This is a genomic window from Bacillus sp. UNC437CL72CviS29 (assembly GCF_000482345.1).
In the GTDB taxonomy this organism is placed as follows: domain Bacteria; phylum Bacillota; class Bacilli; order Bacillales; family Bacillaceae_G; genus Bacillus_A; species Bacillus_A arachidis.
Map to the genome: position 1 here is coordinate 1 of NZ_AXVB01000027.1, position 54669 is coordinate 54669.

Here is a 54669-nt window from a genome sequence, read left to right on the forward strand (position 1 = left end):
AGGAAACTGCCATGATAATGCCGTCATGGAAAGCTTCTTTGGACATTTGAAAAGCGAAGCTTTCTACTCACAAAATCTAACAAAAGTATCCAACACAACTGTGCGAAAGACTGTGTTAGAATACATTCATTACTACAATTGTGTGCGAATTCAGGAAAAATTAAACTACCTACCCCCTAAAGAATATAAGGGACAGGTAGTTTAGGTGTTTTGATGTGTGTCCCATTTTCAGGGTTCACTTCAATATTACCACGAAGGTTCTTTTTTAGAAGATACATGTATATTCTAAATTCATATGTATTCCCTTTACTTTTTCTATTACTTTATTAGATTTTTAATCATCATGTAATCCATCTAATAGCTCTGAAAATGTATGACAAATAATCTCTATAGCTGCTTCTCCTTCTTCCTCATGATCCCAAAATACAATTGTTGGTGATAATTTATCCGCACGATAGTCAAAACATATTAGATTTCCAAAAGGATCTTTCGCAAAAGGAATAATCCCCTCTATCTCAGGCTGTATAGGATCGTAAAACATCCCTATATTCATTTCTTCACTTGTAAAACTTAATAAATCATTTATTACACCTTCTCCCCCAGTTACAAATTCAAAAGTATTTGGCTCTGGATATCCGCCATTATATTTTTTAACACATTCTTTATAATCGCTTGGAAAGTTTACTCCAAACGATTTCTCTATTTTATTTATTATTTGTTCATCTACTATTTCTTCTGAAAATAACCACTTGATTTCTCTCATGATATGCCCCATTTCCTTTCTTTAATTGATGATCTTTCATTGTTTTCCTAATTTAATCAAATATAGCTTAATTAACTATGAATAAATATTGAGTCTTGAAAACATTCATGTTACATGCATTTAGCTTTTAATCTTTTAATTTGTTCTAATGCTGCACTATAGTAATCTTTAATTAACAAAATATGATTCATTCTAACGAAAAACATTTATTTAATTGGGATTCCATAAACTCTCTTATACTTTCTACCATACTCACCATCAAAGGGCACATTAAATGTTTCGAAATAAACTATTCTTTTACTAAATAGCTTTCAGCTATATCAATATCATGAGTCAAATCTAATTCCGGAAACGTTTTATCTAGAGTCCTCAAACAAGTAATAAATTGAGGACTCTGTAAAATTTCAGATATATCCTCAAATACTTCGCTAATCCAATACAAGTCCTCTTTATCACACTGTTTTAAATATTGAATAGTTTCACTTTCATTTTCAGACAAAGTATCAGTTATTTTTTTCCAGCATTCTTGAATTCCATAATCATCATTTAATGCCTTGATTTTTCTTTCTTTCAATATTGACTTCATTTTATCTTTAAGCATTTTTTCCTCCTATGGTTGTTTAGTTGCATCAGGAAATCATCCATTTTTCGAATCAAATTTTAACTTTGATTCATAGTTACTCTTTGGAGTTTCACGAAACTCTCTAAACCCTTTCCCTCCACAACTATATCTATATACCTGCTGCAGAGAAAGACTGCTTTCTAATACTATTCAAACTACATTATCGAACTATCTATCTTGAAGTATTTTTTCTTCATCAACTAATCTTCTAATATTATTTATACACTCCATTAAATTTATTTTTAATGAATTTAAATCGCTACATATCCTTTTTTCAACAGGGTCATCCCAATCGGAATTTTGTGTAACATATAATAAAAATGTTTTCAAACCTCCGTGCCAACCTATGTCAATTGCATAATTAAATGGATACTTCACTAAAAGCATATCATCTGTCAATAAATCACTTTCTTCATCAAATCCTTCTAAAATCCTTCGGTCAAAACCATCATAAGCTACTTCACCTGGTCGAAAATCAATACTTTCAAACATAGTATTCAACTCCCACTTAGTTAATTTTCCATCTACATTTCTATCCCCTCAGAATCTAGCAAAATAAGCAATTACAATTATAAATTTTAATATTTTATTCCTTGATTATATCCACCTTTATATGGTAGTTCATTTTCAAAATCACATGAGGCAACTACTTGATAACCCTCTTTCCACAAAAACACAAGTAATTTTCTGATTTCTTTTTTATAATCGCTGCTTTTATTACAATCAGATGTATCAATATCTAAAAAATATGGAAAGTAAAGAAAGCCATCTGGAAATTCTTTCGATTTTTCTTCATCAAATTCTTTATTTTTTATAACATCAACACTGAAATAATCACCTTCTATAGAAAAAAATTTATCATGTTCCAAATGTAAACAAAAAGAAATTTTTTCAGTTAACTCTTTAATTGATTGAATAGTATTTATAAAAACTTTACAATATAAATCTTCCAACCTATATTCCTCCTTATTTAATAGGTATATATGGTGGGTTATCAAATTTTCCACGCTCTAAAATTATAGAGACATCAGCTTCTATCCCTAATAGATTTTCTATTTCTTTTCAGAGTCCTCTCAATTTAGCTTCACCCGCTTGAATTTTTCCACTCTCTAAAGCATGAAGCATAGTTCTTTCTTTTACAGAACCTGGATTTGGAGTTCCAAAATATTTTTTTACATGTCCTTCAAATTGCTCTTTACTTACACGGACACCTATATCAATATCTGATGTTAATTTTGCAGTTCCTCCTGCTCTACTACCTTGTACAAAAAATGTCATCACTTATGTTTCCTGATTCCCTCTTTAATAAGTTACTCATATTGGAAAACTGATCTTCTGTTAATCCCTGAGGAATTTTTAAACCGTTAGCTCCATTACCAACATCCTTCTCACCAGTATCTTTCACATTCTGATACGCATCTTTCAGCAGGTTCTTTCCTCCACTAGGAATCTTGCCTGCACCTTGTGTCTCAAAGGCAAGGCCTCCACCAAATTCCGGCACATACTCTCCCAATTTTTTCATAGCATAACGAAATTCCTTACCAACTTCTATAAAATCATTTTTAACCTTTGTCTACCCTTTATTTCATAGATCCCCTATTTTATTACTTAACCCTTTTGTCTTTGATGCCAAGAAAGATACACCTTCATGTAGCTTTCTTGATACTTTCTTCGCTCCATCAAGAAGGGCTTTTCCAGCTTTTTTTCGCCATACTTAATTACAATTTCCAATAACGGGATCTCTATCAGTAAATACCCTGATACTGTCGTTTACATAGAAAAATTCAGTTGCTTGATGAAACTTTTGAATAATGTTTTATAGCTTTTCTAGTTTTTTTATATTTCTTTCTACTCATTATATATTTTTTTATTTAAAATAAAAAACTGGAAGACTAATTACATCTTCCAGTTCAGATCGTATAGACAAAAACTTCATTAAATAACGTTGTAAAGTGGATATGTTTCTTTACCGTTGATCGAGAAACTCACAAAATAGCTAAACCTTAGTCAGTTCCTCTAGCAGCTCTAGCTTAACATGCCCACCGTTTGCTTTAATATTTCATCTTGTTCTTTTAAAACATTCTTCACCCTGAAAATCTAGTAAATTTGCAATACAGGTGCAAAGATTATATCTGGGATTTAGGTTCCACTTCTTCACCAGACATATTGTCCCAAAAAGTTATTTTTCCTTCTTCAGAAACTAATTGTAAATCACTACCTACTGGTAATAAATAGATCCCAATTATTGCCAGATTGATATTGGCAACTGTGTTAAAATCACATACTGCTAGGTTGTCTGGATTATTAATAAATTCATCATTATCAATATCTGAAAAAAAACGCCATCCATTATCAACTTTATCTATAGATTCTTCTCTCAGTATCCATTTCAAATGTCCCTTACCACTTAAAATATTTTTAGAGACAATAGAGGCACCAGCATTTTTTATAAATTCAACAGGTTCATTTTGAGGCATAGCTTTTCATCTTTTCAACTAGTTTTGACCTATAGGGATATTTCTCAGCATATTTCAAAGGTGAACAATCTGTCTTATCTTTAGAGATTATATCTAGATTAAATTGAGAAAACCATAAATCATAAAGATTAGTCAATGCTTCATTAGTTTTATTCATTCAGATTATATAGTATAGCGCTACTTGTCCATTTTTATCCTTTTCATTAATATTAACACCTTTTTCTATAAACCTCTGGCACAATTTATAGGTTGCCTCTAGGTCATTGTTACGTTGCCCTAACAAAACATGTAAAACAGTTTGATTTTCGTCATTTTTTCTCTAGTATTGTCGTACACTGTACAAAGCCATTACAGTCTATAAAATTTAACACTTAATACACTTATAAAATTATATGTGTACCAACTTATTTCTACGCTAAAACACAAAAAAGCACTCGTTGCCTTTAGTTGACAATCAAGTGCTTTAAGTTTATCTTCTTTTAAGTAGCATTAAATTTGTAAGTTTTGTAGTAACAGTATGACACCTTTTGTATATCACGACAACTACTACGTTAAAACTTACGAGTTTGTACGAGTTCGTTAGTTTAATATACATTCCATGTGTTTATATTCATCACCCAGTAAAATATCATCTCGCCCAAGCTCGTACTTCGTTTTTCTACCCTATCATTGCACACAGTACTCCATGATGGTACAACCATCATGGAGTATATATTTTCAAACACCCTTTTATTTTTTCTATCTACTTCACATATACTTTATTTTTTATTCATATACACTTGTGCGTATTTAAATTTAGCACCACGAACTTTATCATATCCGTACATATATATACAAATTAGTCTAGTAAGCTTTATAAAATCACTATAACCAAACTCATTTATTTACTGTAATGAGTTTTTAATGTTTATTTATATTTTAGGAATATCAATTATATTTCCTGGTGACTCACTAATAAGAATATCTGAAATACTTGGGTTGCTTTTTTTTAACTTGAATATTTGAATTTTTGTTAATTCAGGGTTAAATGATATATTTTGTGTTTTAAACTCCAAATTCATAATTTTATTTTGAAGTTTTAATATAAAAACCTTCCATTCTTGTAATGGAGAATTCGAAACTTCCTCTGGACTTTCTAATAGTCGATATCCATCCGCATAATGAAACATTAGTAATCCCGTTCCTAAGTCGCAATCTTTATTTTCAAGAATTGCATTTGGTATATCAAATCCACTATTCCAATTATAATTTGCTGCAAAACAATGAAGGATTATTGGATTATCTATATTCTTTATTCGGCTAATTGTATCCTCTTTATTTGTATTATAAAGTAATTCTTCAAGCAAACTAATATCTTTATTTTCCATTACACCTTACCACCTTACTGATATTCACTTATTTTGTATTTCCAATTGTTTTAGCTTTCTTTCCCAAAGTCCTACTGTTGCACCTTGGCTTGGGTACAATGGTAAACCATTCCCCTGTAATTTCCTTAAATTTTTTTGCAAATCATATACCTGCTGTTGTAAACTATCAATACTTTGGTTAATATCCATTTTATTTAACACTCTTGCAACTACTTCATTGTAAACAGAATGATATCCTCTGTGTCTAGCCATTGTACTTATATTATCATCTGGTACCCTTAGAAAAATACCGTTTGATGAGTCATCAAAGTTCATACCTATCTTTTTAATTACAGGGTTATCTGCCATTTCAGAAGGAATAATATGCTGTGCTTGATATCCACTCCATTTTGTTGAACGTTTAAGCCCCATTTCTGTCATCATATTTTTTCCTAATTTAGTAGAGTTTCCTCCTGTTACAACACCCGGAGTACCAGGAATAATCCTACTACCTTCACCCGTACCCTTTGTTGTAATCTTAAAATAAAAAGCACTTGTTGCCTATCATAGCAATCAAGTGCTTTAAGTTCACATGTTTTCTAAGTTTTCAAGTCACTAGTCACTTTAAGTTTGTACGTACAATCATTTGATACTGATAATATGAAATCTTTTGTATTTCATGGTAAATAGTACGTTTAAACTAACGAACTTGTACAAACTACTTGTATGGTACAGTACCAATAAATTTAATTTCTATATTTTCGGATTCATCTCCACTTTTCACTTCATTGTATTTAAAATCATAGAGTACAATCACAGAATTAATACTGTATGCTAAATTATCACCATTTATTAACTCTTTTATTTTTGGGATAATTAGTTCACTATAAGAAAAATCATTTAAAATATCGTCTACATTATTTTTAGGATCTTCATAAAAACAAATTTCAATGTTATCTTCATCATAATAACCAAATTCAAAGTTTGTCCCAAACTTTGAGTCTATTGAATCTCCATCTTCCGTATATTCTATGTCAACATACTCCTCAAGATTCTCAAACGATTTAGAAACTCCAAACCACACTGAAACTATTCCACTATATTCCATATTATCACTCCTCATTTTTTTAGAGTACCTGGTAACCCTTCTACTCCACCCTTGTATCTATAATGAGACCACACCTGTAACCTTCTTACAAATGTATCATAGTCAAGTGATGTGTCTATTATCTCTAATATCTCATTATGCGCTCGCTTAGAACCCGGTGCACGATGATGTTTTCCTGGTGGATTAATAAACTCAACATCTTTTGTTGTTGTTCTCAATTCTTGAATTTGTTTAGCACTTATACCCCATCTTTTAAAAGTAGGTGCTCTTGCAATCATTAACCATTCATGTAATTTTCCAGGCGATCTCAATCTTGAAGAAATTACTTTTTTCACTTCAGGATTAGCCCACGCTATCTCTAATTCATCTAAAGTTATATTGTCAAACCACTTAATAAATTCACCATCTCTTACACTAGGAATATCTTTTGGACTATAAATATTAGTACGAGATGTAACTTTAACAAAATTATTTTGAATAACTTCCGATTTCCTTTGATTTGGAGTTTGTTTTTTTACTGTAGCATCATCCGTACCCTTAGTGCACTTATAAAATTATAATACTCTTTTCAGTTTTCATTCTAAAATACAAAAAAGCACTCGTTTTTTCTATTGTAGATAATCAAGTGCTTTACGTCCATATGCTTTTAAATAACATTAAATTTGTAAGTTTTATAGTAACAGTATGGCCCCTTATATATATCGTGACAAGTATTACATTAAAACTTACGAGCTTATACGAGTTCATTAGTTTTATGTTCATTCCATGTCTTTATATTCGTCGTTCAGTAAAATGTCATCTCGCCTAGACTCGTGTGTCTTGTTTTCTTATAGGCCTACAACATATACTCTATGATGGTATAACTATCATGGAGTATATTCCTCAAAATGATCATTTCTTTATCTGTACACTTCAACTATACTTTATTTTCCATGCATCTTTACATGTTTTTTTATATTCAAATTAAAAATCATAAGCTTTTTTCATTTGTTCCACTGTACTTATTAACCATTGCACCGGAGTTAATCCGATTGCAGGAAAATAAATTTCCGCATTTGATTCTATAAAATCCCCCTTTTCTTGCACTGTTATTTCACTGTTTAAAAACTCTTCACAATACTTAATTGTAAACAACAAACATTCCTTACTAGATTCACATATAAACTCTTCCAATGCTTCTTCAGGCGAATTCATATCTTGATGAAATGTTCCACCTAAGAAATCGCCCAATTCTTCAAAAACATCATAACTGCCATCCATACAACAACCTCCTTTATTTTATTGAATAACCTGTTAAAAGAAATTCACCATTTTTCTTTTTTAAGTATAATTTTTGCATTTGTAACATTATCAATCACATCAGAACCTCTTGTTACACTCCTACCATTAATTTTCCCATCACCATTGTATCTTTTCAATATTTTTTTATGTGATTCAATCTGATTTTCCACTATTTCTAAAGATATTTCTCTATCATCCTCAAAAATAGCCAAGGTAGCTCCAAGTAATTTAAGTTGGATTCCTAATGAATACAAAGCTTCTAATTTCTCTGGATAATTAATATAATCGCATTTTAATACAGGCAAGTTATTTTCAACAAGCCAGCATACGGTCTACTTGAAAAAGAGAACCCATAGGAGGATTAATTCCATGGATTCTCTTTCTTTTGTCTATGTGCAGCGTGGCCCTTATGTTACTACGATTGAACCTTACTAAGGAAGTCTTCTAATATTTTTCTAGTTGCCACACCAACTTGTGGAATTAAATCACTTACTCGCTGCATAATTGATGGATTTTCCAATATAAGCTGTTTACTTTCTGGACTTGTGAAGCTTCTCAACGTATCTACGCATATTTCGAATAGTTCTTTATCGTCTGTATCCAACATTCTTAATAGCACTTTCAATTCATTCATACTACATTCATTATCCAGACAGTAGGCTAATTTCCGCTGCCACTCTAAAGGTTTGGTTACTGCCGAATTAAGTAATTCTTCCCAATCATGAGAAGAGAATTCCAGTAACATTTCTTGAGCAATTGAAAATCCTTGATCATACCAATAGCCGTCTGTAAAATATCCAAAAAGATACTCCTCAAATTCTTTATACATTTAAAAATCTCCTTTAATTATCTATAAATATTAAGGTGTAGTAAAACCGGTTAAAAGCTGTGTAGCACCTCCACCAGTTGGATATCCAGATACAACTTCATCACCTATTTTAATCACTTCTATTTGAACACCATTAATTGTATCTCTATGAAGGGTGGCACCATCTCTTGCTCTTTGTCCAATTGCAGGCATATGTCCAACCTCTTTTATACACTATTAATAATTTGCTGATTACTCCATGTACTTGGAAATAAAGTGCTTGATTTAATTTTCGCTAAATTCCCATCAGAAAATTGGGTAGTGAATTTAACACTCCTCGTTCCATCTACATTAACTGTTATCTCTTCAACTGCATAGTTAGGATGTGTATTATTTATGTTTGGGGAATGTCCACCTATGAAATCATTTTTAGGTGGTGCTTTCCTTTGACCATATAATAGCTTCTCTTCCATTTCAGAACTAATAATAGTTCGGTTAGTATTACTACCTCCACCACGAAAAACCTTCTCCCCAGTCTCCTTCACATACTGATAAGCATCTTTCAGAGAGTGCGATCCTCCGGCTTTCCCTCCACCTGCCATCGAAAAGGCATGTCCTCCAGGAATCCACTCATATTCTACCAATGTTTTAATCGCATGTTGGAGTTTTTTATCTGCTTGGACAAAAGTATTTTTAACTGTTGTTTTCCCTTTATTCCACAGGTCTCCTACTTTATTAGCAAGACCCTTTGCCTTAGAAGCAACGAAGGATACGCCTTCTTCTACTTTACTTGGCACTTTCTTCGCTCCATCAAGAAGGTTTTCCGCCTTTTTTGATTGCTCCTACGACCATTTTTCCGCCATATTTAATTGCTTTTCCAGCAAGACTGAGGACTTTTCCAACCGGAATAATGTTCAAAAGCGTCCAACCTGCCGCAATGAGTCTTTCTTTTGCAGATAGCTCTTTTCCTGTCCGTGGGTCTGTACCTGTAATTGCTCTAATCGCATCGTTTACACCGATAAACTCAGCGACTTCATCTAATCCTTTTTCCCACCACGATTTTTCTTCTTTCTTTTCCTTTTTCGGTGTTTCTTTTACTTTTTCTACTTGACGAAACTTTTGGGCAATGTGTTCTCTATTATTTTTTTCTGATTATTTATTCTGCAATAGCAGTTATCGCTATTCTATTATACAAACAAAAAAGGGTATGCTGTGCATACCCTCTAAAATATCAAAGTAGTGATAATATAAATTATTCATGTTATACACAAACATTATTAAAATAAAAAATTCCGTCATCCTATATGCCAGAGATAAGTGTAACCAAATAGAATTTCTTGATTTAATATTGATCACATAAAAAACAGAAGATTAGTTATACCTTACAATTCCATTTGTTATTTCCCACTCACCCAATTGGACGAGCTCTTACCACCTTAAAAACATATCACATCGAATTATCTTTAACTATAAAACTATAAAATTATTTTAGTTATAAAAAACTTAAAGATACATGGCGATTCAAAGTATTAAAACGACTATTTAATTAAGTTCTTTACTTTTTTGCAAACGATTTCGGCATCATGTTTGTGTTTAGAATTAAGTAGAAGATTATCCAAGAAATTCTCAATAAAACATTTAACAGTATGATTAAACATTTCAATTGATATATATTCAATTCCATTAGAATGAATGAAAATGATTCCTTCCGAAGAATACGTCGATTCATTATTCCATGCAACCTCTATATTACCGTTAACCCTTCTGAAAAATACATCGGGTAAAAAAGATCCACCTCTACTTGAAAACCAAGAGTGTTGAAACTCCCATTCTTGCTTTTTATCAAACCATGCATCAAATTCATCATCATTGTCTGAATCAAACAACAAGCAATTATCTATAAGCTCAAGAGAATTTTTCCCTTCAACAGGAAGAGGGAATGGTTTATCACTCAAAATATACTTAAGATTTTCACTAAACCATTCAACAATATAAAGCAAATTCCATTGAAAAGTCATTACAATGTTCTCTCTTTCATATTGGCAAAGATCTTTTCCATGAACAAATAATTTAAAACTCCCCCATGTCTCACCAATCAGTCTATTTTCATGAAATGGATTCTCTTCAAATTCATATTGAATAGCAAATATATTCTTATCTCCATATATCCCCAAAAAAATGCACCTCATTTATTTTTTAATAGTCTTTTGTATTCTGCTTTCGTAAGCTTCTCATCTTTAAGTAACTGTCTTAATACATCAGCAGGTACTTCTTTAGCAGGATTCATAACTTCATATGGATGCCGGCCAATTTCTCCATCTGGTTGAAATTTTATAAGCTTTCCATCATAAATATTGTAAAGCTGCTTATTTTTAGAAGATGAATACGCCGTATCCAATAATTTTTGTACATCAGTGATAGCCAAGGACAGATAATCCCCGCTGCAGCATTCGTTGCTTGCCCTAAATCTTGACGATCAACCAATGTAACTCGAACTCCTGCTTTTGCAAGATGATAAGCAGTAGATGCCCCGAGAATTCCAGCCCCAATTACAATATACGTTTTCATTTCTAACACTTTTTCCTTTTTCATTCTTTCATACGTTCCAAAAATTTGATCTATAAATGATCAAATACACTTTTATCTTTAAGATAAATTTCTTTATTAAGTATACTGAAATGGGATTTTTTCAACTATAACACTACTTTTATTACACAATAATCCGGCGTTATAGCAAATTAAATACTTATATTTTTTGAAGTTAGTTCAAAGTTCACCTTATTCGCTAAACGCATATTTAATAGAAGGAATAACACTCCTCCTGCAATAGGCATGACATAAGAAGGAAGGATATTTAATAGAGCTCCTGATGAAATCATCGCTATAGGAAGCATGATTTTCGCGATACTAATGCCAATGCTTAGGACTCTACCTCTATATTCATCTGGAATCTCTTTTTGCATAAAATAAGCGAGAGGGATATCAATTAGCGCTATGAATAACCCAAACAAGAACAAGACAGTAATGAAATAACAGGTAAAAACGATAGAGTTCAGTTGTAAGCTTTTCAGCATAACTGGAACTCCTAATAAAATCATAAGAATCGATAAAGCGATGCTTATATATTTTAAAAGAATGGAGTAGGAAATTCTTTCTGTGATTTTCTTTACTAATAAAGCTCCTATAATCATCCCCAGCGGAAAGGCCCCTTGGATTATACCAAACTCCTTTGCTCCAAACTTTAGAACTGTATTAATCATATACGGTAATGGGACAGTCACAGCAAAGCCGAGAAAAAAATTAATTAATATTAAGAGCATAAACATGCTTTTAATACTCTTTCTTTCAAATATATAGTTAAATCCATCCTTCATATCTCTAATCAAATGAATTTTCCCAATTAAATGATCTTCATTTAATTGATGATTGAAAAGCTTGAAATGAATAAACATCATCGATAATCCAGAAAAGAGAAAAGAAACTCCATTTATGATAATAAAAGTTCTCATATCAAAGATAGCAAAAACAATTCCGCCTAACATAGGTCCCATAATTAAAGAGATTGAGTCGATTATTTTACTAATGGAATTAATATTCATCAACATTTTTTCAGATACAATGTTTGGCTTCGCAGCTTCTAAACCTATTCCAAAGAAAGTAGTAAACACCGTCAACAGGAACGTAGTGACGTAAATGATAAGTAAATTCAATTCATATTTCATACATAATATATAAACGGAAACCAACAAGATTCCACTAAGAAGATCCATACAAATAACTAATGTCTTTTTATTGATCTTATCCGCAATCACCCCAGCAAACGGATTGATGATAACCATCGGAATAATTCCTAGTATAAGAGTAACTGCAAAGCTTAACGCCGAGCCCGTCTGCTTTAAAACGTATAATCCTAGCGCAAAGTTATAAATAGCCGTACCAAATATCGAGATAGTTTTTCCTGTAGAATAGAGAAATAGGTTTTTCATTTCTTTTTTGTTCTTTTCATTACTTACACTCATTTGTAGTGCTTCCATTAATCCTCCACCTCACTTAACTTTTTATACAACAAATGTTAAGCTGCCGGGTGAACCCAATATCAATAGGTGTAATCCATAAATTTTTAGGAAAAAATGAAAAAAGATAGGGTTAACCCTATCTTTTTCCCAAAAATGAATATGAATAAATTTCTTCCCCCTGCACAAAGAAATTTTCGTACTTTCCACCTCGATCAATATATTCAGAAGTCCTTTCCTCAAGAGGAATATACTTTAAATCAGTGATGTTTCCCCTAATTTTTCTAGCTATAAAGTTGTCTCTAAATCTAGCTTCGATTTTGCTTTTGGTGCTAAAATTTTTAAAAGCAATATATGATCCCAATATGTAACAATTAGGATTAAATAGAAAATCCACTTCGCGAAGCAAAAACTCCTCATGTTCGAAGCTGTAATTACTAGTACCTGAATGATCAATCACGACATCGACAGATTGATCCTGTATAGGTATATGTAAAAAATCAGCGCAAATAAAGAGCATGTTTCTATTTAAACCTGTTCTCTCTAATACACCTTTTAAAAATCGATGCCGCTCTAGGTTGCGATCAACAGCAATATACAAGCAATTTTCCGGTAATTCCCGAAAAACATTTCGCAGAAAAAAACCAACTCCGGATCCTAACTCAAGTAATACTTTATTATTTAAGTCTAATTGACCTAGTTTCCTCATTGACCATTCTCCAACTTTTTTCATATTCTCCAAATAAGCTGGATCAGTTTCATGTATATATTCAAGAACAAATTCTTCAAGATGGGGGCCAGAAGTTGCTTGAAATGCATTACCAATTTTTAAAATACCTGATTCAACAAGATATTCTTCACCACAATCGCAAATTAACTTTCCTTCCATAATTTGATTTCTATGAATGATCCCATCTTGAAGAATAAGTTTTTCGCTACACCTTAAACATTTCAGCAAATCAAGTACTTTTAAATCAATTCCCATCATTAAGCTTGAACCTTTAGATTCCGCTAATATTTCATCTAATTTCGTCTTTAAATTGTCCTTTATTTCTACTAAATTATTTATTTCCTGCTCAACCTGCTTATATTTATCCATAAATAAAGATTGATAGTACGTATCATTTTCATAATCCGTGAATTTACCAAAATTTTTATATAGAAAAAATTGTTTAATTTCTTTTAAACTAAATCCCATGCCTTTAAATTCCAAAATAATCTCTAAATCGTTTTGACAACTCTCATCAAAAAAATAATGCCCTCCCTTCTTTTCAGGTACAATCAATCCTAAGTCCATATAATGCCTAATTGTATTAATACTTAATTTATTGACCTCTCCAAATTTACCAATCTTCACTTTACCACTACCCATATATATTTTTTATTCATCAGTTCTGCTTTTCTTACATCAAAAACAACTATACTTTCTATATTAAACTAGGAGGTTTCCGAAACTTTATTGTTTGCTCAAAGGCATAACCAATCTTCATTAAAGTTTTCTCACTAAATGCCGTCCCAGCAAAAGTAATACCAAATGGACGCTCATTTTCCATATATCCTGCTGGTAAAGCAATTGATGGATAACCTGCTTCTGCAGAAAGAGTAGACTCTACATATGCCAGGAATAAAATGGCATCTAGGTTATATGTTTGAAGCGCAAAATCTATTCCTTCATTTTGTGAGTAATAAAGTAAACGTCAAGTAACTCCAAAATCAACTTTTATTGTATATTTGGGAGTTACTCGACTTTTACACAAAAAGCACCTTTTAGTCTATAAATATTTTATAATGAGTGTAGTTTATTTAGAAAACACTAAACTACACTGTTTAATTTGGTTGTCGAATCTTTCACAATATCTCTCTTATAAATAATAGCTCATAATAATAAGTTCGCCTTTTTCCCCTATTTTTCGTACACCTTCATCAATAAAACCACATTTTTTATATAATAACTGTGCAGTAATGTTTTTCACATTTACCGCTAATACAATTTCATTAATATATGGATATTCTTTGCGTACAAAGTCAGGTAGTAACAATAATGATTGTTTGGCATATCCCTTTCCTTGATAATAATAATCCGTTGAAAACGCTCGTAATAACATAGCTTTTGGATTTTTAGAGTAAGGATTTACACCTGCATTTTCATGAAGCACGAAAAATGTTACAAGCTCATTATTTGCAAGAAATAATATAGAATGTCTGTCAGTATCAGCTTTTGATAATTCTACACATTTTTTTGGTGTACCTGTAAATTGTAACTGTTCCTCAGATAATTCATAGCTTTCTACTTGTTTTTTAAATCGTTCTTCATATTCAAATAATTCCATAATGCCCTCCCATTTATTCTCCCCGTTTGTTGAATAACTCTACCCCAAATATTAGTATAAGTAAAATAATTTGGCAGTATATCTAAAGTGATCTCTTTTATTAAATTTAACGCTTTATCCGAAAGAATTCTCCTTCCTCAAGCGTGTGCAGGGCGATAGCCAAAAAGTATTTGCTATTTTTTTACTCCGATATAATCAGTCTTATAAAGTATAAAGGCTGGTATATCAATGGATTTAGATAGTAATAATCATTCAGTATTCTCGCTTTATTATCATCTTATATTAGTTGTGAAATATAGAAGAAATGTATTTGATGATAATATGTCTAACTATGCAAAAGATATGTTTATAAGGCTCTCAGAAAGCTATAACATAACTTTAGTTGAGTGGAATCATGACAATGACCATGTCCATATTTTATTCAAAGCACATCCTAATACAGAAATAACAAAGTTCATCAATGCGTATAAAAGTGCTAGTTCTCGACTCATCAAGAGAGACTTTCCACAAGTGAAAAAGAAACTTCGGAAAGAGATGTTTTGGTCAAGAAGTTTTTGCTTACTCACTACTAGTGGTTCACCAATAGAAATAGTAAAAAAGTATATCGAAAAGCAAGGGGAAAAGTGAGGTGAAATGATATGACAACACATAATAAAGCATATAAATTTCGTTTGTATCCAACAGAACAACAAGCGCATCTTATTCGTAAAACTTTTGGGTGTGTGCGATTTGTATATAATAAGATGTTGGCTGAACGAAAAGAAGTGTATGAGAAACACAAAGGGAATAAGGAAGAACTAAGAAAGCAAAAATTCCCTACTCCTGCAAAGTACAAAGAAGGGTTTGAATGGTTGAAGGAAGTGGATTCATTAGCATTAGCGAATGCTCAAATAAACTTGCAAACTGCTTATAAAATTTCTTTCGTGGTCAAAATGACTTCCCAACGTTCAAAAGTAAAAAGGATAGAAAATCTTATACAACGAATAGGGTCAACGGAAATATTATGTTGCTGAATGGTCATATCAAATGTAGTGTAGTGCTATCCTAAGGGGGATTAAAAAATCCCTCTTGGTAATAGCACTATTTTTATACCGTAAACAGTTGTTTTTTATCTTTTAAAACACTTACTATTTGATTGAAAAAATGTTTTAGACTATAGAAAAAAGTATTAGACTACGGAGGTGTTTTCATAAAAGAAAACACCTCTTGTTCTTTTTCCCTCCGTTAATGTGGATTTAAAATAAAGTTTAATCGTTTATTTCAAAGGTTAACTGTTTATAAAAAAGATGCACCGTTTTATTCCTTTGGATTTACTTATCTATGGGGATATTTTTATTAAGAAAAGAAATAAAATATATGGTGAGGTTAATATGTGTAATTTTAATCAAACATTTTTATAAAAACCAATCTTAAATCTACTGGAAAAGAATCTATTTTGATTAATCTTTTTTCAAATTAGATTCTTTTTATATTCCGTAGAGTAAGGGTGGGAGTAAATATTTTTAATCAAACTTTATTTCCAACCAACAATATTACTAATATGTATCACCGTAAAAATTACTTAAATAATTCCAAACAAAAAACTCTGTAAAATTATTACAGAGTCTTTTCTCGACTTTTCATTTACTATTTACTTGGTGATAACGTCAAATCTCCAAATTTCTTTTTAATAGCTGGAGTTGTTGCCTTAAATTTATATTCATCACCATCTTTTTTAACTTCAAATACAATTGGCTCTTTCCCATCTTCTTCTAAACTAATTTCATCTTTGTTAATTTTATATGTAAACCCTCTTGTGAAAGCTCCTATCTTGAAAGAAACCGTATTTTTAGCGAATTCTGCTGTATATGATTCGCCATTGGTAGCAACGACATTCCACTTTTTAGATTGCAAATCGTCTGATGGATCTTTACCACAAGCACTTAACCCCATAATTGCTATAACTATTAATAAAACATAAATACTTTTTCTTTTTAAATCCTTCATACTTTTTTCTTTCTCCCCCTTTAAATAACAAAAAGGATATGCTTTAGCCCTTTAAAAGCTGAAAGGCATACTCTTTCTATATTTCCCCTAAAATACCTTTCTATGTATATTATTTTACAATAAATTACAAAAACAGTCAAAGATATTCATATATTGTTGTAGTAAGTTTTATAAAAAAATTGGTCAACCTTTTTTATAATATTTGTACACTAATTCACAACAATGAATCTATTTTTGACCAATCTTTTTTCAAAATATGAAGAGTTCTTCTTTAATAAAAACAACATTTTTAGCATACTTTGAATCAAACTTTATTCAAAACCAACAGTTAACGGAGATAATTTATTGAGATTGAAATGTCATATTAATTCTTGGACTACTTCTTCTAATGCCATTCCTCTTGAGCCTTTTACTAGGACTGCATCTTCCGGATTACATACAGAGAGAATTTCTGTAATAGCTTCTTCTTTTGTAAGAAATGCTTTTACTTTTCCTTTTGTATATCTAAATTTTGCTTCTTGTACAATCATTTTTGCGCGTTCCCTAATTGTAAAAATATAATCTATTGTATTTGGATTTAGTATTTGACCAATATCCCGGTGATACTTTTCTTCTTCTTGACCTAACTCCAACATGTCACCTAACACAATAATTTTCTTCTTATATCCTACAAGTTGTTCAAATGTTTCTATTGCTGCCTTAACGGAAGAAGGACTAGCATTCCAAGCGTCATTAATAATCGTAGTTCCTGATTTTCCTTTTAACATTTGAAAACGCATTTCTGTTATTTCTACTTGTTTTAACCCTTTTTTAATGCTTTGTTGATCTAAATTGAATTGCTGACCGACTTTTATAGCAATTATAGCGTTGTAAACATTATGTTTTCCATGGAGAGGTATGAAATAAATTACTTCATCGTTTAATGTAAGATCAATCCCTGTTGAATGTTCTTTCATGGACACAGGATAAATGTCATTTGAAGAAGATTCACCAAATCTAATAAATTCAATGTGATTAGCATTAGGCAATGTGTGAATTCTTTCTTTTAAAAGTGGTTCATCCCCATTGTAGATAAGTAGCCCTTGTTCCTTTAAGTTCATTACTATTTCCAGCTTTGCATCTGCAATTGCTTCTCTTAAACCTAATGTTTGTATGTGCGATTGTCCAATCATTGTGATAACAGCTAAATTTGGCTCAGCAATTTCTGACAAACGTTGAATTTGCCCATGTTCACTCATCCCCATTTCTAATACTACTATTTCACAATCCTCTTCAATCTCTAGAATTGTTAACGGTAAACCGATTTGGCTATTCAAACTTCCTTGTGTTTTATGAACCTTGTAAGTTGTACCGAGTACAGAGTTAATTAAATCTTTTGTTGTTGTCTTTCCGTTACTTCCTGTAACACCAATTACATCAACAGACAGTTGCTTTCTGTAAGAACGTGCTAAGTGTTGCAAAGCTATCAACGTATCTCCATTGCTGATCACCTCTTATCTAATTTGGTCAATAAACCCTTTAAAAGTTCCATCCATATTTAAGCGAATTCAAAGTTTTAAAACAACTATTTAATTATGTTCTTTACTTTTTTGCAAACGAATTCGGCATCATTTTTGTGTCTAAAATTAAGTAGAAGATTATCCAGGAAATTCTCAATAAAACAATTAACAGTATAATTAAACATTTCAATTGATATATTCAATTCCAATAGGATGAATATAAGTGATTCCTTCCGTAGAATACGTCGATTCATTATTCCATGCTACCTCTATGTTACCGTTAACCCTTCTGAAAAATATATTGGGTAAAAAAGATCCACCATATATAAATTACTAAAAACAAAACTAGTTTCTCCCATGTTCTTTTGGTTACTCCTTACTGCATTATTAATATTATGTAGTAAACTATCTTCTTTATTTTGCGATTTTATTATTTTCTATTTAAAATTCAATTCCATGAATATTACCATCCATAAACTTAGTACTCTCTGCATGGCGCATATTAACCCACTCAGTAACCCTTGCCTTGCTTTGTTGCCAATGCACCGTTTCTAGCTACTTCAACACCTTTGAAGGTAGCTGTTACGTCATCTGCACCCTCGGCCATTTTTCCGCCGTGCTGATACATTTTGTCATTTCCGTATTTCTCCACTTTTAGGCCTGCTAGTTTTACGCAGTCAAAGGTAATATTTTTGCCGTCTCGCAATGATTGTACTATATTTAAATGAAAAGTAGTTTCTTCACTTCATCTTTTTGCTTATACTCCTAGGTTAATTATTATTTTAATCCTGTTTACAATTCTGCTCTACGGCCGTCATACACTGTACATAGCTGTTACAAGCCATAAAAATCACTATAAAAATTTAACACTTGGTGCATTTATAAAATTGTAATGAACCCTTTAAATGCTATGCTTAAACGCAAAAAAGCACTCGTTATCTAATAGATAATGAAGTGCTTTAAGTTCATCTGTTTTTAAGTAGCATTAAATTTGTAAGTTTTATTATAACAGTATGACACCTTTATGCCATGACAACTACTACGTTAAAACTTACAAGCTTGTACGAATTCATTAGTTTTAAGTCCATTCCATATCTTTTCAATAAAATGTCATCTCGCCTAATTCTCACGCTTTTCTTTCTAGCCCAGTTGTAAAAATAAAAAAGTCAATAGCCACTACGTTCTCCTAACGTCGCTATTGACTTCCTTTATTGAGCATATACCTTTGCCAGTGTTTAGGTAACCCACAAAATAGGCACATTTCTCAACTTATTTTTCTATTTCTAGTATCAAGCCTTCCAAATTCAAAACATCTTTATTATTTTGACTAATGTTCATGCGAAAAGTTTTAAATAAATTTGCAAGAACATGAACGATCACCGTAACACATTGGGTTTTTACAATTGTACATGGCCAAAAATAGCACATTCTAGATAGCTATGCAATCTTGATAATAACTTATAAGGAAACCTTGACCGGAGTCAAGGTTAAAGACGTATAATCTTAGGTCTATCTATAATACTTGATACACCTTTCTTGAAAAGGGATTCTATCATCGAGCAGCACTTCTTCTTGCAGCAATTTTGTTATATTCTCTATTTTTACAATGAATAGTGCGAAGAAGTCGCCCGAATTTGGATATGAAAATAGTCCATACCCCTTTGGTGACAGTATTTTGTTGGCCTCCTTGATCTTTTCAGGTAAAAATTCATAATTAAATGCTTCTAGTTTCTCGAGTTCTTCTTGTGTTGCTAATTCAATTTGGTGGGCAAATTCGTAATCAAGAATAAAATTGACAATTTCTTGGTATTGCTCACCTTTATAGTCAACGTATAAAAACTGTTTCGTCGTCAATCCATATTTTAATAGGTCTTCATGTAAGTCATAACTTCCTTGTTCCTTCAAAAACGTTTCCAAATCCTTGCTATCAGGAAATATAATCTGCGCTATCCCTTGATCAGGCATATTAGCTTCCTCCCTTTTATTGAAATAATTCTCCATGCTTGTTAGGAATATATTCTGGGTAGTTTTTACGATAAAATTGATCGATCATCTGAAGCACGGGATCCCATTCTGGGTATGGCTCACGTTCTCCAAATACCATTTTCGCTTCTGGAGTATTCATCAGGAAATTATCGATTTGAGTAGGTACTGGCAACCCTAGTTGTTTCCTTACATAGATCAAGAATAAGATTTCAAAAGGATAAAATCCGAATCCGAAATCACCAAATTCACCTAGCTGTCCGATTTCAGAAGCTAATGCAGAATGATACTGAGACATGATCGAAATTAGATGTTCTATTTCTTCTAAATCACCAGTCGACCAACGTCCCAGCACTTCATCATAAATGTTCAGGTCTTCAGGGATTAAATCGCACCGTAGTTCAGCTTCCTTAAACTTATTTATCACGGCTAGATGCAATTTTTCATTCGTTCCCCTGATGGTTTTATTTTTATACTGCAAGTACAGCTCTAGCAAAAACCAAATATGTCTATCCTCTTCATTGGCATCCATTAAATGTCCACCGAAGTGATGAGCCATAAAATCATATAATATATTTTCTTCTTTCTCCCATCCATACACTGCAAAATGAACTAATGTGAAGACGACTTCGCTAAACGAATATTCCAACATCATCCCAGGATACCTGATTGTATAGAGATTCTGTCCCATGCACTGGTAAAATAAGACCTTCTGCATGTTCTTTAATCCTTCTACATTGTTTCCACCGCTGATCAATACATCACTTTTCCATAGTGACAAGTGATATGAAGAAATTGGGCTTAGATTTATTAATAGTATGTGATCTTTCTCTGTTTCATTTTGCTCAACGATTTCCTCAATCTCTCTTCTACTAACATTATATTCATCTTTAACATCTTCAAATTTGATTCCATCCACAAAATTTTTGCTATATCTTTTAAAAGCCATTTCTAACTTTTTTTGGTTTATCATTGTATCCTCCCTATGAATTAATCTATTTTCTTATTCCAGTCCTTTACCTGTAACTCATCAACGCCGAATCCAATATCAGTGATCTTGATATCTGTTTCAACTCTAATAAAATCGAATTGTAGACCAGGATTCTTCTTCCTCAGTTCCGCTAAGTTACCTCTGAAACTGGCATACCTAGGATCTTTGCTTTTAACCATGTCTTGGAAGTACGTATCTCCACCCTTTTTCTGTTTATCCGAGTAACTAAAACTAGCGGAATCTGATGCCTTCGATTCAATAATCGTTAACTTTGGCGGCGGCCCTTCCGATAGGAACGCTGCATCTATGCCGTTTCCCCCCACTTGGAATAGATCGGAAACGTCTTTACCTAAATTATTTTGTCTAGCTAAGATTTTTGTCACTTCTTCCCCAAAATCACCTTTATCATAAGAGAAACATTTAGAATTATCGATTTTTTTCATACTCCTTTGCAACCTCCAAGTCATAATGATCACTAATAACATCTTTCGTATCCAACTTGTTGTCCAATTTATTTCTTTCTTGCGTTAATCTTTTGACTTCTTTGTCATTTTCCTCTTTTTTCAATCTATTTATTTCTTTATCTAACTTTTTAATTTCTTTTGAGATACTGTCTGAAATATTACTGCCAGGGCCACCTTTACTCGTACCCTATGTTGTAATCTTAAACTCTCACAATAAAAAAGCAAACCATGTAAAACCTTATTAAACTACTTCTTTTTCTTTCCACCTCAAAAATACATTCTTTTTCATTCATTTGTCTTATGTGCTTTTGTATTTTCAGTTTTAGAACCATGAGCTTTATCACCCGCTTATGTTACTTTACTAACACAAGCTCCTAACATATATTTTCACAATAATAATTATTAAACCCAATTCATAGCATTTAATTTTTTTAAATTAAACTTCGTTAGACAAAGCATCATCATAATCCTGTAATTCTCCCATAATTTCTTTTAATCGGTCAATATTATTAATAAATTCGTCGTAAGAAATTTCTTGATAATTAAAAATCCCTTCGCCATATTCATCACTGGCAAATATTTTTACTTCTGCACCTAACTTCAACAAATTATCAACTAACCCTTTTAAATTCTCCATATCATCAATATCATTCGCATCCGTTTCGGCAAAAAAATCTTTGTTTTCAATTTTATTTTTTATTTCTGTAACTCCTAAACCAGTATACTTCCTTAAGGATACTGCATATTTATTAAATGGACCATTAGGGCTTATTTTAATTGCTATTTTACTCATCTATTATTCTCCTTTCCATTAAAATTCTTCTAAATAATTTAGATGAACAGTTCTTTTATGTATGATGCTTACTGACCTACGCTGAACCACTACTAATATATCGTTTCCAGCTGGTTCATACCCCTTAAAGGAAGGTAATACACGGCTCCCACCCTCGGCCATTTTTCCGCCAAGCTGATACATCTTGTATTTTCCATATATTGAAACAAATTGCATTTTTAAATCAATTAAATAGTATGTACGATAGAAATAACCTTCAAGATTAATTTTTCCGTTTGCATATAAAAAAATAGCAGAGATTTCTAGTATTTATCTCTACTGTTTTTTTCCGTTAACTTCCAAAACGAACTAATCTTTTATGTGTAATAGTGATATTTAAATTGCAGCGTCTTGGTATCCTACCCTAGCTACTTCTTCATTTATTAGACGAATGCCTACCCCATTTTCCATGTCCCATGTACAGTCAAATGTTAGTCCAATATATCTGCCTTCAAAGCGTCTAGCAGATAGGACATAAATCCCCACAAGCCTGATCTTTTCAAGAAGTTGATCAATCGTTTCAATTAAAGGATAATTTTCATTATATGAAACATCATACCCAAGCTCATGTCGTTTTTGTTTGTAATAATATAGAATTGGTTGCAAAATACTTTGTTGAAGATGTCCCCAATTTTGTATTAAAGAATTATACGAAGCATACTGTTTTTCACTAAATTCTCCATCTTCTTCACCATCTATCATCAAAGCAATATCGGCTTCTTTTCCACAAAACTCAATGGTAGTATCTCTACTCCAGACATAATCATATTCAAGCTCACCAAAAACTGTATCATTTATTTTCATTTTGAATTTCTCCCTTTCTATTTATTGACAAATCCTCCTAACTTAAACGCTCCTGCATTTATCTCTCCTATGCCGCCAAGATGCCCAAATTTGCCATTTATTTCTGATGGTACAAGTTGGATAGTCTTCACATCATTTAATTCATGCCACGTAAACCTGTATTCTTCTCGATAATCTGCAATGTCTCCTGCTTTAATTTTCCCAGAAGTCATTCCAAACTTGCTTACCAACTCTGGTGAATTGTTAAGTTGTTCAGCCAACTTTTGATCTGCTTGTTTAAAATTAATAGTTCTAGCTTTTGTTCCGTTCTTGCCGGTCTTGCTAACATGTATTCAATCTCAATTTGCGCTTTTGCTACAGGTGAAAAATCAGGAACTCCATTTTTATACTCAATTCCATTAATACCAGCCTCATTTAAGATTTTCTGTAACGTAGGATCTGGTGGTGGTTTTAGGGTACATAAAGACTCACCTCTAGCCCCTTCAAAAACGACATTTGAATTCGTTTCTGCGGGTGTTTGCTTGAATCTTGAATCATATGTACTAGCAAATTCCTCTTGCTTGAAGGCTGGTGGAATATCAGCATCTCTATTACCGGTACCCTTACCAAAAAACTTCTCACCAGTATCCTTCATATACTGATACGCATCTTTCAGCAGGTTCTTTCCTCCACTAGGAATCTTGCCTGCACCTTCCATTACAGGAATAGGGCCTCCACCAAATTTCGGCACATACTCTCCCATTTTTTTCAGCCCATAACGGAATGCCTTACCAGCTTCTATAAAATCGTTTTTAACTTTCGTTTTTCCTTTATTCCACAGGTCTCCTACTTTATCAACCAGACTTTTCGTTTTAGAAGCAACGAAAGATACGCCTTTTTCTATTGCTCCTATGACCATTTTTCCGCCATACTTAATTCCTTTTCCAGCAAGGCTTGCGGCTTTTCCAATTGGTACAAAGTTTAGTAGCGTCCAGCCTGCCGCAATGAGTCTTTCTTTTATGGATAGCTCTTTACCTGTACATGGATATGTACCTGTAACTGCTCTGATATCATCATTTACACTGATAAATCCCGCTGCTTAATAGAAGCTTTTAACAATGTTTCTTAGTTGTCATAGATGGCTTAAATCTCTTTCTATTAATTAGATTTTTTCCACTTCAATAAAAAAACTGGAAGATTATTCACATCTTCCAGTTCAAATCGTATAGATAAATTCTCCTATAAATAACACTATAAAAAGAATTAAATCATCTCTACATTTCTATTTCCTCAGACTCTAGCAAAATTAGCAATTCCAATTATAAATTTCAATAATTTATTCTTTGGTTATATCCACCTTTATACGGTAGCTCATTTTCAAAATCACATGAGGCAACTACTTGATAACCCTCTTCCCACAAAAACACAAGCAATTTTTTGATTTCTTTTTTATAATCGCTGCTTTTATTATAATCAGATGTATCAATATCTAAAAAATATGGAAAGTAAAGAAAGCCATCTGGAAATTCTTTCGATTTTTCTTCATCAAATTCTTTATTTTTTATAACATCAACACTGAAATAATCACCTTCTATAGAAAAAAATTTATCATGTGCCAAATGTAAACAAACAGAAATTTTTTCAGTTAACTCTTCAATTGATTGAATAGTATTTATAAAAACTTTACAATATAAATCTTCCAACCTATACTCCTCCTTATTTAATAGGTATATATGGTGGATTATCAAATTTTCCACGCTCTAAAATTATAGAGACATCAGCCTCTATCCCTAATAAATTTTCTATTTCTTTTCGGAGTCCTCTCAATTTAGCTTCACCCGCTTGAATTTTTCCAGTCTCTAAAGCATGAAGCATAGTTCTTTCTTTTGCGGATCCTGGATTTGGAGTTCCAAAATATTTTTTTACAAGTCCTTCAAATTGCTCTTCACTTACACGGACACCTATATCAATATCTGATGTTAATTTTGCAGTTCCTCCCGCTCTACTACCTTGTACAAATATATCATCACTTATGTTTCCTAATTCACTCTTTAATAAGTTACTCATATTGGAAAACTGTTCTTCTGTTAATCCCTGAGGAATTTTTAAACCGTTAGCTCCCTTACCAACATTCTTCTCACCACTACCAAAAACCTTCTCCCCAGTCTCCTTCATATACTGATACGCATCTTGCAGCAGGTTCTTTCCTCCACTAGGAATCTTGCCTGCACTTTCCATTACAGGAATAGGGCCTCCACCAAATTTCGGCACATACTCTCCCAATTTTTTCATCGCATAACGGAATGCCTTATCTGCTTCTATAAAATCGTTTTTAACTTTCGTTTTTCCTTTATTCCACAGATCCCCCTACTTTATCAGCAAGACTTTTCGTTTTAGAAGCAACGAAAGATACACCTTCTTTTACTTTACTTGGTACTTTCTTCGCTACATCAAGAAGGGCTTTTCCACCTTTCTCTATTACTCCTACGACCATCTTTCCGCCATACTTAATTGCTTTTCCAGCAAGGCTCGCGGCTTTTCCAATTGGTACAAAATTTAGTAGCGTCCACCCTGCCGCAATGAGTCTTTCTTTTGTGGATAGCTCTTTGCCAGTGACGGGATTTTCACCTAAAAATACCCTGATACTATCGTTTATATAGAAAAAGTCAGTTTCTATCTGAAATTCCCAAACAAATTCTCATCGTTTTTCTAAATAACTTACATTTCCTTTTTTAATTATATCTATTTTCAGTTCAATAAAAAACTGGAAGACTATTTACATCTTCCAGTTCAGATCGTATAGACAAAAGCTTCATTAAATAACGTTGTAAAGTGGATATGTTTCTTTACCGGTAATCGAGAAACTCACAAAATAGCAATGTCTTTGTATATACTCTCGAACACACCTAGCTTAACATGCCCGTCTTTTGCTTTAACATTTAATCTTGTTTTTCTAAAAGATTATTTCTTCACCCTCGGAATCTAGCAAAATAGACTACTTTTTAGAAAATCAACTCCGCTGGCTTTCTTGGGGCAGAAGTATATTTTTTATAAATAATTTTAATATAGGAAAAGTCAACAATGACAATTTTTCGCTGTTGACCCTTATAAAATATCAATTCAATGTTAAAAAATTATTCTACTGAGTATCAGCTTTATTGAACAATTCCTCCAATTTTATAATATCCTTATTATTTGGTTTATTGATTTCTTTCAGCTTTTGTATATAAATAAGCGATTTATTTAACACCTCATTTTCAAAAATTGTAAAATCAACTTCTTTATTTTGCCAATATGGATATGTCAAATCTGGCAACTTATTGGTGATTACAGGACCACCACTTTCTATTTTATTCGCTTTAACTTTACTTATATATATATTATTTTCCTCTTTCCTTAATTCTAACCAAGTTTCTGCTTTTTCTATGTCACTGATTAACACATAGTTATCATTTTTTAAAATTATCAATGCTTCTAAAAAATAATAAAACCACCAGTAAATTGATACTGCAAATTCATCTATTTCTTCTGGTAAAAACAAACCATATTCTTCCTCTTCAATAACAATTTGAAAATAGCCTTCTTCACCATTTAATTCTTCTTCACTCGAAGTTTCACTAAACACTTTGAAATTTATCTTAAACATTTTGCACTACCTCAATTATATTTATTTTGTCATTTTTCTTATTTCATCAACTGTAAATCTATGGTTTCCGTAAGCAGTTCCGAACCTTCCATCTGGATGTATAAAAACATTTATTTTTTCCCCAGCAATTTCATATTCAAACACATCACCTGCTTTCCCTTGAGATTTTAAATCATTATACGCTATTTCAGAATATTTATTGATTTCCTCTTTAGACCATTTAGGATTAAAAAAGCTGTCTCCCAACTTTTCAGCTAATTGTTTATCTGAAAGATACTTAGATTGCACTTTAATTGAATCAATATTGTGTTTATTCATATGTTTGATATTTTTTGAACTTAAAGGATATTTAATTTCTATTTTTGGAATAGCTCCACTGGCTTCCTTAACAACATCCTTCTCACCACTACCAAAAACCTTCTCCCCAGTCTCCTTCATAAACTGAATCACATCATCTTTCAGAGACTGCTTTCCTCCACTAGGAATCTTGCCTGCACCTTCCATTACAGGAATAGGGCCTCCACCAAATTTCGGCACATACTCTCCTATTTTTTTCAGCCCATAACGGAATGCCTTACCAGCTTCTATAAAATCGTTTTTAACTTTCGTTTTTCCTTTATTCCACAGATCCCCTATTTTATTACTTAGCCCTTTTGCTTTTGATGCCAAAAAAGATACGCCTTCATGTAGCTTACTTGATACTTTCTTCGCTCCATCAAGAATTGCGTTTCCAACTTTTTTCCCAACAAATTTAATTCCTTTTCCAACTTTTCCAATCGGAGTAATATTTAAAATCGTCCAGCCTGCCGCAATGAGTCTTTCTTTTGTAGATAGCTCTTTTCCAGTGCTAGGGTCTTTTCCTGTAACTGCTCTAATCGCATCGTTTACACCGAAAAATTCCGCTGCTTCATCTAACCCTTTTTCCCACCACGATTTTTCTTCTTTCTTTTTCTTTTTTGGTGTTTCTTTTGCCTTTTCTGCTTGTTTCTTTTTATATTCTTCATCTGCTTGACGAAACTTTTGGGCAATGCGCCGTAAATCTTTTTCTGTTTCTTGTAAGTTATGTATATACCTTTCCATTAGTTTCGTCGATCGCACATACTCCCCGTAAAAACGCTGACTCGTTGCTCCTTGCCACTGCATTTGAATACTGAACATCGCTTGATTAAGATCTTGTTGTACATTCTGGCTGTGTCTCTGCATTTTTGAGATGTTTTTGGCAATTTGTTCGAGTTGTTCGGGTTTGACTTTAATCTCCAAACCTTCTCCCACCTTCCTCTATTTTATACCAAAAAGAGCAGGAACTGCATCCATTATTACTTATACTTCTTTAGAAAAAATATCAAAAATACTACCATCACAAATGGCTTCGATTTCTTCCTTTACAAATAACTTTTGAAATGGTGTCCCTAGATTTAAAATCACATTCGCCTCTAAATCTACTGTCTGTAATAATTCAACAGCATTCATACAAACATACGGACATTCTTCTGGAATCACTGTTTCTAAATGCTTTAAATCTGAATAAAGCGGTAACATTAATCCTTCTTCCGTTTCAAAATAATGAATTTGTAATTGTGTATTATCTGTAGAAATCAAATTGCCGTCTTCATCTGTATTTGTATCCCCTTCTACAGAAGCGACAACGTATAAATTTGATTTTTGTAAAACATCGTAAAAATGCCCTCTTTTTTCTTCATTCTGCAATGCTTCTACTAGCGCCTCATCTAACGGACAAATTTCTAGTAAACTCATCCTCTTTCACCCCTTAATGAGAATAGATTCGCCATCTTACTTGAGATAAGATGGCGAACTCTATTTCCTTATTATTTTGTAGCACTTTTTATAGCTTTTATTCCTTCATCCGCTTGATTACGAATATCCTGAGGAATGAACTCATACTCTGTACGTGTTAAAAACTCAAAGTACATATATGCAGTGTTTAAGTCATTTCCTGTTAGTGCATGTTGCCCCGCCTTAATCATTGTCTGAGTAATTATTCTCATTGTCTCTTTACTTTGATCATTTGAATAACCATTTTTTATAGCCTCATTTGCATAAAAAACAGCTGTTGCTATATCTTTAACATTTGACGATTTAGCATAATTTTTGAAAGACTGATTAGCAACATTGAAGTCACTCAAATAATTAATAGCAGTTCGGATTGCATCTTGGAAACCAAGATCTTTTGCTCCAGGAGTTGTATAGATAATTTGGTATAATTTAGTAGCTTTTGTTGGATCTGATATTTCAATATTCCGTACCTTATTAATCAATTTATTTAAAATATTACTCATATCTCCCGCATCAGCAGTACCACGTTCATAAGCTTGTCCATAATAGTATAAAGCATTTAATTGACTTGCTTCATCATTCTTACTGTCCTCGTAAACCGCTAAGCTTAGGAGCTGAATTCCTTCTAGTTTTCGATTTGCATTTTTAATAACTTCATTGACTCTTCCATCCTCAACAATTGCTGGAGAAATGTCTTTCAAGTACGATATCAATTCTAAAGATGGTTGAACAGATTTTTTCGCTTCACTTTGCCAACCTGTCTTACCTTTTAAGCGTGTCCATTCTCCATTTGCTTGGTCCCAAAGTAAATTCGTACTATTTTGTAACTTCTCAAATGCACGAACATATTTATTTCCGTTACGAATAGAATTTGCCATATATGATACTGCATCATAATAATTTTTCTTTACTAATGCTTCATCAGCTTTTACTTCTAACATCGCAGGTAATGAAAGTTGTTTTGCTTGCTCTTTTTGCTCAGCAACTACATTTTTCACATTTAAGATAAAATGATAGTTTTGTATCGCTATTTCTGGGGAAGTTTCTTCAGAATTAGATTGCGCTAACAATTTCTCTACTGCATCCTTCTGCTGATCTTGTAATAATTTTTTCTCTGCCTCTTTTGTTTGATCAATATAATAATCTGCTAGTGTAATTGCTTCTTTCCATTTTCCTTCATTGATATACTGTGCAACTTGTTCAATAGCCCATTGTCCAGGAGTTTGTTTATCTTCTTGCTTCTTGTCTTCTTGACCACCTGGATTTTCTTCTTGTTTCTTACCTTCTTGACTACCTGACTTTTCTTCTTGTTTCTTACCTTCTTGACTACCTGACTTTTCTTTTTGTTTCTTATCTTCTTGACTACCTGACTTTTCTTCTTGTTTCTTTTCATTTTCAGATACTGTTTTTTGTTCTTGATCTTGGTTTAAATCTGGTACAGTTGGAATATCAACTTTATCTTGCACCATGTTCTTTAATTCATCTTCAAGCATCTGATTAAAAATAACTTGAACTCTATTGTAAGCATCTCTTTGCAAGTCTTCGTTTACTCCTTGTAATACAGAGGTTAATAAATAATATTTACTCAAAGCTGCATTTAAATCTTCCTTTTCTTCCTGAATCGCTACGTCGTAAATATCTTTAGACAACTTTTCTATTACATATTTCTTATTTTCTTTAAAACGGTCAAATTCTTGATCTTTAAAAGCAGGATCTTGTAATAAAGCAAGTTGGTTTCTTATATAGAATAACTTTTCATTATTTGAACTTCCCGCCTTCTCAAGTTGAGCGGAATCTGAAATACCCAATAGTAAAGATGCTTTTTTTGCATCATTTGGTAAGGCACCAACTTGAGAAAGAAGTTGTAGTTGATCACGATCATCTGTATTCGTCATGCCATCAACTAATTTTATATGACCTTGTGCTTTATAAAACTCCCCAAAGAACACAGTACTATATTTATCTCCATTTGTCGTATACCATTCCACTAAAATATCACCCGTTTTTGGCGATACTGTTATCGTTGGGCGTGTAGGATCCGGATCCGGATCTGGTGGTACCACTGGTGGCTTTGGTGGTACCACTGGCGGCTCTGGTGGCTTTGGTGGTACCACTGGCGGCTCTGGCGGCTTTGGTGGTACCACTGGTGGATCTGGTACCACTGGCGGCTCTGGTACCACTGGTGGATCTACTGGCTTCCCCGGATCCACTGGCTTACCCGGATCCACTGGTGTACCGGGATCTACTGGCTTACTCAGATCTACTGGCTTATTCGGATCTACCACCGGCCCCCCCATATTAGTTGGTAAGTCAACCTTTGGTGGTGCTGGTGCATCAGATAATTTAAATTCCGGCTCTTTCTTATCAACTGCCACTTCGTTTGGATTATAGGTTACTGGTGTAATTGGTGATTTATTATTTCCAATTAGGTCTGCTAAGTTAAAATTTGGTTTTTCTCCTGGCTTTTCATCTTTTTTTGCTGGGTCACTAATTAAATTAGGAAACATAGATTGTAAACCGTTTCCACCGGTAATACGATCATCCTTTTTCTCTTCTGTATTACTTGCTAATTTTACTGCTTCTTTGTCAGCTTTATTGAAACCTTTATCATAAATAAGATATCCGGATGTACCTAATAAAGCTGCTGACATAATAGATATTGCTACTTTCTTACCTAAATTATTATTTTCTTCCATATCGCTTTTCTCCCCATTCCCCATCTTTATTGGATCCAGCCATTTGTTTTCATTTCTGCTAACTTTTCTTGTGCCGTTTGTACTTCAGCTTGGTTTTCATTAGCTTGTACAGTTTTTCTTAAGAATCGACTTGCTTCTTCATATTTCTTTTGCTTAATTTTAAACATTCCGTACGCAAAATTCACATGTGGGTCTTCATCATTTTGCGAATATGCTTCAGAGAAAAAACGTTCTGCTTCATTTCCTTGTCCTATTTTGTCGTATAAAATCCCTATATTAACAAGTGTATTTATGTCGCGCATACCGCTAGTTACAACCCCGTTATATGCCTTTAAGGCCTCCTGATATGCAGCATTACTCTTGCCACCATCACGTGTTTCATAAAACTGCCCCGCCTCGTAGTAAACGATTCCTAATTGATTTAATAACTCAATATTTTGGGGATTCTTTTGGATTGCATTTTGCAATACTTGTGATGCTTGCTGGTAGTTGCCTTCTTTTTTTGCACTATCAATTAAATTCGTCTTATTCCAAAGTACATATAGATTGGAAAGTTCAACTACATATGTAGTATTTTTGTCGTCTTGCTTAATAGCTTCTTTAAAGAATGCTTCAGCTTTATCTAATTGGACGGTTACAGTTGCTAACTGTCCTTTTAAATAAGAAACGATTGCCTTATCTTCGTCTGTATTTGTACTCATTTTAACGATTACATTTTCCGCCTTTTCAAACTCTTTCATTTTCATGTGACTAACGGCTAAGTCACGCATCGCATCTTTTTTATACATTTCAATTCCTTTTGCATTGTTTGCAAGTGCCTGTTCAAAATTCGGTACTGCTTCTTGGTATTTTCCAATCCGAAAGTTTGCTGTGGCTAATAAATATGCTGCTTCTTTATTGTCTTTATCAATTTCTCTATCTTTTATTAATTTAGTAAGATAGTCGATAGCGATTTTATTTTTTCCTTCCGCAACATAAACTGTCGCTAATTGAAGATGTGCTTCATCTTTTCCTTTTACTGCGATAGCATGGGTTACAGCTTCTTCTGCTAATTTATATTTTTTATCGTGATACGCTTGCTGTGCTTGTTCCATAAATTGTTGGTATTTTGAGTTCTTTGTGTAGAAATAATACGACAATGTCCCCCCAACAACTACAATTACAATGGACCCAACAATGAGTATACGCTTTTTATTTTTACCCCACCATTTTGAGAATGCAGATGGTTCTCTTTGTTCATGTGTTAATGTGAGCGGTTGATTCGACGCTTTGGCATTTAAAATTTCATCATCTATATCATATTCAACTTGTTTCTTTGTCTGTTTACGGTTTTGCAAAATGCTATTTGGAACTGTTGTAGCAGCTACTTCTTCAGTTACATTTGCCTCTTGTTGTTCTGTTATCTCTTCAATGATACTCTCAATTTCCTGTTTTAGCGCTTGATCAATGTTTGGAAATTGTACGATTCGTGAATAGACGAAACAAGCAAAATGTGCATTGTTTTCTCTCTCCAATTCAGTAGCTAATTCCAAATAACCATGTAGCACCCGTTTGTGATTCATTTCAGGTTCTTGACTCTCTATCGTCCGAATGATATAAGCTAGTTCTTGTTTTAGAGCAGTTGATGGATGTGATGAATTGAAAATCGTTTTATACTCAAATAACGCTGCTTGTTTAAAGCCTTTCTCTTCTAGTAATCTTGCAATTTCCAAACATTTCGATACAAAAAGAGACTGCTCTTCTTCTAGTTTTCTCTCCGCATCAATTTTAATCATATCTCTAACACTATTAAATGCATCGTACCATTGTGCAAAACTCGGACATCCTATGAAATTCTTACTATTCCATGCTTGATCAAATAACTGCGCAAGTTGCTCATTCCATTGATTACGTAATACCTGTTTAATCAATGTATATCGTTCACATTCTGTCTGCATTTCTTCCGTTTTAAAATAGCTAGCATCTGTCCATTTCTTATTTCGTACCTCTTCACTACACCAACCCAATATTTCACTTAGTAAAACGGCTCCAGCAAAGCGATCTGCTTCTTTTTGCCATACACCCCCCTTTAAAAATTGTGGCGCATAGCCTGCTGAACCTGCTGGTAACAGAGAAGGCCTTTTGCTTTTTGGACCATACATTTGCTCAACGTCAACAAGTTCAATATGATGTTGACCTTCAATTGGATTCTCACTTAAATAAGGAATTAATATGTTACTAGATGATAAATCATTATGTGCAATTTCATTCTCTTCCATTGTTTTTAACGTTGTAAGAAACGCCTCGGCAATCGAAAAACATTGTTGCTTTGATAAGAATTTTTGTTCTTGTAAAATATCTGCCCAGGTTGGTCCTTCGATCCACGGCATCACAATACTATTAGCAAGTTCTTCTGACTTCTCAATAGCTGCTGTGTGTTCCTCTTTCGTAACAATGTAACGTGAACATACTTTAAGCCCTACTAGATGAGAAAGCGGCTTTAAAAATGCCAGCTGGTGTTTTTCATCACGATAGCGTTCTTTAAAAACTTTTAATGCAATTCTTTCTGGACTATTTTCATGCTGGAGCTGGTATACAATCCCTTGTCTACCTTCTTGTCCATATGGCATTTCAATACCAATAACTGCTGGATGTTTTGTAAAGCTATAAACATCTGTATGAAAAGATATTTTTTCTCCTACTTCTGGTCGAAATCCCATTTTATCCCCTTACTCTCATATGACGATTTTTAAAGAAAAGACCAGGAACAATAGCTCCTGGCCTTTTGCAATTGTTCTACTATTAATATGAGTTATCCACGTTACGGAAGTTAGTAGCAATCTTTTTCAATTCATCAGAAATGTGTTGTAGAATTGGAATGTATTTGTTCATTTCTTGTTTAGCTTCATTAAAATTCGCATTGAATTTTGCTTGTGTTGACCCTGACCATTGACCATTTAAATTACCAATGTCATTTCCAAGGTTATTGATTTGTTGTTGTGCTTCACCTGCTGCTTTAATAAAGTTACCAGCAATTCGATCAAGTTCTTCAGGCGTAATTTTAATTTCCATCCTGTATTTCCCCTTTCAATCAATTAATATTGTAACAATTAGATTATAAACTATATTCACACAATATTTAAAGGGGTAATTTACAAAAAAATAGTATTTTTTTGTAAATTACCCAAGTTTTACACTCTTTTTGTCGATCCTATCCATTTTCTAGCAATCTTTTGCTTTAAATCTTGAAGCAAATGTAAAGGCGTAAAAGCACATTTTATTTTAATCTGCTTCCTGCGTACAAAATACCCTTCACCGCTACTTAGCTCTCGGTCCATTTCTACATGTGGTAGTTTTATATTAAAGAAATACAAGTCGTTATTTTGCGTAGTACCTAATAAGTAGCTAAAGCTTCTTTTTCTAATTTCTGCAAACCATTTTTCATGAGAGTAACTATTTACACTTGAAGTCGTAGCAGCCGTAATAAAATGAATTCCTTTATTTCTTCCGTTTTGGACAATTTGCTCAATTTTATTTTTCGCATCAAAATCAGCAGATAATAACGCCAATATTTGATCAATATCATCAATAACAATCATAATCCTCGAGTATGGAAGTTCTATTTTTTCATTTGGATTCAAAGGTGGTGTTACGACTTCTCTGCTATTTATTATTTCAAGTAACTCATCTAACAGTTCTTTTAATTGCATGTCATTAGTTATGCGCTTTTTAACATGAGGTAAGTCTCCTAAAGCCAAAATACCTGTTGTTCTTTCGCTTAAATCAATCATTATTAATTCAATTTCTTCAGGTGCATATTGATAGGTAAGAGAAAAAATCAGTGTTTGTAATAATGATGTCTTACCACCTTCAATTCTTCCACCAATAAAAATATTTGTCATTTCTTCTAATGAAAAGCTTTGTAAACGAATATCTTCTGTTTCAATACCAGCACAAATTTGTGAAGGTTCTGATTGCTCTAGCACTTCTTCAACGAACAACTCTTTTGGAACCATTGGAATTGCCTTTGCTTTCTCTCCATTCCAAGCTCTATCCATTTTTTGAATAATTGTTTTTAACTGCTGAGAATATTCTAATTCATTCTCCCCAATGAAAGGTAATGCTGCTTGGAATAATTCTGGCGGTTGTCCTTTTGCTAAACCACGACCAGATGGCACATCAATTAATGGGAAGTTCGGTCTTCCAACTAAGCTATAATATTCAGTTCTATCTTGTAATTCAAACGAAATTGCCATCGGAATGTTGTTACGAACACGGTCAAACATGTCGGTTGTTTGGTTGAGCGAAAAATAAAAATAAATACCATACGTACTTGATTCACGTAATAATTGCTCTAAAATTTCATTTTCCTTCTCATACTCACTTCGGAATCTAATATAACCATCTATCATGATGACAATAGCTGGAATCTTTGTTTCTACCATTCGGTTATACATCGCGAAAGATTTTGCTCCCATATCAGAAAAACATTCTTTTCGATATGTGACTTCCTTCTTCAAAAAGCTGAACAACCGTTTCATTTTTTCAATTTCGTCTTCTTGTACAATTCCACCCACATGTGGTAAATCTCTAAAGTCTAAAAACATGCGACCGAAATCAACCACATAGAAGTTTACTTCCTCTGGTGTATGAGACAATGCTAGAGACATAATAATTGTTTGTAACAAAGTCGTTTTCCCTGTACCTGGCATGCCATAAATATTTAAATGGCCCTCTTGTAAATCCAATTTCAAAGGATATTGCGCTTGGTTTGCGACATCATCAATCAATCCTACTGTTACCTGCAAATCTTCTTCTCTTTGTTTCCATAAATCCATGTTCCAATTCTCTATTTCATAGAATCGATTTAATAATAATTTCTCTGGTAAAGGCGCCAACCAAGGTCCTGGCAATGGTTTAATATTTTCTTTCTCAGATATTGTTTGTATATATCGAATAAATGCTTGTAATTGCTTTGGACTATTCGTCATAGATTTCGGTCGCTTTTTCACTTTTATTCGTTTACCCGAAAGCTTTACTTCTGTGAAATCAACGATCTCTACAACCTTTTCTTCATCTGGACTATATGGCGCTCCACTCCAAGCTGATTGGAAGAGTTCTAGTATCTCATTACTACCAACTTGTAAATATCCACGTCCAGGAACATTAATTTTAGATGCATCTGGAATTTTTAGCATTTCACGACTATCTGCGTCATCTTGTACGCGCAAACAAATGCGAAAACGAGAGTTACTCCAAATTTTATCGTTGACAACTCCAGATGGTTTCTGCGTTGCTAGTAATAAATGTACCCCTAACGTTCTACCTATTGCAGCGACGCTGATCAGTTCATCCATAAATTCTGGTTGTTCCTTTTTCATTTGGGCAAACTCATCAATAACAATAAATAAATGCGGCAATGGCTCTTTCTCACGCCAAGTTGTTTCATAGTATTCGTCAAGATGTTGGACATTTCCAGCTTGAATGAACAGTTTTTGTCTTCTTTCTAACTCCGCCTTCAATGAAATCCTTGCACGCTCTATTAAATTTGGATCTTCTAAGTTTGTAATCGATGCAATGATATGCGGTAACCCCGAAAATGTATTGGACATTCCCCCACCTTTATAGTCAATTAGCATAAATGCCATTTCATGAGGGTGATAAGTAACCGCTAAGGCTGCAATGATAGACTGAATAACTTCACTTTTCCCTGATCCTGTCGTACCAGCCATTAGTCCATGTGGTCCGTGTCCTTTTTTCTCAATTTTGTCATGGATATTTAAAAATACAGGTTTGCTTCCTTCCCTTACTCCAATTGGTACCGGCAATGAAGTTGGATAGCGATTTTCATTCCATCGATCTAAAACTTGTAATTCTTCCATTTTTTTCACTTGGAATAAATCTAAAAACGTTAATACTTTCGGTATGTTAGCTGCTGTAGAGCTTTTCATTCGAATCGGTGCGATACTACGAGCGCCTAATTCACAACGTTCAAACGAAAGACGATCCACTTTAAAACTAGCACGTGTTGTTCCACTATTTTCAGCCGAGTTTGAAAATGTTTCAACTAATTCACCGTTTTCTCCATTTAAGCTAATAACAATATCACATTCCATTGGCAATCGTTCTTTTTGTTCTGCAAATACGAATGTAGAAGCGCCCACACTTTCTCCTTCTCTGAGCAACATAGGAATAAGAGGATCATCTTCTAAAAATTCTCTTGCAGATAAGAAGAAAATATACATTGGAATTAATGGTACTTTCTCATCTGCTTGTGCTGAAGAATTATAGATTCGACGCATATTAAGCGGTGTAAACAATGATTCTGCTAACTTTTGAGCATTCTGTTCATTTTCCGCTAAAAAACGCATGCTTCGTTGCTCGTCCCATACATGTGGAAGCCACCTCATCCAATCCCATTGTTTTTTCTCTCTCTCATGATAAAACGCTGCTATTTTCACTTCATTTGGAGCATGATGCGTCATAATTTGTGTTGTTACAGTTCGAATAAAGTTCAATCTATCTTCTTTATTTCCAACTACACCAATTACATCATTTTTTTTCAGAGAGATTGAAATATGCCCATTAGGAATTGTTGTAAAGTCCCTTTTCACATTTTGGGCTTCTGTAACTAATGTATTTTCTTCATAACCCCTTTGTTCGGGAACTTTTAATTCAACTAAAAATGGTCTTGATCCTGTTCCAATACGAATATCTAAAAAGTCAGGACTTTCCGGAGTTCTTTCCCATAAATTACTTTCTCGATTTTCAATTCGTTGCACACTTTTTAACGGACTTGGATTTTGAGTAATCAAATACTTCGCTTGTTCAACCTTTAATGTATCTAACTCTACTCGGTGTTTTTGAATTTGTTCTAAGTATCTTGTTTTCAATTGTTCAACCATTTGACGATGTTCTTTCCTATTACGTATATACCCCATTCCTGTAAATATATAGGATCCTAACATCGGGATACTAGAAATCATCATAAGCGGCAAGTAGCTTGAATTCATTTTCATCACTTTCATCATCACAAAGTATAATATAAATGTTAAAAGTGTCATCGCCGCTGGCAATATGATCGTTTCAATTGAAAACTTCGGTTCTTCCGGTATATTTGGCGGATCATGAATGACGATATTTCCAGTTGGTATATCTACTTTCATACGCGGAGAGCGCTGAAAATATGGTGATTTCTGCACAAAACATTTCTCCTTCCTCTTTCACAAAACATTCTATTCAATCATTTTCCATACATAACCTTCATCTTCATCAGAAGGCACATCAGGTATGACAGATTCGTTATGTTGCTCTTTGGCTGGTAACATCTCAAAAGAAGGAATGATTGCTCCTTTTTTATGCAACATAATATATTGACCATCCCAGACATCATTATCTCGCAAAGTCGCATCATTACGAATAGAATGCCAATCTTCTTTATCCTTTGCTGCTCGAATTTCATAGATTCCACTTAATGTTTCATCTATCTTTTCATGATGTAAAATCGCTTCAATAATTTGTTCCGCTTTTACATCATTGGGAATCGCAATATCTATTTCTTCATTTGACTGCTTTATGTACGTCACAATAATTTCTTCCAACTTTATTCACCTTTTTCCTCATGTTCTTACCAAGAAATATCAAGGAATGAAATATCATCACTTGTCGGAGAGCTCTGTGCCCGTTTGATTTCCTCTGTTACTTCTTCAAAATTATAATGAAGGAGTGGCATCAAACCATCCGAATGTATAACAAGCCGATTTGCTTCTTTTCTGGCTAAGGTTTTCGAAATAACTTTCAACTCCCCACCAAGTATTCCGCGATGAGTAGACCATCTATTTTCTGCATTTCTCTCATACTCTATCAAATCAAGACACTTCTTATCCTCTTGAAATAAATGCAAGAATGAATCCCCATGTGCAACTACCATGATATTCACTTCATTTCGATTTGGAATTACTTCAATTGTTCCACCAATAAACATGGATTCACTGCCGTGGTTTCGTTTTTCTTCCAATACATCCCGGAGTAACCAAGGGGTATCTTGTGGCAACCGAAACGCTTCCACTTTTTCTATCGCTTCTTTCTTCCACTCTTGTAAACTCTTGTCTAAAATAGTGGAAAAATCTTGTTTCTTATCCAAATAAGCTTCAAATAACTCTAATAATTTTGTCCCAAGAAATTCGGCTGCGATTTCTCCATGAAAAGACATACCAACACCATCACATAGTACAAATATAAAACGATTTCCACTTACTTGGAACGCTAAAAAATCCTGTCCGGTTTCATTTAACTCTTGTGTTTCCTTCGCTCTAAAATAGCTATAACGATATGTAAAATATTCCGTGCTCTGCTTCTGCAACAGCGTTTCTTTCACTTGCGGCAAAGTATGTATCACCTTCCCTTCCACCTCCTATCGAACTGGCGTAGCAGCGGACATTTGAAACCCAAGTGATACTAAATCAGCATTCGTACCAGGCAGCATCATAAGTGCTCCATCCGCAATATGAAATCCATGTTCAATCATCATTTCACGATAACTTTCAGGAATAGGTGAGGAAAGACGCTGGAGCTTTGCACCATATTCGTCCGAAATGTTTGTATCTGGCATAATGCCTTTCCATTGTTTAATATTTGAAATCGGTTCTTGTATCATTTCATCTGAAATAAATATATTTTCAACGAGCACCTTCCCATCTGGTACTGACATATTCATAATCCGTTGTACGATTGATTCCGGATCTTCACCTGTTGATGCTCCATCTGTCATATGACAAACAACGGGAGCTGGTCCTTCTTGCAAGTTTGGTAATTCATTTTGCAATAATTTTTCTACTACTGAAAAAGCTTTTGCTGTATCTGTTAAACGATGCGTTTGGATTTTTTCTAACGGACGTAATCTCGCGACTTCATCAATTGTTTTTACGCCTCCTAATAAATCAAAGACATGATCGCTATACGCTAAAATAGATAGACGATATCTCGGCAACAAACGACTACCTTTCGTAGAACGAAACACCATTTGGCGAATTGCTAAAGAAAGAGCATCTGTCACAATATCAATACGTCGCTTCTCCTCTCCTCCTGCATCCATCATCTGATTCATTGATGCACTCACATCAAGTAGGTAAATAATATACGCTGGTGTTTGCTGTGTTGCTTGTGTTTGATATAACATTTTCCATACCCTTTCTCACAAAAAATTATACAAGTATTCTCTATATTCATAGTTTATTATAACGTATGAATTTTCTATTTCTCAATGCATAATAGAATTTTTTTCCTATTATTTATCAATATAATAATTTATGATTAAAAGAATACATCTTCAATAGACAAATGTTATTTTTCATTCTCAACTTCTTTCTCAAATACAATAAAAACTCTCCATTATATGAAGAGTTTTTATTATAGTTATGGCACAAGACGCGTACAATCTCTCGGAAATGCGCTCGCTTCTCGCACATTTGATAATTCTAAAAATTTATATACAAGCCTTTCTAATCCAATTCCAAATCCACCATGCGGCGGACAGCCATACCGGAATGTATCGATATATGACTGGAATTTTTCATGATGTAATCCTTTTTCTTTAAATGAAGCAAGTAACATATCATACTCATGAATTCGCTGCGCACCTGATGTAATTTCTAATCCTTTATACAATAAGTCAAAAGAATCCGTAACAGCCTGATTTTCTTTATTCGGCATCGTGTACATCGGTCTCGCTTCTTTCGGATAATGTGTAATAAAGACAAAATCACTTCCGTACCTTTCTTTCACATATTTTCCAAGTAGTTTTTCCCCTTCTGTATCTAAATCACCTGCTGGTGAGTCTTTTCGATACTTTGTTTTTAACATACGCCGCGCTTCTGTAAGTGTAATCTTTGGAATCTCTGTAATGATTGGAACCGTAACTTGTAAGAGCGATAATTCCTTTTCACATTTCCGGCCTACTTGTTCAAACATATAGCGTAAAACATCTGCCTCTAATGCCATTACCTCATGAAAATCATGAATAAACCCAAGTTCTACGTCTAAAGAAATATATTCATTCAAATGACGGGAAGAGTTGTGATGCTCTGCTCGATAAACAGGAGCGATTTCAAAAACACGTTCCAAACCACCTGCTACCATCATTTGTTTATAAAACTGTGGAGATTGCGCTAAATACGCTTCTTTTTGAAAATAAGGGAGTTTAAAAACATTCGCTCCCCCTTCCGCTCCTTGTGAAACGATTTTCGGCGTAAATATACGTGTGAAATCGTTCTCTAGTAAAAATTCACTAAATGCCTGTACGAGCGTAGATTGAATCGTAAAAATAGCCTGTATCCGTTCATGCCGAAGCGATATAACACGCTCATTCAACATTTGATCTAAACCAACTTGCAGTTTTCTTTTATTCACTTCAAAAGGAAGTGTTTCAGAAGTATTTAACACCTTTACTTCTTCTACAAGCAATTCGAAACCTAATTCTGTTTTTGTAGTTTCCACAAGTTCGCCAATAATTTGAACAACACTTTCTACATCTACTTTATATCCGGCCAAGTCTTTTTCTAATACACATTGAATAACACCTGTTCGATCACGTAACAATAAAAAACTGATATTCCCTAAATGACGAATTTTTTTCACCCAACCTTGTAGTAAAACTACCTTTTTACTACATGTTTTGCATTCACGAACGAGTGACCGCTTCATTGTTTGACCCATTACTTTCCCCTCCTATATTCTCATATTTATTTACATTATTGTTGTCATCGTCATCATCCACAGCCACTCACCTCCTTTCAAAAAACACAAAAATCCGCCCCTATAAATAGGGACGGATTTTTCCGCGGTACCACCCAAATTGTCATACTGACCATCTTAAACCTGATAACGGTAGGTACCGTTTGTTTTTACTAATCATCACGTTCAAAACAACGCTCACAGGTGTCTTTCCATCATGCGGTATCGCAATCTTCCCAGCAATCGATTGCTCTCTGGAGACCCTTGCATCATGTACTTTTCCTGTTCATCGCTTTTTATATTTACAGAGTATTCTATTCCTTTAAAAGAGAAAATGCAAGGTGTTTTTTTATTATTTTCTGAATTTAATTCTAAATTCATTCCCCGTGATCCTTTTCCTATATTCCCTTTTATGAAAAAATATCCGTACTTGATCTTTTGGATACATTCATTCAAATTCTTGTAATTTTTTTAGATCATGAATCCCATTCTTCTCAAAAAACTCTTATTTCACTACATAACAATTTGTTTTTCACACATATTATTAGTAAATTTCTCCTGGAGGTCTATACATGAAAAAAACAGTCAGTTCCTTACTCTTGCTATTATGCCTGATTACTACAAATCAAGTGTACGCCTATTCCCCACAATCACTACCCAGCTCACAGAATTCAAAACAATGGAAAGTCAATATTGATGAAGTAAAGAAAACCGAAAAAGGCATGTTACAATCTAAAAAAGGTGTTTTTCACACCTATCACTTCTCCGTACAAAACATCGGAAAAACTGAAGTTTATAATGTTCGAGTAGAAGTATTTCGAAATGAACCAAAAACAGAGACAAAATATGAACTGTTTTCTTTAAAAGAAGCTCGATTAGCAAGTGGGAAAACAGGATTTGAACATGCGAATTTTCCTGTTTCCGTAAAAGCAGATAAAGTAGATGTCATGATTACATGGCAAGAGCATCCTTTCCGTACAATGCGAAGTGGTCAGAAAGTGGAAGGGAGAAAGTTTAAAGAGCATTTTGTTTTTAAGGAATCTCAAAAATGAAATTCCTCTATAAGAATAGAAAAATTCTTTGTAATAATCTTTAAAATACATTGCGTTGTTCTTTCTAAACAATATTAGGAGCGAATAACGCTTTTTTTATTTCATTCTTTTTCCTTTCAAAAACTTTACCTATCTTTCAGCTACCATTCTAGCTTCTTCAACTGGCCTTAATACAGAATATTCAATTTAGCAAGCAGGAAAAAACTCAACCAATCTCTAATAACCAGTGTGGAATGAAAAATACTGATTAAAATTCACCTAATAAATGGAGGTTGAAAATTATGACTCATACCAACTATGCACTAACAACAGGCAAAACAGAACGAGCGATTATCATTGGGGGTGGTATTGGAGGGCTACTAACTGCAAGAGTACTTTCGACCTACTATAAAGAAGTGCTTATAGTCGATAAAGATACTTTTCCAGAAAGACCTGACAACCGTTCTGGTACTCCACAAGCCTTTCATCCACATCGTTTTACCCAGCGTGGTAAATTAATTACTGACCGACTCTTCCCAGGATATGAAAATGACTTAGTAGCACAAGGTGCACCCTCAGTACTAAACAAAACCATCCACAACATGAACCAATATGGCACGATAGAAATGCAATATCCACGAAATGATGTTAAATTCAGTAGGGCTTTGCTTGAATGGACGCTTCGTAAACAAGTACAAAAAATTTCTAATGTTAGTTTTCTCACAAATCATAACGTAATGGATTTATTAATGACAATTGATCGAACAGTTGTTACAGGAGTCAAAGTCTCAGAACGTGGAAAATCTGAACAAGAACGTTCACTGCATGCTGATTTGATAATTGACACGAGTGGTCGCTCCTCTAAACTCGTGAATTGGCTTCAAAATTACGGCTATGATGTACCGGAATCAGATCGTTTGAAAGTCTCTCTTGGATATAGTACCCGCCGCTATAAGGTTCCTTCCCATCTCCAACATCTCACAGAAAAATGGGACACAATTAACATTGCAGGGCAGCCCACTAAAGAAACTTTTACAGGTGTCTTTTCCTTTATTGAAAATAATATAGCCGAGGTGCTAATCTATCGTCCTGGTGGGCATTATCCTCCTACAAATGCCGGAGAATTTGAACAGACTATTACCCAGCTCCCAAGTCCGATAATCGGCGAGATTTTGTACGATTTTGAACCAATATGCTCCCCTCGAAGTTATCGTGTTCCAGAACTGTTTCGTCATCACTTTGAACAAATGGAGCGATGGCCCTCTGGATTGTTAGTCTTAGGTGACGCATTCTGTATTTACGATCCTATTTTTGGCCAAGGCATGACCGTTGCTGCAATTGAAGTAGAAGTGCTCGAGTCTTGCTTGCAAGAACAACAACATAACCCTACCCCTCATTTCGAACAAAGGGTTCTCAAAAAAATGCAAGATGTAATCGAACCAGCTTGGTGGCTCAATTGTGCTACTGATTTACAGTGGAAAGGTGTCGAATATGTGAGTTCACAGCAATTGAAAGGCATCTCTTTTGGCCAAAGATATATGGATTTATTTCTTAAATATGCAACAACGAAGCGTGATTTCAAACTATACGGAATGTATTGGTCAGTAAACTCATTAGCAGTCTCACCGTGTACTATATTTGATCCACAACTAGTTAAGACCATTCTCACTTCATCTAACGAAGGGAAACGCTTCCTTGATGAACTTTTACTCGCCTATGGTCAATCATTAGATAAAGTATTAAATCAGATTATACCTAATTTCTCTCAGACAGCCTTTGCATCAGTAAATCAATAAATCTGGAAAACTCCTAGATGAATAGATAGGTAATTTTTGATAGTAAATACAAGTAATAAAGAAACCCCGGCATAATCGGTGTTATATCAGGGGTTCTTTATTATTCATTCATATTCTTAATTCGTACTAATTCCTCGTGCTGCCCAAATCCGATCAATTTCCGCTGCATGTTGTCCTCCGTAAAGTAGTGCATCTGCTTGCTTTATTGCTTTTGCACCATCACGGAATGTCGCATTTGGAGTAAGTGACCAATGGGACTGCAAAATGATTTTTGTTGTTACATCACGACCAAAAGCTTGCGCCATTTCATATTCACCTTGTGCCCAAATTTCTCCATCCGCATGTACTTCGTTCTCAATATCCCTTGGATACACTTTGTTATTGTCTAATCGTCGTAAACATGTTGGATTAGAGCTGGAATAAGAAGTCCCATCCCATTCTCCTACACATGCTTTTCCATATCCTGTAGTTGATGTAGCATCCTCATAAGTTGCACCTAAGAAATCTCCAAATCCTTCTCCCATTGCCCCGCCTTCTGCAGAATTTCCGAACCCTGGAACTTGATTATCTTGAATCGAATGCCCATACTCATGTGCAATAATTCCTGCATCCTCTGCATCATCTACCCCACCAGTTCCGAATGTTAAAGCTTTTGTTGACGGAGAGTAGAAAGAATTATCATCTCTCGTTCCGTTCACATTTACTTTAATAGAGCGATTATTAATATTATTAAAACCTATTTGTTGGATGTAACGTTGTAAAGTATCGATATGATAATACGCCATTACATCTTCAAAACTATCATTTGAACGTGTGTAATTAAATTGAAGGGTTGAAGATTTTGTTTTTGCCTTTGAAGAAATAGTCACGTAATCTCCAACTAAAAATCCCGTCCCATTTAAACCTTTTAAAGTAACTGTTTTTAATTGATTATTTAATGCTGTGGAATCTGCATCATTATTATCCTTTAAACCAGTTAAGCTGCCACTTGATACGACAGGATTAGGCATAAACACTTTCCCTGTCCCTTCCGCCTTCCGGTTTATATCAACCTTTTTAATTAACTTTCCACTCTCAGCATCAATGACTGTTTCCCACGCACCAAATGGTTGATTGAAGTGGACTACAACTCGGTATACTGGAATAGCAACACCTTCTTCAATGACATACCCAAATTCTTTCATTGTTGGAGCCCATAAATTTTGTTCACTTTCTCCTCCAACATATGCCTTTGATTTTTGTTCTGCCTCTTTTTCACTAATCTTTTGCTTTATTTCTTTCACACTCTGCACAGGCTGATAATCAGAAACTGCAAGTAATCCTTGACCTTTTCCATTAAGGGTCACCGTTATTTGTCTTGAAAATACAGGTGCACCATTTACTACTTGTTGAAATCTAACATATGAAGCTACCTGTGTATCTGTTGTTGAAATATACTGTAGGTCTGATAAATCTGACTTTAATACATATTGCGAAGCATTCGTTTTTAAATATTCGGCTGCTTTTTCCTGAGGAGAATATCGGTCTATCTTTACTTGTTTCTCTTCTACCGCTGAAGCAGTAGATACTGTACCTAGCACTAACGGTATTGCTGTAGCAATTGCCACTACTCTTTTTTTGAACATTAGAACCACTCTCCACTCTCTTCATAAATTTTGAATGTACGAGTAATTCTATAAAAACAATTATATTACCTTTCTCTTTTTCTCATTAAATATAAAGTAATATTTTCTCAATATTTGTGTATCAAAGTAATAAATACTTTCGAAAGATATTATTCGCTATAGAGATTAACCAAACTTGAAAAAGATTTTTAAGATGATCTTCAATTTATTCAATCATGTCCTGCACCAGATCGTTCATAATTACTACTCCTACATTTATTCTAAACAAAAAGAATACTGATGTTTTGATATCACTTATGTTGTTCTAGCATTTTCAACTACAAACAGGTAATAATCCCTGTCTCTTTCGCAGAATAAAAACAAAATCCTGCATGATTCATACAGGATTTTGTAACTGTGCCTTCGATTACATACTACTTTTTGTGATTTAGCTAGCTGGGCTCAACTTGATTCGAACCGTTTTCTCACCTAAAGAAATTTCGTCTTCCTCTTGTGTTAACGTTTGGAATGTAAATTGCTTTACTAACAAGTTTTCTTCTAATAAACCTTGATGTTTCGTTAATGTTCTCTGTAATTCATCTTCTGTATCAAGGATTACATCTACTCGCAAGTTAACGGGTAAATTTAACTGTTTTCGATACTCTTGAACAGCGCGAATAAATTCACGTGCCACTCCTTCTTGTAACAATTCCTCTGTAACATTTGTATCTAACATTACCGTATATTGTCCGTTTGTCGTATTAGAAAATCCTGCTTTTGGCACTTGTTCTACCAATACATCTTCAACTGATACTGTAATTTCTTCTCCTGAGATAAGCTTAAACATTGCCTTTTCCTCTACAACAAATTTTTGTACTTCTTCTTGCGGTAATTGTTTTAACCATTGATTTACAACATTGACGTTCTTCCCGAATTTCGGTCCTGCCGTCTTAAAATTCAACTTTAATTGATACGATGTATACTTTGTTTCATCTAATTCTACATGAAATGCTTTTACGTTCAATTCCTCCATAACAATATCACGGTAGGATTTCCAGTCTACTTTCTGCTCATGATGCTCTAGTAATACAAGCTCTGCTAATGGCTGTTTCACTTTTAATGCATATTGATTTCGATTGCTACGTCCGAGTTCTACAACTTGTAAAACAGCATCCATTTCTTGTTCTAGCTTTGATTGAATAAGTGTTTCATCTGCTACTGGATAATCCGTCAAATGAACACTACTTCCTTCCAAGTTAAGATGAATATCTTCTGCTACAAAAGGAGCAAATGGAGCAAGTAACTTGCTAAGTGTAACAAGTACCTCATGAAGTGTTTCATACGCCGCGGTCTTTTCAGGATTCATGCCAGACTCCCAAAAACGACTGCGTGAACGTCTTACATACCAGTTACTTACCTCATCTACAAGAGTCGCAATTTCACGAGCTGCATTTGTAAATTGATACTCATCTAATGCACTTCTTACTTTTTTCGTTGTACTATGAAGACGTGATAATACCCACTCATCTAATTTCGTTCGCTTTACCTCATACTTCTCTTTTGGATCATATTCATCTAAGTTTGCATATAAAACATAAAAACTATATACATTTACAAGTGTATCTACAAGTTTCGACTTCGCCTCTTGGACAGTTCTTTCAGAAAATCGTTTTGCATTCCAAGGTGCACTATCAACAAGAAGAGCCCATCTTAATGCGTCTGCACCAAATTTTTCAATTAAGTCTACTGGATCTAATGCATTTCCTTTACTTTTAGACATTTTCTGTCCTTGTTCATCTAGCACATGCCCAAGAGATAATACACGTTTGTATGGTACTTTTCCAGTGTATAAAGCCGCTACTGCTAATAAACTATAAAACCAACCGCGCGTTTGATCGACACCTTCAGCGATTACATCCGCTGGGAATTGTTCCTCAAAAAGCTCTTTATTTTCAAATGGATAATGATACTGTGCAAATGGCATCGAACCACTATCAAACCAAACATCAATTACTTCTGGCGTACGAGTCATTAAGCCACCGCATTTTTCACAGCATACCTTCACTTCATCTACATACGGTTTATGCAGTTCTAAATTTTCTTCTACCTGCCCTCTGCTATGCTTTCTTAATCTCTCGATGCTCTTCGGCGCAAATTGATGATCACAGTTTTCACATTCCCATACATTTAACGGTGTTCCCCAGTAGCGTTTTCGGCTAATATTCCAGTCCACCATATTCTCTAAAAACTTTCCAAATCGCCCATGCTTCATATGGTCTGGATACCATGTAACTGCATCATTATTCTGTAAGAACGTCTCTTTAATTTCAGTTGTCCGAATAAACCAACTCTCTCCAGCATAATAGAGAAGTGGTGAATCACAGCGCCAGCAATGCGGATAACTATGTTCATATTTCTCTTTATGATAGAGCAATCCTTCCCCAGCTAAATAACGAACAATATCCACATCACACTCTTTCACAAACTTCCCTTTTAAAAACGGAACAACTTCTGTATATTTACCTTGCTCATCCACAACATGAAGGAACGATAATCCTTCATGTTGCACCACTTTATAATCATCTTCTCCATAAGCTGGTGCGATATGAACAAGTCCCGTCCCGCTATCTCCCGTAACAAAGTCTGCTGAAATAACACGGTATCCATTCGTAACTTCGTCCATAGGAAATGGAGCTGTATATGAAATACCTACTAATTCTGCTCCTTTATGAATAGATAATACTTGATAGCCTTCTTTTAACACATCATTTGCACGCTCTTTTGCAACAATATAAACGGTTCCATCTTTCTCTGCTTTCACATATTCCATATCCAGATGTACAGCAAGAGCTACATTGGCAGGCAATGTCCACGGGGTTGTCGTCCACCCAAGAAAATATTCATTTTCACTATTCAATACTTTAAATTTCACAGTCGCACTTAAATCTTTTACTGTTTTATAACCTTGCGCTACTTCATGCGAACTAAGTGATGTTTGACAACTTGGACAGTACGGTGAAACTCGATGCCCTTTATATAGCAGCCCTTTTTCATGAATTGTTCCAAGAATATGCCATACACTCTCAATATAAGGGTTCTGCAAAGTTACGTACGGATCATCCATATCAACCCAATATCCGATGCTCTCAGTAAATTCACGCCACTGCTTTTCATACGTAAATACACTTTCTTTACACTTTTGGATAAATGGTTCAATTCCGTATTCTTCAATTTCATGTTTACCAGAAATACCAAGTTGCTTTTCCACTCCTAGTTCTACCGGTAAACCATGTGTATCCCAGCCAGCTTTTCGAAGTACTTTGTATCCAGTCATTGTTTTATATCTTGCTACTACATCTTTAATCGTCCGCCCAAGCGCATGCCCAACGTGCGGTAATCCATTTGCAGTTGGTGGTCCTTCATAAAAAACGAAAGATTGTGCGCCTTCACGATTCCGAATGGATTGCTCAAAGATATTCTGCTTGTTCCACTGCTTATGAATTCGTGTTTCTCTTCCTACAGCTAATTCTTTTACATCTACCTTCTCCATTTACAATCACTCCTTTGAAATTTTGTAAAAGCACACAAAAAACCCGTCCCTATAAGTAGGGACGGGTTTACCCGCGTTACCACCCTAATTCTATTAGTATTTTAACCAATAGCACTTAGCAACGTACTAGCATACGCGTTCTTTGTAACGGTAGACATCCGTCCGAGCTTACTCTATTCAGCCACGGCTCCTCAGAGATGATTTTCAAATAAAGTCTGTACACCGGCTTTCAGCATAACGCCGGCTCTCTGGGGAACAGTACGATATTTTACTCTTTCTCGTCTTCAGATTTGTATACTTTTATTAAAAGTTATTTTATTCCATGAAACAGATAATTGTCAATCAATTCAAAAATATATTTTCATTTTCATCCTAATTTCGTATTTTATACATCGTGAAAAGTTTCTATTACTTTATCGTGCCCATACTTCCTCTAAATCTTCATCTTCTTCTCCAAGTTCTGCAAAAAATCCAGTTTTATCTTCATGAAGAACTGTTTCAAGTTCTGCCTTTGCCTCTTCGTTTCGATTTAAAACAGCTAAATAGCATGTTCTGTTGTATCGAACTAACAAATCTGAAGAATCGAAATACAATTCAGATTAACAAATTTTCTACATATTTAGTGTTCTTCTTTTATGTTATCTTTTCTTGTTTTTGTGGAAAACACAAAATTAGATTATGGCCATGAAAAGGTACAACGCCTTAATAAACAAACATGTTAAAAAACCCAGAAACAAAATTCCTGGGCTTTTTAACATGCTTTCTAGTAAAAGAAATCGTATACTTTTCTCTGAGTTCAATATTAAACTCTTTCTAGACAGTATCCATTGACGAAAAAATTGATAGTTTCAATTTCTTCAGCATTTAATTTTCTTTGCAGTCCCTTTTCAAGCTCTTTAATAATGGCTTTTTCATTCCCCTTATATTTTCCCGTCAAAAATGCTGTTTCTTTTAAAAAATTAATTATAAAAAGAATAGCGTATTTTTCGTTATATGAATAAAAATTTGTCCTATACTTATTACTAAATTTCCGGATTATTTCCATTTACATAAAACTAAGAACAAAAACATAAAAAAACCGTGAATTATTCACGGTTTTCCCCTTTCGAAAAGCTAATCGCAATTGTTCCAGCGCCTGCATGAACAGCAAAAGATATAGGAAGTGGGTAAATTTGAAACTTCATTTCAGGAAATACTTCTCTAAAATCGGCAATCCATTCTTTCGCCCCTGCTTCATCATTAGCGTGGAAAACATGTACCACTTTCGGAGTGTCTTTTTCAAGTTCAGTTCGCATATACTCTTTACACTTTTGTATTTTACGAACTTTTTTTGTCATCACAACTTCTCCATCTTGTACTTCTAAAATTGGATTCACGCTTAGTAGGCTACCTAGTATAAACTGCACTCCCTTCACACGTCCACTTGCATATAAACCTTTTAGATCTTTCGGAAATACATAATAAGGACTACGTTCAATGTGTTGTATTGTTTTTTGTATATCTTGTAAAGTCATACCTTCACGGTATAACGTTTGTGCTTTTGTTAAAAGTTCATCCATTGGATAACTTGCTGTTTCACTATCTATTACGATTAGAGGAAATCCTGCCATTTCTGCTGCGAGTATCATATTTTGATAGGTACCACTCACCTTCCCGCTAATTGTGAAAGCAAATCCTTCTTCATATTCCTCTTTACACTTCGAGAAAAGAGCAACCATCTCGCCTAAATTCGGTTGTGATGTAGTTACGGTTACACCTTCTTTTAACGCATCGTAGACACGTTCACGAACACCTTCTTCACAGTCTTTATAGGCAGTTCCATTAATAACAATTTCAATTGGTATAACAAAATTATCTTCACTTGTTGTACAGCTTGCAGTTGTACTATCAGTAAACCAAGCAACTCGCTTCATGCTGTTCCTCCCTTGTATACATCCTTTCCTGAAACTTATCTCACTATTCTATCTATTTGAGTTATGAAAAGGACTATGTTTGTTATCATAACAAGACTATCTCTGTTTTTCTATAGGATATGGATGATTTGAGCAAAGTTTTCAAAATTAATATCGATTCTATCCAAATTCGTACACTATTTCGACATATTTACTTATTCTTCACGATTCCAAAAGTGATTTTCATACTTGGGGCATAGACGAAAGAAGATTCTAAAGTAAATTCTTTAGAGAAGTTTAATTCTGCCTGGTACTGTGCTATTGCTTCATTATACGTCAGTCCTCGGCTTATTAAACGTTCGATAAAACCATCCTTTTCAGCAGGTGTATTACCAATTCCCTCTTCCTTAAGTGCGTGATACAATTGTTGTTTCTCTCTTTGCATCTCATTCGTATTAAGAAAATTCACCTTATCGCTAACCCTGCACTCAATCTTTTCTACACCTAGTTCACTTAAATATATCGGTAATTTCATTCCAATGTTACCATCCGCGCCATTTCGCTTTGCATCTTTTTCAAACAATTTTTGCAGAACACCAAGCTGAATTATTTCAGATTGCTCCAGATTATTCAGGTAATACGAAGACATATTAGAAATCCAGTGTGGTTCAAAACATATGATACTGCCTCCATTAACAACTGAATCTACCATTTTTTGTAACATTGTCTTCGAATCGTTCATATGTAGTAAAAAAGCATGACAAACTGCTATATCATAATTTCTTTCTAATTCGATTTCAGTAGCATCTGCTTCAATAAACTCTACTTCATATGGAAGACTTCGGAATAACTCTCTTGCTTCATTAATTAGTTTCTTACCCTTATCAACTCCTGTATATCTAGACCCTATTGGTAACAGAGGCAATAGGGTCAGCCCTAAATATCCATATCCACAACCGTAGTCAACTATATGAACTGGTTTAGAAATTTTCCAAACTGCATTTACCAAAAAACTTATATAATCATCGTTGTAATATAGATCTCTTGTATTTCTCAAATATTCTAACTGATTATCCCATTCATACTCTTTCAATTTAGTCATCCCCTTTTATTTATATTGAAAGCATTGATTCCATTTGCTTCTTTGAGCAGATGATAAAATATTTTATAGATATATAAACATTTTTGCATATCCATAAGTATTTAATGTATCTAGAAATCTGGTAAACTCATTTAGACAAAATGGATTTAATGAAAAGTCCAACTAATAGAGATACTATTGTATATATAAAACCCAAGAAAGAAAAGTCTCATTTGCATATTTCAACACAAGTAATAAGAAGAGTATGCAAACGATTATTGGTATAACTCATAATTTTTTGAGTTTCAAATAAACAATTGCACCTAACATAATCGTAAGAACTGAAAAAAGAATCAAAACTAAGAACATCGGATTACTAAATATTTGTGCTACTTTCTTGATTCCTCCGATATCAAAATTCGGCTTTTATTTAAACAACTTAATGATATTTTTGGCGTATGTACCGTTTACTTCATAACCCACTCCGTGCTGTTCACTGGTACTCTCTACAAGCATAATCTGCCTATTGTTTCCTTCTAACCGTACAAAGAAATCTTGTTTATCCCCACTTTTATATTTTAATGTAATTACAGCATTCATATTTTTCAGCGCTTCTTTGTCTAATAACACATCTTTCTTTTTTGCATTTTGAAGACTTTCAAGTTAATATACATGTAAAATCAAGGTAACATTCCTTATTTAGAAAGGAAGTAATAAATATGGGATTATGTGTAGATTTGTTTAAAGAATATGAAAATGAAGAGGAAGTTGTTTATCGTTTTTTTCCTTGTGAAGAGGAAGAAAAATCAGGAAAAATTCAATTTAATAAACTAGAAAAAAGATCTGTGGAGCTAGAACCAGCTAAAGTTGAAAGCGCAGATTACTATTTTCTTAAAGCAGTTGGTTCTATACAAAAACATGCTAGAAATTCAGATGAATTTCCAGAATTTTTATTTTCACAGTCGTAATCACACTTTTTTCAATCCTATTCTTTTTAGTAGATGGAGTTTTAAAGTAAACATAAAAAAGCACTAACTTAGTGATAAGGAAAAGTTTCTTATCACTAAGTTAGTGCTTTTGAAATTTAAAAGATAAGCAGTCTATGCTACAACATCCACAAACTTTATGCTAGAAAACACTGACACTACTCCTGATCTTCGGTTTGTTTTAATCTTATGATTGTTATCCACTTCTTCTCAACCATGTCGCCCAAATTCCTTTCCATACTTAGAAACTCACTTTACTTTCTGAACCTATGGACTATAAAGATTTCCAGCACTATATTTCCACGCGACCAGTTCGTAATGCCACCGCCCAATCCTCTCGTCCGTTCTTCTCTGCACTCTCTGCAGCTTTCTCCCAATCATACGGTACTGAAATTTGTTCGATAATCCACCGTGTTGATTCCTTTTCCAGTACTGCATAATTAGCGAGCGGTGATCCTGATTCCATTTTATGAGAAATCGGCAAGTCATCTTTGTACGCTGGAAGACCTATACTCCCTGGATTTACAACGATTTTCCCATCTGGCAAATATACAACTCTAGGAATATGAGTATGTCCACATACAATTATTTGTTGCT

51 protein-coding genes, 9 pseudogenes and 2 other annotated features are annotated in these 54669 nt (G+C 33.9%); of the genes and pseudogenes, 6 read left to right on the plus strand and 54 right to left on the minus strand.

Annotated features, from left to right (window positions below):
* Positions 1–205: IS3 family transposase (locus tag M014_RS27185; RefSeq protein WP_035415410.1), on the plus strand; the 205-nt coding region annotated here is incomplete at its 5' end.
* 129 nt (positions 206–334) lie between these two features.
* Here M014_RS27185 and M014_RS0118480 read toward each other — a convergent pair.
* The 22 genes and pseudogenes from M014_RS0118480 to M014_RS0118585 form a co-directional block, all read right to left on the minus strand.
* Complete coding sequence (locus M014_RS0118480) at positions 335–763, minus strand: SMI1/KNR4 family protein (RefSeq protein WP_026593046.1); 429 nt, start codon at positions 761–763, stop codon at positions 335–337.
* A 289-nt stretch (positions 764–1052) separates the two neighbouring features.
* Positions 1053–1364: a hypothetical protein gene (locus tag M014_RS0118485; RefSeq protein WP_026593047.1), complete on the minus strand. Its 312-nt coding sequence runs from the start codon at positions 1362–1364 to the stop codon at positions 1053–1055.
* A 189-nt stretch (positions 1365–1553) separates the two neighbouring features.
* A complete protein-coding gene (locus tag M014_RS0118490) occupies positions 1554–1877 on the minus strand; it encodes a hypothetical protein (protein WP_026593048.1) in 324 nt (107 codons plus the stop codon).
* An 86-nt stretch (positions 1878–1963) separates the two neighbouring features.
* The gene (locus M014_RS0118495) at positions 1964–2338 is read right to left on the minus strand and encodes a hypothetical protein (protein ID WP_026593049.1); all 375 of its coding nucleotides are present in this window, start codon (positions 2336–2338) and stop codon (positions 1964–1966) included.
* Positions 2339–2447: 109 nt separating this feature from the next.
* Entirely contained in the window at positions 2448–2663 is a 216-nt protein-coding gene (locus M014_RS0118500) for a nucleotidyltransferase domain-containing protein (protein ID WP_026593050.1), read from the minus strand.
* The gene (locus M014_RS0118505; protein WP_026593051.1) at positions 2641–2907 is read right to left on the minus strand and encodes a hypothetical protein; all 267 of its coding nucleotides are present in this window, start codon (positions 2905–2907) and stop codon (positions 2641–2643) included. Before M014_RS0118505 ends, M014_RS0118500 begins: the two co-directional genes overlap by 23 nt.
* Before the next feature lie 604 nt (positions 2908–3511).
* Positions 3512–3862, minus strand: coding sequence for a DUF2185 domain-containing protein (locus M014_RS0118510; protein ID WP_026593052.1), 351 nt, complete (start codon positions 3860–3862; stop codon positions 3512–3514).
* A 911-nt stretch (positions 3863–4773) separates the two neighbouring features.
* A complete protein-coding gene (locus M014_RS0118515; RefSeq protein WP_026593053.1) occupies positions 4774–5229 on the minus strand; it encodes a DUF4274 domain-containing protein in 456 nt (151 codons plus the stop codon).
* A gap of 24 nt (positions 5230–5253) precedes the next feature.
* A complete protein-coding gene (locus M014_RS0118520) occupies positions 5254–5652 on the minus strand; it encodes an AHH domain-containing protein (protein ID WP_026593054.1) in 399 nt (132 codons plus the stop codon).
* A gap of 274 nt (positions 5653–5926) precedes the next feature.
* Entirely contained in the window at positions 5927–6316 is a 390-nt protein-coding gene (locus tag M014_RS0118525) for an immunity 22 family protein (RefSeq protein WP_026593055.1), read from the minus strand.
* A gap of 11 nt (positions 6317–6327) precedes the next feature.
* Positions 6328–6651 (minus strand): hypothetical protein, encoded by a 324-nt coding sequence (locus M014_RS27190; protein WP_155924348.1) that lies wholly within the window; start codon positions 6649–6651, stop codon positions 6328–6330.
* A gap of 628 nt (positions 6652–7279) precedes the next feature.
* On the minus strand, positions 7280–7576 hold the full coding sequence (locus M014_RS0118535; RefSeq protein WP_026593056.1) for a contact-dependent growth inhibition system immunity protein: 297 nt from the start codon (positions 7574–7576) through the stop codon (positions 7280–7282).
* A gap of 44 nt (positions 7577–7620) precedes the next feature.
* Positions 7621–7902, minus strand: a complete 282-nt coding sequence (locus M014_RS27605; RefSeq protein ID WP_051588600.1) for a hypothetical protein — start codon at positions 7900–7902, stop codon at positions 7621–7623.
* Between the two features lie 110 nt (positions 7903–8012).
* Complete coding sequence (locus M014_RS0118545) at positions 8013–8426, minus strand: hypothetical protein (protein ID WP_026593057.1); 414 nt, start codon at positions 8424–8426, stop codon at positions 8013–8015.
* A gap of 30 nt (positions 8427–8456) precedes the next feature.
* Positions 8457–8618, minus strand: a complete 162-nt coding sequence (locus M014_RS29350; RefSeq protein ID WP_155924349.1) for a hypothetical protein — start codon at positions 8616–8618, stop codon at positions 8457–8459.
* Positions 8619–8632: 14 nt separating this feature from the next.
* Positions 8633–9557 (minus strand): annotated as a pseudogene (locus M014_RS28635) (pre-toxin TG domain-containing protein); the annotation flags it as partial.
* Between the two features lie 386 nt (positions 9558–9943).
* Positions 9944–10579, minus strand: coding sequence for a hypothetical protein (locus M014_RS0118560; RefSeq protein WP_231503970.1), 636 nt, complete (start codon positions 10577–10579; stop codon positions 9944–9946).
* A 214-nt stretch (positions 10580–10793) separates the two neighbouring features.
* Positions 10794–10973: pseudogene (locus M014_RS28640) on the minus strand (FAD-dependent oxidoreductase); the annotation flags it as partial.
* Between the two features lie 170 nt (positions 10974–11143).
* Positions 11144–12439 (minus strand): MFS transporter, encoded by a 1296-nt coding sequence (locus M014_RS0118570; RefSeq protein ID WP_026593060.1) that lies wholly within the window; start codon positions 12437–12439, stop codon positions 11144–11146.
* Between the two features lie 118 nt (positions 12440–12557).
* A complete protein-coding gene (locus tag M014_RS0118575; protein WP_026593061.1) occupies positions 12558–13775 on the minus strand; it encodes a MerR family transcriptional regulator in 1218 nt (405 codons plus the stop codon).
* 70 nt (positions 13776–13845) lie between these two features.
* Positions 13846–14109 (minus strand): annotated as a pseudogene (locus M014_RS30210) (amidase); the annotation flags it as partial.
* A gap of 171 nt (positions 14110–14280) precedes the next feature.
* Entirely contained in the window at positions 14281–14748 is a 468-nt protein-coding gene (locus tag M014_RS0118585; RefSeq protein WP_026593062.1) for a GNAT family N-acetyltransferase, read from the minus strand.
* 228 nt (positions 14749–14976) lie between these two features.
* Here M014_RS0118585 and tnpA point away from each other — a divergent pair, with 228 nt between their 5' ends.
* Positions 14977–15375, plus strand: coding sequence for an IS200/IS605 family transposase (gene tnpA, locus M014_RS0118590; protein WP_026593063.1), 399 nt, complete (start codon positions 14977–14979; stop codon positions 15373–15375).
* Between the two features lie 11 nt (positions 15376–15386).
* Positions 15387–15775, plus strand: a pseudogene (locus M014_RS0118595) (helix-turn-helix domain-containing protein); the annotation flags it as partial.
* Positions 15776–16374: 599 nt separating this feature from the next.
* Here M014_RS0118595 and M014_RS0118600 read toward each other — a convergent pair.
* The 25 genes and pseudogenes from M014_RS0118600 to aspS form a co-directional block, all read right to left on the minus strand.
* A complete protein-coding gene (locus M014_RS0118600; protein WP_026593065.1) occupies positions 16375–16734 on the minus strand; it encodes a hypothetical protein in 360 nt (119 codons plus the stop codon).
* Positions 16735–17093: 359 nt separating this feature from the next.
* The gene (locus M014_RS27210; protein ID WP_081811085.1) at positions 17094–18224 is read right to left on the minus strand and encodes a UDP-N-acetylmuramoyl-tripeptide--D-alanyl-D-alanine ligase; all 1131 of its coding nucleotides are present in this window, start codon (positions 18222–18224) and stop codon (positions 17094–17096) included.
* A 1518-nt stretch (positions 18225–19742) separates the two neighbouring features.
* A complete protein-coding gene (locus tag M014_RS0118620) occupies positions 19743–20198 on the minus strand; it encodes a DUF6630 family protein (RefSeq protein ID WP_026593067.1) in 456 nt (151 codons plus the stop codon).
* 16 nt (positions 20199–20214) lie between these two features.
* Positions 20215–21189, minus strand: a complete 975-nt coding sequence (locus M014_RS0118625) for a hypothetical protein (RefSeq protein ID WP_026593068.1) — start codon at positions 21187–21189, stop codon at positions 20215–20217.
* A 17-nt stretch (positions 21190–21206) separates the two neighbouring features.
* Positions 21207–21650 (minus strand): hypothetical protein, encoded by a 444-nt coding sequence (locus tag M014_RS29745; RefSeq protein ID WP_231503971.1) that lies wholly within the window; start codon positions 21648–21650, stop codon positions 21207–21209.
* A 457-nt stretch (positions 21651–22107) separates the two neighbouring features.
* Positions 22108–22464, minus strand: a complete 357-nt coding sequence (locus M014_RS0118640) for a hypothetical protein (protein WP_026593070.1) — start codon at positions 22462–22464, stop codon at positions 22108–22110.
* Between the two features lie 18 nt (positions 22465–22482).
* Complete coding sequence (locus M014_RS29355) at positions 22483–22647, minus strand: hypothetical protein (RefSeq protein ID WP_155924350.1); 165 nt, start codon at positions 22645–22647, stop codon at positions 22483–22485.
* A gap of 192 nt (positions 22648–22839) precedes the next feature.
* Positions 22840–23307, minus strand: a complete 468-nt coding sequence (locus tag M014_RS0118650) for a DUF6985 domain-containing protein (RefSeq protein WP_026593071.1) — start codon at positions 23305–23307, stop codon at positions 22840–22842.
* Positions 23308–23324: 17 nt separating this feature from the next.
* A pseudogene (locus M014_RS27225) lies at positions 23325–23941 on the minus strand (HNH endonuclease).
* 146 nt (positions 23942–24087) lie between these two features.
* Positions 24088–24385: pseudogene (locus M014_RS30700) on the minus strand (pre-toxin TG domain-containing protein); the annotation flags it as partial.
* A 229-nt stretch (positions 24386–24614) separates the two neighbouring features.
* A complete protein-coding gene (locus tag M014_RS0118660) occupies positions 24615–24989 on the minus strand; it encodes a hypothetical protein (protein ID WP_026593072.1) in 375 nt (124 codons plus the stop codon).
* Between the two features lie 13 nt (positions 24990–25002).
* Complete coding sequence (locus M014_RS27610; RefSeq protein WP_026593073.1) at positions 25003–25557, minus strand: nucleotidyltransferase domain-containing protein; 555 nt, start codon at positions 25555–25557, stop codon at positions 25003–25005.
* Positions 25558–25636: 79 nt separating this feature from the next.
* Entirely contained in the window at positions 25637–25780 is a 144-nt protein-coding gene (locus tag M014_RS30220; RefSeq protein WP_231503972.1) for a hypothetical protein, read from the minus strand.
* A 33-nt stretch (positions 25781–25813) separates the two neighbouring features.
* A pseudogene (locus tag M014_RS30225) lies at positions 25814–25963 on the minus strand (pre-toxin TG domain-containing protein); the annotation flags it as partial.
* Between the two features lie 462 nt (positions 25964–26425).
* Positions 26426–26932, minus strand: coding sequence for a hypothetical protein (locus tag M014_RS0118675; protein ID WP_026593074.1), 507 nt, complete (start codon positions 26930–26932; stop codon positions 26426–26428).
* 21 nt (positions 26933–26953) lie between these two features.
* Positions 26954–28192, minus strand: a complete 1239-nt coding sequence (locus M014_RS27235; RefSeq protein ID WP_081811087.1) for a WXG100 family type VII secretion target — start codon at positions 28190–28192, stop codon at positions 26954–26956.
* Positions 28193–28252: 60 nt separating this feature from the next.
* Positions 28253–28687, minus strand: coding sequence for an SseB family protein (locus M014_RS0118685; RefSeq protein ID WP_026593075.1), 435 nt, complete (start codon positions 28685–28687; stop codon positions 28253–28255).
* A gap of 71 nt (positions 28688–28758) precedes the next feature.
* Positions 28759–31422 (minus strand): hypothetical protein, encoded by a 2664-nt coding sequence (locus tag M014_RS0118690; protein WP_026593076.1) that lies wholly within the window; start codon positions 31420–31422, stop codon positions 28759–28761.
* 26 nt (positions 31423–31448) lie between these two features.
* Positions 31449–34121: a tetratricopeptide repeat protein gene (locus tag M014_RS0118695; protein WP_026593077.1), complete on the minus strand. Its 2673-nt coding sequence runs from the start codon at positions 34119–34121 to the stop codon at positions 31449–31451.
* Between the two features lie 82 nt (positions 34122–34203).
* Positions 34204–34473, minus strand: coding sequence for a WXG100 family type VII secretion target (locus M014_RS0118700; RefSeq protein ID WP_026593078.1), 270 nt, complete (start codon positions 34471–34473; stop codon positions 34204–34206).
* 119 nt (positions 34474–34592) lie between these two features.
* On the minus strand, positions 34593–38603 hold the full coding sequence (essC, locus tag M014_RS0118705; protein WP_026593079.1) for a type VII secretion protein EssC: 4011 nt from the start codon (positions 38601–38603) through the stop codon (positions 34593–34595).
* 33 nt (positions 38604–38636) lie between these two features.
* Positions 38637–39002 carry an EsaB/YukD family protein gene (locus tag M014_RS0118710; protein WP_026593080.1) on the minus strand — a complete coding sequence of 122 codons (366 nt, stop codon included), beginning with the start codon at positions 39000–39002 and terminating at the stop codon, positions 38637–38639.
* 26 nt (positions 39003–39028) lie between these two features.
* Positions 39029–39799, minus strand: a complete 771-nt coding sequence (locus M014_RS0118715) for a protein phosphatase 2C domain-containing protein (RefSeq protein ID WP_026593081.1) — start codon at positions 39797–39799, stop codon at positions 39029–39031.
* A gap of 15 nt (positions 39800–39814) precedes the next feature.
* Positions 39815–40579, minus strand: coding sequence for a vWA domain-containing protein (locus M014_RS0118720; protein ID WP_026593082.1), 765 nt, complete (start codon positions 40577–40579; stop codon positions 39815–39817).
* Positions 40580–40815: 236 nt separating this feature from the next.
* On the minus strand, positions 40816–42114 hold the full coding sequence (gene aspS, locus M014_RS0118725; protein WP_026593083.1) for an aspartate--tRNA(Asn) ligase: 1299 nt from the start codon (positions 42112–42114) through the stop codon (positions 40816–40818).
* 105 nt (positions 42115–42219) lie between these two features.
* Positions 42220–42431 (minus strand) — a binding site (T-box leader).
* Positions 42432–42704: 273 nt separating this feature from the next.
* On the opposite strand from aspS, the gene M014_RS0118730 reads away from it, so the two are divergent.
* Positions 42705–43184, plus strand: coding sequence for a hypothetical protein (locus tag M014_RS0118730; protein WP_026593084.1), 480 nt, complete (start codon positions 42705–42707; stop codon positions 43182–43184).
* A 281-nt stretch (positions 43185–43465) separates the two neighbouring features.
* Positions 43466–44959 carry an NAD(P)/FAD-dependent oxidoreductase gene (locus M014_RS0118735; protein ID WP_026593085.1) on the plus strand — a complete coding sequence of 498 codons (1494 nt, stop codon included), beginning with the start codon at positions 43466–43468 and terminating at the stop codon, positions 44957–44959.
* A gap of 116 nt (positions 44960–45075) precedes the next feature.
* Here the strand turns inward: M014_RS0118735 and M014_RS0118740 are convergent, their stop codons facing one another.
* The 6 genes and pseudogenes from M014_RS0118740 to M014_RS0118770 form a co-directional block, all read right to left on the minus strand.
* The gene (locus tag M014_RS0118740) at positions 45076–46584 is read right to left on the minus strand and encodes a M36 family metallopeptidase (protein ID WP_026593086.1); all 1509 of its coding nucleotides are present in this window, start codon (positions 46582–46584) and stop codon (positions 45076–45078) included.
* A gap of 427 nt (positions 46585–47011) precedes the next feature.
* On the minus strand, positions 47012–50113 hold the full coding sequence (gene ileS, locus M014_RS0118745) for an isoleucine--tRNA ligase (protein ID WP_026593087.1): 3102 nt from the start codon (positions 50111–50113) through the stop codon (positions 47012–47014).
* Positions 50114–50167: 54 nt separating this feature from the next.
* Positions 50168–50407, minus strand: a binding site (T-box leader).
* 119 nt (positions 50408–50526) lie between these two features.
* A pseudogene (locus tag M014_RS0118750) lies at positions 50527–50706 on the minus strand (hypothetical protein); the annotation flags it as partial.
* Positions 50707–51198: 492 nt separating this feature from the next.
* A complete protein-coding gene (locus tag M014_RS0118760; RefSeq protein ID WP_026593090.1) occupies positions 51199–52026 on the minus strand; it encodes a DegV family protein in 828 nt (275 codons plus the stop codon).
* Between the two features lie 190 nt (positions 52027–52216).
* Positions 52217–53098 carry a methyltransferase domain-containing protein gene (locus M014_RS0118765; protein ID WP_026593091.1) on the minus strand — a complete coding sequence of 294 codons (882 nt, stop codon included), beginning with the start codon at positions 53096–53098 and terminating at the stop codon, positions 52217–52219.
* A gap of 414 nt (positions 53099–53512) precedes the next feature.
* On the minus strand, positions 53513–53686 hold the full coding sequence (locus tag M014_RS0118770) for a hypothetical protein (protein ID WP_155924351.1): 174 nt from the start codon (positions 53684–53686) through the stop codon (positions 53513–53515).
* A gap of 119 nt (positions 53687–53805) precedes the next feature.
* On the opposite strand from M014_RS0118770, the gene M014_RS0118775 reads away from it, so the two are divergent.
* Positions 53806–54054, plus strand: a complete 249-nt coding sequence (locus M014_RS0118775) for a hypothetical protein (RefSeq protein WP_026593093.1) — start codon at positions 53806–53808, stop codon at positions 54052–54054.
* 310 nt (positions 54055–54364) lie between these two features.
* Here the strand turns inward: M014_RS0118775 and M014_RS0118780 are convergent.
* A pseudogene (locus tag M014_RS0118780) lies at positions 54365–54669 on the minus strand (metallophosphoesterase family protein); the annotation flags it as partial.

Coding starts and splice junctions, on each gene's coding strand:
- M014_RS0118535 (WP_026593056.1), bottom strand. CDS start 7,576: ATGGATGGCAGTTATGATGTTTTTGAAGAATTGGGCGATTTCTTAGGT.
- M014_RS0118735 (WP_026593085.1), top strand. CDS start 43,466: ATGACTCATACCAACTATGCACTAACAACAGGCAAAACAGAACGAGCG.
- M014_RS0118730 (WP_026593084.1), top strand. CDS start 42,705: ATGAAAAAAACAGTCAGTTCCTTACTCTTGCTATTATGCCTGATTACT.
- M014_RS0118650 (WP_026593071.1), bottom strand. CDS start 23,307: ATGAAAATAAATGATACAGTTTTTGGTGAGCTTGAATATGATTATGTC.
- M014_RS0118760 (WP_026593090.1), bottom strand. CDS start 52,026: ATGAAGCGAGTTGCTTGGTTTACTGATAGTACAACTGCAAGCTGTACA.
- M014_RS0118740 (WP_026593086.1), bottom strand. CDS start 46,584: ATGTTCAAAAAAAGAGTAGTGGCAATTGCTACAGCAATACCGTTAGTG.
- M014_RS29355 (WP_155924350.1), bottom strand. CDS start 22,647: ATGTATCAGCTTGGCGGAAAAATGGCCGAGGGTGGGAGCCGTGTATTA.
- M014_RS0118545 (WP_026593057.1), bottom strand. CDS start 8,426: ATGTATAAAGAATTTGAGGAGTATCTTTTTGGATATTTTACAGACGGC.
- M014_RS0118520 (WP_026593054.1), bottom strand. CDS start 5,652: ATGATGACAGAAATGGGGCTTAAACGTTCAACAAAATGGAGTGGATAT.
- M014_RS0118695 (WP_026593077.1), bottom strand. CDS start 34,121: ATGGGATTTCGACCAGAAGTAGGAGAAAAAATATCTTTTCATACAGAT.
- M014_RS0118770 (WP_155924351.1), bottom strand. CDS start 53,686: ATGAATGCTGTAATTACATTAAAATATAAAAGTGGGGATAAACAAGAT.
- ileS (WP_026593087.1), bottom strand. CDS start 50,113: ATGGAGAAGGTAGATGTAAAAGAATTAGCTGTAGGAAGAGAAACACGA.
- M014_RS29745 (WP_231503971.1), bottom strand. CDS start 21,650: ATGAAAAAAATCGATAATTCTAAATGTTTCTCTTATGATAAAGGTGAT.
- M014_RS0118700 (WP_026593078.1), bottom strand. CDS start 34,473: ATGGAAATTAAAATTACGCCTGAAGAACTTGATCGAATTGCTGGTAAC.
- M014_RS0118490 (WP_026593048.1), bottom strand. CDS start 1,877: ATGTTTGAAAGTATTGATTTTCGACCAGGTGAAGTAGCTTATGATGGT.
- M014_RS0118640 (WP_026593070.1), bottom strand. CDS start 22,464: ATGAGTAAAATAGCAATTAAAATAAGCCCTAATGGTCCATTTAATAAA.
- M014_RS0118620 (WP_026593067.1), bottom strand. CDS start 20,198: ATGCCTGATCAAGGGATAGCGCAGATTATATTTCCTGATAGCAAGGAT.
- M014_RS29350 (WP_155924349.1), bottom strand. CDS start 8,618: ATGCCTGCAATTGGACAAAGAGCAAGAGATGGTGCCACCCTTCATAGA.
- M014_RS0118690 (WP_026593076.1), bottom strand. CDS start 31,422: ATGGAAGAAAATAATAATTTAGGTAAGAAAGTAGCAATATCTATTATG.
- M014_RS0118500 (WP_026593050.1), bottom strand. CDS start 2,663: ATGACATTTTTTGTACAAGGTAGTAGAGCAGGAGGAACTGCAAAATTA.
- M014_RS0118600 (WP_026593065.1), bottom strand. CDS start 16,734: ATGAAGGATTTAAAAAGAAAAAGTATTTATGTTTTATTAATAGTTATA.
- M014_RS0118515 (WP_026593053.1), bottom strand. CDS start 5,229: ATGGAAAATAAAGATATTAGTTTGCTTGAAGAATTACTTTATAATACA.
- M014_RS0118685 (WP_026593075.1), bottom strand. CDS start 28,687: ATGAGTTTACTAGAAATTTGTCCGTTAGATGAGGCGCTAGTAGAAGCA.
- aspS (WP_026593083.1), bottom strand. CDS start 42,114: ATGGGTCAAACAATGAAGCGGTCACTCGTTCGTGAATGCAAAACATGT.
- M014_RS0118775 (WP_026593093.1), top strand. CDS start 53,806: ATGGGATTATGTGTAGATTTGTTTAAAGAATATGAAAATGAAGAGGAA.
- M014_RS0118585 (WP_026593062.1), bottom strand. CDS start 14,748: ATGGAATTATTTGAATATGAAGAACGATTTAAAAAACAAGTAGAAAGC.
- M014_RS0118570 (WP_026593060.1), bottom strand. CDS start 12,439: ATGGAAGCACTACAAATGAGTGTAAGTAATGAAAAGAACAAAAAAGAA.
- M014_RS0118625 (WP_026593068.1), bottom strand. CDS start 21,189: ATGATAAACCAAAAAAAGTTAGAAATGGCTTTTAAAAGATATAGCAAA.
- M014_RS0118675 (WP_026593074.1), bottom strand. CDS start 26,932: ATGTTTAAGATAAATTTCAAAGTGTTTAGTGAAACTTCGAGTGAAGAA.
- M014_RS0118485 (WP_026593047.1), bottom strand. CDS start 1,364: ATGCTTAAAGATAAAATGAAGTCAATATTGAAAGAAAGAAAAATCAAG.
- M014_RS0118510 (WP_026593052.1), bottom strand. CDS start 3,862: ATGCCTCAAAATGAACCTGTTGAATTTATAAAAAATGCTGGTGCCTCT.
- M014_RS0118720 (WP_026593082.1), bottom strand. CDS start 40,579: ATGTTATATCAAACACAAGCAACACAGCAAACACCAGCGTATATTATT.
- M014_RS30220 (WP_231503972.1), bottom strand. CDS start 25,780: ATGGTCGTAGGAGTAATAGAGAAAGGTGGAAAAGCCCTTCTTGATGTA.
- M014_RS0118505 (WP_026593051.1), bottom strand. CDS start 2,907: ATGAAAAAATTGGGAGAGTATGTGCCGGAATTTGGTGGAGGCCTTGCC.
- M014_RS0118480 (WP_026593046.1), bottom strand. CDS start 763: ATGAGAGAAATCAAGTGGTTATTTTCAGAAGAAATAGTAGATGAACAA.
- tnpA (WP_026593063.1), top strand. CDS start 14,977: ATGGATTTAGATAGTAATAATCATTCAGTATTCTCGCTTTATTATCAT.
- M014_RS0118525 (WP_026593055.1), bottom strand. CDS start 6,316: ATGGAATATAGTGGAATAGTTTCAGTGTGGTTTGGAGTTTCTAAATCG.